At 63.0% G+C, this 56934-nt stretch carries 51 protein-coding genes and 1 tRNA gene (1 of these 52 only partly in view); 34 read left to right on the top strand and 18 right to left on the bottom strand.

Annotated elements, in window-relative coordinates; genetic code table 11:
* The 3 genes in view from NKI37_RS28250 to NKI37_RS28240 are tightly spaced (at most 1 nt apart) and all read left to right on the top strand, a layout consistent with a single transcriptional unit that may run on beyond the window.
* Nucleotides 1-380, top strand: the final stretch of a protein-coding gene (locus NKI37_RS28250) for a glycosyltransferase family protein (RefSeq protein WP_352790605.1). 835 nt of this gene lie to the left of the window's left edge; the window shows 380 of its 1215 coding nt (coding positions 836-1215); its start codon lies off the left edge, out of view; it ends in the stop codon at nt 378-380.
* 1 nt (nt 381) lies between these two features.
* Nucleotides 382-1626, top strand: a complete 1245-nt coding sequence (locus NKI37_RS28245; RefSeq protein ID WP_023805874.1) for a glycosyltransferase — start codon at nt 382-384, stop codon at nt 1624-1626.
* Nucleotides 1623-2771, top strand: a complete 1149-nt coding sequence (locus NKI37_RS28240; RefSeq protein WP_023698115.1) for a glycosyltransferase family protein — start codon at nt 1623-1625, stop codon at nt 2769-2771. Before NKI37_RS28245 ends, NKI37_RS28240 begins: the two co-directional genes overlap by 4 nt.
* On the opposite strand, the gene NKI37_RS28235 is transcribed toward NKI37_RS28240, so the two are convergent.
* Nucleotides 2749-3420: a class I SAM-dependent methyltransferase gene (locus tag NKI37_RS28235; RefSeq protein WP_352790614.1), complete on the bottom strand. Its 672-nt coding sequence runs from the start codon at nt 3418-3420 to the stop codon at nt 2749-2751. The two genes, NKI37_RS28240 and NKI37_RS28235, sit on opposite strands and share 23 nt — an antisense overlap.
* 266 nt (nt 3421-3686) lie before the next feature.
* Between NKI37_RS28235 and NKI37_RS28230 the strand changes: the two genes are divergently transcribed.
* The 3 genes from NKI37_RS28230 to NKI37_RS28220 all read left to right on the top strand — a co-directional run bounded on the left by NKI37_RS28230 (nt 3687) and on the right by NKI37_RS28220 (nt 7869).
* The gene (locus NKI37_RS28230) at nt 3687-6401 is read left to right on the top strand and encodes an ABC transporter transmembrane domain-containing protein (RefSeq protein ID WP_352790603.1); all 2715 of its coding nucleotides are present in this window, start codon (nt 3687-3689) and stop codon (nt 6399-6401) included.
* 34 nt (nt 6402-6435) lie between these two features.
* Nucleotides 6436-6903, top strand: coding sequence for a cyclic nucleotide-binding domain-containing protein (locus tag NKI37_RS28225; protein WP_023672144.1), 468 nt, complete (start codon nt 6436-6438; stop codon nt 6901-6903).
* A gap of 111 nt (nt 6904-7014) precedes the next feature.
* A complete protein-coding gene (locus NKI37_RS28220) occupies nt 7015-7869 on the top strand; it encodes an MBL fold metallo-hydrolase (RefSeq protein WP_023692895.1) in 855 nt (284 codons plus the stop codon).
* Nucleotide 7870: 1 nt separating this feature from the next.
* Here the strand turns inward: NKI37_RS28220 and NKI37_RS28215 are convergent, their stop codons facing one another.
* Nucleotides 7871-8629 carry a polysaccharide deacetylase family protein gene (locus NKI37_RS28215; RefSeq protein ID WP_023685073.1) on the bottom strand — a complete coding sequence of 253 codons (759 nt, stop codon included), beginning with the start codon at nt 8627-8629 and terminating at the stop codon, nt 7871-7873.
* Nucleotides 8626-9714 (bottom strand): glycosyltransferase family 4 protein, encoded by a 1089-nt coding sequence (locus tag NKI37_RS28210; protein WP_352790601.1) that lies wholly within the window; start codon nt 9712-9714, stop codon nt 8626-8628. Before NKI37_RS28210 ends, NKI37_RS28215 begins: the two co-directional genes overlap by 4 nt.
* Nucleotides 9715-9788: 74 nt before the next feature.
* On the opposite strand from NKI37_RS28210, the gene NKI37_RS28205 reads away from it, so the two are divergent.
* The 7 genes from NKI37_RS28205 to NKI37_RS28175 all read left to right on the top strand — a co-directional run bounded on the left by NKI37_RS28205 (nt 9789) and on the right by NKI37_RS28175 (nt 19422).
* The gene (locus NKI37_RS28205) at nt 9789-10967 is read left to right on the top strand and encodes a DUF3095 domain-containing protein (protein WP_352790599.1); all 1179 of its coding nucleotides are present in this window, start codon (nt 9789-9791) and stop codon (nt 10965-10967) included.
* A gap of 303 nt (nt 10968-11270) precedes the next feature.
* Complete coding sequence (locus NKI37_RS28200) at nt 11271-12611, top strand: adenylate/guanylate cyclase domain-containing protein (protein ID WP_023726703.1); 1341 nt, start codon at nt 11271-11273, stop codon at nt 12609-12611.
* Nucleotides 12612-12762: 151 nt separating this feature from the next.
* Entirely contained in the window at nt 12763-14658 is a 1896-nt protein-coding gene (locus tag NKI37_RS28195; RefSeq protein WP_023672138.1) for an ABC transporter ATP-binding protein, read from the top strand.
* Nucleotides 14655-16553, top strand: a complete 1899-nt coding sequence (locus tag NKI37_RS28190) for an ABC transporter substrate-binding protein (RefSeq protein WP_352765790.1) — start codon at nt 14655-14657, stop codon at nt 16551-16553. Before NKI37_RS28195 ends, NKI37_RS28190 begins: the two co-directional genes overlap by 4 nt.
* 2 nt (nt 16554-16555) lie before the next feature.
* Nucleotides 16556-17554, top strand: coding sequence for an ABC transporter permease (locus NKI37_RS28185; protein ID WP_023672136.1), 999 nt, complete (start codon nt 16556-16558; stop codon nt 17552-17554).
* Entirely contained in the window at nt 17551-18732 is a 1182-nt protein-coding gene (locus NKI37_RS28180; RefSeq protein ID WP_023702557.1) for an ABC transporter permease, read from the top strand. Before NKI37_RS28185 ends, NKI37_RS28180 begins: the two co-directional genes overlap by 4 nt.
* Nucleotides 18733-18942: 210 nt before the next feature.
* Entirely contained in the window at nt 18943-19422 is a 480-nt protein-coding gene (locus NKI37_RS28175) for a class I SAM-dependent methyltransferase (RefSeq protein WP_023726700.1), read from the top strand.
* Nucleotides 19423-19437: 15 nt separating this feature from the next.
* Here NKI37_RS28175 and NKI37_RS28170 read toward each other — a convergent pair whose 3' ends face one another.
* A complete protein-coding gene (locus NKI37_RS28170; RefSeq protein ID WP_023685078.1) occupies nt 19438-20853 on the bottom strand; it encodes an adenylate/guanylate cyclase domain-containing protein in 1416 nt (471 codons plus the stop codon).
* Between the two features lie 297 nt (nt 20854-21150).
* Between NKI37_RS28170 and NKI37_RS28165 the strand changes: the two genes are divergently transcribed.
* From NKI37_RS28165 to NKI37_RS28155, 3 genes are all read left to right on the top strand, one after another.
* Entirely contained in the window at nt 21151-21972 is an 822-nt protein-coding gene (locus tag NKI37_RS28165; RefSeq protein WP_352790596.1) for a hypothetical protein, read from the top strand.
* 136 nt (nt 21973-22108) lie between these two features.
* Nucleotides 22109-22630, top strand: coding sequence for a GNAT family N-acetyltransferase (locus tag NKI37_RS28160; protein ID WP_023685080.1), 522 nt, complete (start codon nt 22109-22111; stop codon nt 22628-22630).
* Entirely contained in the window at nt 22630-24003 is a 1374-nt protein-coding gene (locus NKI37_RS28155; RefSeq protein ID WP_352712985.1) for a hypothetical protein, read from the top strand. Before NKI37_RS28160 ends, NKI37_RS28155 begins: the two co-directional genes overlap by 1 nt.
* A gap of 20 nt (nt 24004-24023) precedes the next feature.
* On the opposite strand, the gene NKI37_RS28150 is transcribed toward NKI37_RS28155, so the two are convergent.
* Complete coding sequence (locus NKI37_RS28150; protein WP_023687631.1) at nt 24024-25787, bottom strand: adenylate/guanylate cyclase domain-containing protein; 1764 nt, start codon at nt 25785-25787, stop codon at nt 24024-24026.
* 290 nt (nt 25788-26077) lie between these two features.
* Here NKI37_RS28150 and NKI37_RS28145 point away from each other — a divergent pair, with 290 nt between their 5' ends.
* Together NKI37_RS28145 and NKI37_RS28140 are read left to right on the top strand one after the other, a co-directional pair.
* The gene (locus NKI37_RS28145; protein ID WP_023672128.1) at nt 26078-29362 is read left to right on the top strand and encodes an adenylate/guanylate cyclase domain-containing protein; all 3285 of its coding nucleotides are present in this window, start codon (nt 26078-26080) and stop codon (nt 29360-29362) included.
* Between the two features lie 19 nt (nt 29363-29381).
* Entirely contained in the window at nt 29382-30062 is a 681-nt protein-coding gene (locus NKI37_RS28140; protein ID WP_352790595.1) for a redoxin domain-containing protein, read from the top strand.
* Between the two features lie 20 nt (nt 30063-30082).
* Here NKI37_RS28140 and NKI37_RS28135 read toward each other — a convergent pair whose 3' ends face one another.
* From NKI37_RS28135 to NKI37_RS28125, 3 genes are all read right to left on the bottom strand, one after another.
* Nucleotides 30083-31651, bottom strand: coding sequence for an SAM-dependent methyltransferase (locus NKI37_RS28135; protein ID WP_352790593.1), 1569 nt, complete (start codon nt 31649-31651; stop codon nt 30083-30085).
* A 2-nt stretch (nt 31652-31653) separates the two neighbouring features.
* On the bottom strand, nt 31654-32304 hold the full coding sequence (locus NKI37_RS28130; protein WP_352790591.1) for a hypothetical protein: 651 nt from the start codon (nt 32302-32304) through the stop codon (nt 31654-31656).
* Nucleotides 32305-32432: 128 nt separating this feature from the next.
* A tRNA-Gly gene (locus NKI37_RS28125) sits at nt 32433-32507 on the bottom strand.
* Nucleotides 32508-32723: 216 nt separating this feature from the next.
* On the opposite strand from NKI37_RS28125, the gene NKI37_RS28120 reads away from it, so the two are divergent.
* The 4 genes from NKI37_RS28120 to NKI37_RS28105 all read left to right on the top strand — a co-directional run bounded on the left by NKI37_RS28120 (nt 32724) and on the right by NKI37_RS28105 (nt 35365).
* Nucleotides 32724-33221: a prolyl-tRNA synthetase associated domain-containing protein gene (locus NKI37_RS28120; protein WP_023687634.1), complete on the top strand. Its 498-nt coding sequence runs from the start codon at nt 32724-32726 to the stop codon at nt 33219-33221.
* 80 nt (nt 33222-33301) lie between these two features.
* Nucleotides 33302-34309 (top strand): thioredoxin, encoded by a 1008-nt coding sequence (gene trxA, locus NKI37_RS28115; RefSeq protein ID WP_023685085.1) that lies wholly within the window; start codon nt 33302-33304, stop codon nt 34307-34309.
* A gap of 111 nt (nt 34310-34420) precedes the next feature.
* On the top strand, nt 34421-35092 hold the full coding sequence (locus tag NKI37_RS28110; RefSeq protein WP_023685086.1) for an LON peptidase substrate-binding domain-containing protein: 672 nt from the start codon (nt 34421-34423) through the stop codon (nt 35090-35092).
* A 30-nt stretch (nt 35093-35122) separates the two neighbouring features.
* A complete protein-coding gene (locus NKI37_RS28105; RefSeq protein ID WP_023672122.1) occupies nt 35123-35365 on the top strand; it encodes a Trm112 family protein in 243 nt (80 codons plus the stop codon).
* 120 nt (nt 35366-35485) lie between these two features.
* On the opposite strand, the gene NKI37_RS28100 is transcribed toward NKI37_RS28105, so the two are convergent.
* Genes NKI37_RS28100 through NKI37_RS28090 form a run of 3 tightly spaced genes read right to left on the bottom strand, consistent with a single transcriptional unit; the run spans nt 35486 to nt 41227 of the window.
* Nucleotides 35486-38758, bottom strand: coding sequence for an error-prone DNA polymerase (locus NKI37_RS28100; protein ID WP_023672121.1), 3273 nt, complete (start codon nt 38756-38758; stop codon nt 35486-35488).
* On the bottom strand, nt 38755-40233 hold the full coding sequence (locus tag NKI37_RS28095) for a DUF6504 family protein (protein ID WP_352790588.1): 1479 nt from the start codon (nt 40231-40233) through the stop codon (nt 38755-38757). Before NKI37_RS28095 ends, NKI37_RS28100 begins: the two co-directional genes overlap by 4 nt.
* Entirely contained in the window at nt 40175-41227 is a 1053-nt protein-coding gene (locus tag NKI37_RS28090) for an ImuA family protein (protein ID WP_023747409.1), read from the bottom strand. Before NKI37_RS28090 ends, NKI37_RS28095 begins: the two co-directional genes overlap by 59 nt.
* A gap of 229 nt (nt 41228-41456) precedes the next feature.
* On the opposite strand from NKI37_RS28090, the gene NKI37_RS28085 reads away from it, so the two are divergent.
* From NKI37_RS28085 to NKI37_RS28075, 3 genes are all read left to right on the top strand, one after another.
* Nucleotides 41457-41879 (top strand): metallopeptidase family protein, encoded by a 423-nt coding sequence (locus NKI37_RS28085; protein ID WP_023673918.1) that lies wholly within the window; start codon nt 41457-41459, stop codon nt 41877-41879.
* Nucleotides 41880-41944: 65 nt separating this feature from the next.
* On the top strand, nt 41945-42265 hold the full coding sequence (locus NKI37_RS28080; protein ID WP_023673919.1) for a type II toxin-antitoxin system RelE/ParE family toxin: 321 nt from the start codon (nt 41945-41947) through the stop codon (nt 42263-42265).
* Nucleotides 42266-42274: 9 nt separating this feature from the next.
* Complete coding sequence (locus tag NKI37_RS28075) at nt 42275-42556, top strand: helix-turn-helix domain-containing protein (protein WP_023673920.1); 282 nt, start codon at nt 42275-42277, stop codon at nt 42554-42556.
* A 30-nt stretch (nt 42557-42586) separates the two neighbouring features.
* Here the strand turns inward: NKI37_RS28075 and NKI37_RS28070 are convergent, their stop codons facing one another.
* The gene (locus NKI37_RS28070; protein ID WP_023673921.1) at nt 42587-42793 is read right to left on the bottom strand and encodes a DUF1737 domain-containing protein; all 207 of its coding nucleotides are present in this window, start codon (nt 42791-42793) and stop codon (nt 42587-42589) included.
* Nucleotides 42794-42832: 39 nt separating this feature from the next.
* Entirely contained in the window at nt 42833-43714 is an 882-nt protein-coding gene (locus NKI37_RS28065) for an HpcH/HpaI aldolase/citrate lyase family protein (RefSeq protein ID WP_023673922.1), read from the bottom strand.
* Between the two features lie 614 nt (nt 43715-44328).
* Between NKI37_RS28065 and NKI37_RS28060 the strand changes: the two genes are divergently transcribed.
* From NKI37_RS28060 to NKI37_RS28045, 4 genes are read left to right on the top strand one after another with little or no spacing between them, the layout of a single operon-like run.
* Nucleotides 44329-45855, top strand: coding sequence for a DUF4153 domain-containing protein (locus NKI37_RS28060; RefSeq protein WP_352596789.1), 1527 nt, complete (start codon nt 44329-44331; stop codon nt 45853-45855).
* Nucleotides 45856-45859: 4 nt separating this feature from the next.
* Nucleotides 45860-46555: a response regulator gene (locus NKI37_RS28055; protein WP_352596791.1), complete on the top strand. Its 696-nt coding sequence runs from the start codon at nt 45860-45862 to the stop codon at nt 46553-46555.
* Nucleotides 46543-48138, top strand: a complete 1596-nt coding sequence (locus NKI37_RS28050) for a sensor histidine kinase (RefSeq protein WP_352791732.1) — start codon at nt 46543-46545, stop codon at nt 48136-48138. Before NKI37_RS28055 ends, NKI37_RS28050 begins: the two co-directional genes overlap by 13 nt.
* 29 nt (nt 48139-48167) lie before the next feature.
* A complete protein-coding gene (locus tag NKI37_RS28045) occupies nt 48168-49334 on the top strand; it encodes an NAD(P)/FAD-dependent oxidoreductase (RefSeq protein ID WP_023736743.1) in 1167 nt (388 codons plus the stop codon).
* Nucleotides 49335-49534: 200 nt separating this feature from the next.
* On the opposite strand, the gene NKI37_RS28040 is transcribed toward NKI37_RS28045, so the two are convergent.
* Nucleotides 49535-50266: a DUF72 domain-containing protein gene (locus tag NKI37_RS28040; RefSeq protein WP_352791734.1), complete on the bottom strand. Its 732-nt coding sequence runs from the start codon at nt 50264-50266 to the stop codon at nt 49535-49537.
* A gap of 145 nt (nt 50267-50411) precedes the next feature.
* Nucleotides 50412-50837: a GNAT family N-acetyltransferase gene (locus NKI37_RS28035; RefSeq protein ID WP_023694557.1), complete on the bottom strand. Its 426-nt coding sequence runs from the start codon at nt 50835-50837 to the stop codon at nt 50412-50414.
* Between the two features lie 162 nt (nt 50838-50999).
* Between NKI37_RS28035 and leuD the strand changes: the two genes are divergently transcribed.
* The 5 genes from leuD to leuB all read left to right on the top strand — a co-directional run bounded on the left by leuD (nt 51000) and on the right by leuB (nt 54900).
* Nucleotides 51000-51605, top strand: a complete 606-nt coding sequence (leuD, locus tag NKI37_RS28030) for a 3-isopropylmalate dehydratase small subunit (RefSeq protein WP_023683818.1) — start codon at nt 51000-51002, stop codon at nt 51603-51605.
* Between the two features lie 64 nt (nt 51606-51669).
* Nucleotides 51670-52593, top strand: coding sequence for an Ivy family c-type lysozyme inhibitor (locus NKI37_RS28025; RefSeq protein ID WP_023694555.1), 924 nt, complete (start codon nt 51670-51672; stop codon nt 52591-52593).
* Nucleotides 52594-52899: 306 nt separating this feature from the next.
* On the top strand, nt 52900-53283 hold the full coding sequence (locus NKI37_RS28020) for a RidA family protein (RefSeq protein WP_352791737.1): 384 nt from the start codon (nt 52900-52902) through the stop codon (nt 53281-53283).
* 13 nt (nt 53284-53296) lie between these two features.
* Nucleotides 53297-53647 carry a VOC family protein gene (locus NKI37_RS28015; RefSeq protein WP_023671691.1) on the top strand — a complete coding sequence of 117 codons (351 nt, stop codon included), beginning with the start codon at nt 53297-53299 and terminating at the stop codon, nt 53645-53647.
* A gap of 149 nt (nt 53648-53796) precedes the next feature.
* Nucleotides 53797-54900 (top strand): 3-isopropylmalate dehydrogenase, encoded by a 1104-nt coding sequence (gene leuB / locus NKI37_RS28010; protein WP_352666598.1) that lies wholly within the window; start codon nt 53797-53799, stop codon nt 54898-54900.
* A gap of 10 nt (nt 54901-54910) precedes the next feature.
* On the opposite strand, the gene NKI37_RS28005 is transcribed toward leuB, so the two are convergent.
* The 3 genes from NKI37_RS28005 to NKI37_RS27995 form a co-directional block, all read right to left on the bottom strand.
* Nucleotides 54911-55309 carry a MarR family winged helix-turn-helix transcriptional regulator gene (locus NKI37_RS28005; protein WP_352460988.1) on the bottom strand — a complete coding sequence of 133 codons (399 nt, stop codon included), beginning with the start codon at nt 55307-55309 and terminating at the stop codon, nt 54911-54913.
* Between the two features lie 49 nt (nt 55310-55358).
* Entirely contained in the window at nt 55359-55787 is a 429-nt protein-coding gene (locus tag NKI37_RS28000; protein WP_352596797.1) for an SRPBCC family protein, read from the bottom strand.
* A 193-nt stretch (nt 55788-55980) separates the two neighbouring features.
* A complete protein-coding gene (locus NKI37_RS27995) occupies nt 55981-56703 on the bottom strand; it encodes a DUF805 domain-containing protein (RefSeq protein WP_352791739.1) in 723 nt (240 codons plus the stop codon).
* Nucleotides 56704-56934 lie beyond the last annotated feature (231 nt).

Raw genomic sequence — 56934 nt, 5'->3', positions numbered from 1 at the left:
TCGAATTCGACAACCGGATGGAAGAGCTGATTGCCGGCGCCAAGGCGGTGGTGGCGATGGGCGGTTACAACACCTATTGCGAGATACTGTCTTTCGACAAGCCGGCGCTGATCGTGCCGCGCGTCACGCCGCGCGAGGAACAGCTGATCCGGGCACGGCGCGCAGCCGAACTCGGCCTCATCGAGATGCTTTTGCCCGAGGAGGCCGAGGATGCCCAGCGGTTTGCCGATGTGCTGCAGGTTTTGCCGGGCCGGCCCCGCCCATCGCAGAGCAATGCGCATCTGACTCTGGAAGGGCTGCCTCATATTTCCGAAATCGTCGCGGAACTGCTCGACCGGCGGGCCGGCCATCACCTTTCGGTCATTGAAGGCATGAACTGAGTTGCAACACCGCAAGATCGTCGTGGTTCTGAAGGGCTACCCGCGGCTGTCGGAAACCTTCATCGCGCAGGAGCTGCTCGGTCTGGAGCGTGCGGGGTTCGACCTGATACTTTTCGCGCTCAGGCGGCCGACCGACGCAAAACGTCATCCCGTGCATGACGAGATCAAGGCCCCCGTCCATTATCTGCCGGAATATCTGCACAGAGAGCCGCTGCGCGTGGTTCGATCGCTGTTTGCCTGTCTGCCGCGGCCTGGCTTCTGGCGCGCGCTCAAATCGCTCGCTGCCGATATCCGCCGCGACTTTACGCGCAATCGCGCGCGCCGCTTCGGGCAAGCGCTGGTGCTGGCGGCCGAATGGCCGCAAGATGCCGGATGGCTGCATGCCCATTTCGCGCACACGCCGGCATCGGTGACGCGCTATGCCAGCCAGCTTCGTGGCTTGCCCTGGAGCTGCTCAGCCCATGCCAAGGACATCTGGACGTCGGCGGACTGGGATCTGGCCGGCAAGCTTTCCTCGGCGCGCTGGACGGTCACGTGCACGAAAACCGGCTTCGACCATCTGAAAAAACTCGCCAACGGCAGTTCGTCCGTGCATCTGAGCTATCATGGGCTCGACCTTGACCGCTTCGGCAGTTTCGGCGAGGCGCGAAAACAGCGTGACGGCTCGGCGCCGGCCGAACCAGTCATGATCTTGAGTGTCGGACGCGCCGTTGAAAAGAAAGGCTATGATACGTTGCTGGAGGCTCTTGCCCTCTTGCCTGGCGATCTGGCGTGGTGTTTCGAGCATATCGGTGGCGGCGAGGAACTGAACCGGCTGAAGGCGCTGGCGCAAAGGCTCGGGCTGGAGGGGCGCGTCTCCTGGAAAGGCGCGCTGGCGCAGGAGGAGGTGCTTGAGCACTACCGCAGCGCCGACATCTTCGCTTTGGCCTGCAGGATCACCGCGGACGGCGACCGGGACGGCCTGCCGAATGTTCTGGTGGAGGCGGCCAGCCAGCGGCTTGCCTGCGTGTCGACCGATATTTCCGGCGTGCCGGAGCTTTTATCGTCGGATGAAACCGGGCTGCTGATTCCCTCGGAAAACCCGACTGCCCTGGCACAGGCGCTGGAGCGCCTGATCCGCGATCCCGTCCTGCGCGCCCGCCTCGGCGACGCCGCGGAGCGGCGCGTGCGAAGCAATTTCGACCATGTGGCAGGCATTGGACAGCTCAAGGAACTGTTCGAGCGGGAGTGGCGGGTCGCCGAATGAAGCGGCTGCGCGCTTTCTTCTATGTTCAGCACCTGCTCGGCATCGGCCATCTCGCGCGCGCCAGCCGCATTGCGGCGGCTCTGGTCGATGACGGGTTCGACGTCACCGTCGTGACCGGCGGAGCGCCGATCGCGGGATTTCCGGGATCGGGCGTAAAATCCGTGACCCTGCCGCCTGTCACCTCCGGTGACGAAGGATTTTCCGGACTTGTCGACCTGCAGGGCAAAGCCATCGACGATGATTTCAAGACGCGGCGCTCGGAGATGCTGCTGCAGGCTTTCCGGGATTACAGGCCCGACATCGTCATTATCGAGGCGTTTCCCTTTGGACGCCGGCAGATGCGTTTCGAACTCTTGCCACTGATCGAGGCCATCGAAGCGACATCGCCCAGACCGCTGCTGGCGGCGTCCGTCCGCGACATCCTTCAGGAGCGCGTGAAGCCGAGCCGAAACGAAGAAACGGTCGATATCGTCAACAGGCATTTCGATCTTGTCATGGTCCATGGCGATCCGGCTTTCGCAACCATCGACAAGACATTTCCGCTGGCTGGGGCGATCAGGGCCGAGGTCGCCTATACAGGGCTCGTTGCCGCGCCGCCGGCGCAAGCGGCCTCAGAGCGCTTCGACGTTCTGGTGTCGGTTGGCGGCGGGGCGGCCGGAAAGAGCCTTGTCAGATCCACCGTCGCGGCGGCGCGAAGTGCCGATAACGCCTGGACATGGTGTTTGATCACCGGCCCAAACCTGCCGAAGGACGAGTTCGACGCGATTGCACGCGATGCCTCCCCACGCCTGTCCATCTTCCGGTTCCGCGAGGATTTCGCCAGCCTGCTGACCGGCGCCCGCCTGTCGGTCTCGCAGGCGGGTTACAACACGGTCTGCGATGTCATGCGCGCGGGGTGTCGCTCGCTGCTCGTTCCATTTGCAGCCGGCGGGGAAACCGAGCAGACGCGTCGCGCCCTGATGCTTGAAGAGCTCGGTCTTGCAACGGTGCTGACGGAACAGGACCTGACGCCTGAAGGTCTGGCGCAAGCGATCGAGCAGGCGCTTGCGGGACCGCCGCCAGCCGCGCATCGCCTCGATCTGGAAGGGGCGCGGCGCTCGGCGCAAATCCTGCGCGAGCGCTTCAAACAGTTCCGATCAGCATGAAGCGTGTATAATTTTTTGTCGGCAATTCGCCGGAGAACCTGATCTGCCGCAGCGCCGCCATGGCTTCGAAGGCTGCAAGTGACGCCACGCAGTTGATGTGCGTCGGCTCGCTGAAATAATCGTTCGATTGCAGCAGGACATTCGTGCCCTGCGGAAGCAGGGCAAGCCAGGCGCTTAGGTCGGCTATGTGTTCGCAGCTCGTATTGACGACCAGGTCGGGCCGCGCGGCGGCATAGTCGAGCTTGTACATATCTGCCGTCAGCGCTTGAAACCGGTCGCCGGCTTGCCGGTTGAGTGTCCGGGCGACCGCGCCGACTTCGGGATCGATGTCGATGCTGTCGATCGCCGCGATGTCGAAGCGGGCGTCGTTGAAAAGCATCGCCGGCAATACGCCGTACCATCCACCCAGAACCCATATGCGCTCGAACCGGCCGCCGCAGCTTTCGAACAGCCTGTCGAGCGCCCACATCTTGCAGGCGACCTGCTTGTGGTTGAAGGCGTTCGCGATATTGGCCTGCGGATGCTTGGCGATGACGCGCGCCAGCCCGGCCACGAGAGGGTGGTCGACATAGGCGGCAATTCCCCGCGTGAGGTCCAGGGCTTGCTCATGCCCATCCATGCCGGCATTGCGTGGTTGCGTGACATCCATCATATTCGTCTTCTATGTTGGGATTTCGGGCGACACAACGCAATCTTGCCTCTTGCAAGGCTGTTCGACTTGCGGACGCGACTGTGCCGCAAGCCGTTTCGCCATTGCCCGGAGGAGGCCGATTGAATTTGTCCGGACCATCGGCGCCCATCCGCCTGGCGCGCAGCTGCCGCTTCGAGGTCTTCGGTGGCGGCGAAGACATGGCCGATACACCATTCGCCAGCAGGTGCCTTTACATTCCGCATCCTTCAAACTGACAATCGCATATGGAAACCAGCCTAGCCCGCTATATCTGGACGCACACCAGGAAGCAGCAGCTCTGGATATTGATGATCGTCGTGCTTTCGATGGTCCCGTATTTCATGTCGTTCGACCTGCCGAAGCTGATCGTCAACGGCCCGATCCAGGGCAAGGGGTTCGAGCAACCGGGCGCGACCCTGCCATTCATGAGGTTGCACTATAACCTGCCGTTCATCGGCGAGGTTCAGTTCTTCTCCGGTTTTCAACTGGACCGCACGTCGACGCTGCTTGCGCTCAGCCTTGTTTTCCTCTTGCTGGTCGTCATCAACGGCTTGTTCAAGCTCTACATCAACACTTACAAGGGCCGGCTCGGCGAACGCATGCTGCGGCGTATCCGCTTCGACCTGGTCGATCGTGTGCTGCGGTTTCCGCCGATTTACTTCAAGCGGGTGAAATCCGCCGAAGTGGCGACCATGGTGAAGGACGAGGTGGAGCCGCTGGGCGGCTTCATCGGCGATGCCTTCCTGCAGCCGGTGCTGCTCGGCGGCCAGGCGCTGACGGCCATGCTGTTCATCATGGTCCAGAACGTCTGGCTCGGAATGATAGCGGTCGTGATCGTGGCGATCCAAATCGTGCTTATCCCGCGAATGCGGCGGCGGCTGCTCGTGCTCGGGCGCCAGCGGCAGTTGACGGCGCGCGCGCTTTCAGGCCGGGTTGGCGAAATCGTCGACGGCATCGGCGCGGTTCACGTCCACGATACGTCGAACTACGAGCGCGCCGACATAGCAGCCCGGCTCGGGCTCATCTTCAAAATCCGCTTCGATCTTTACCAATGGAAATTCATGGTAAAGTTCCTCAACAATTTTCTCGCGCAGCTCACGCCCTTTCTGTTTTACATGATCGGTGGCTATCTCGTCATCCAGGGGCGGTTGGATGTCGGCCAGCTCGTGGCCGTGATCGGCGCTTACAAGGACTTGCCCGGACCGATGAAGGAACTGATCGACTGGGATCAGGACCGGCAGGATGTCCAGGTCAAATATCAGCAGGTCGTCGAACAGTTCACCGTCGAGAATATCATCGCGCCGGAAATCGGAGCACTGACGATCGACGATCCCGATCCGATGACCAAGCCGCTGTCGGCGATCAGCCTGTCCATAGCAGACGATGGCGGCGCAATGCTCCTCAATCGCATCTCGCTCGAGGTCAAGCCGGGTGAGACGGTGGCGCTGGTCAGCACCGCAACAGGGGGAGCGGAGGCGCTTGCGGAAGCCTTTGCGCGGCTGACCTGGCCGGATAGCGGAAGGATCGTTTCGGGCTCCGATGACTTGCTTGATCTCCCCGAAGCCGTGACCGGCCGGCGCATGTCCTACGCTTCGTCGGATGTTTTCCTGTTCCAGGCAAGCCTGCGCGACAATTTGCTCTACGGTTTGAAGCATGCGCCGCTGACATCGGTGACATATGACGGCGCAGCGGCGGACCAGCACCGTTGGAATATCGACGAGGCGCGCCGGTCGGGCAATCCGGATCTCGATATCCGCAGCGACTGGATCAACTATGCCTCCGCCGGCGCCACCGGCCCGCACGACCTCTTTGAAGCCGTGCGCCGGGTGCTCGACGCGGTTCTTCTGTCGCGCGACATTCTGGATCTAGGCTTGCGCTCTTCGGCCGACCTCAAGCGCCACACGAAGCTCGCCGGGCGGATCGTCGAACTGCGTGCGGCGCTGCGAACCCGGTTGGAGGAAGAAGGCCTGAGCGCGCTGGTGGTTCCTTTTGAACCGGGCGCCTACAACAAGGAAGCGACGATCGGCCAGAACCTGCTCTTCGGCGCTGCGGCCGGCCCCGAACTGGCTCACAAGGCACTGGCGTCCAATCCCTATTTTGCTTCCGTGCTGAAGCAAGCCGGCCTCGACCGCACGCTCTACGAAATGGGCATGGAGATCGCCGAACAGGCGATCGAGCTGTTTGCCGACCTGCCGCCCGAACACCAGTTCTTCCAGCAGCTCGCCTTCATGAGCGCCGAGGAGATACCCGCCTACGAAACCTTGCTGCAACGGCTCAAGAATCGCCCCTACGATGCGGTTTCGGAGAACGACCGCGCCATGATGGTCACGTTGAGCTTTGCCTATATCGAGCCCCGGCATCGCTTCGGCCTCTTGACCGACGAGCTGATGAGCAAGATCATCGCTGCACGCAACCAGTTCTATGGAAACCTGCCGGCCGAGCTGGAGAAAGCTGTCGAACGGTTTGACCCTGACAAATACATCGCCGCGGCCACCGTCATGGACAACGTCCTGTTCGGGCGTGTCGGCAACAACCATCCCGACGCGCCGGACCGCATTCGCTCCATCGTCTATGATATTCTTGACGAACTGGGGCTTTATGCCGAGCTTCTGGATGTCGGCCTGGACTTCAACGTCGGCGCCGCCGGCAGGCGGCTGACCGGCGGACAGCGACAGAAGCTCGATGTTGCCCGCGCCTTGCTCAAGCGTCCCGATTTCCTCATTCTCAATCGGCCGCTGTCGGCGCTCGACCAGCGCGTGCAGGACAAGGTGTTGCGGAATGTGCTCGACGAAGCCAGACGCGACGGCCATTCGCCGGCAATTGTGTGGGTGGTGACGAATCCGGCAATGGCGGCGATGTTCGATCGGGTTGTGGTCTTTGACTCAGGCCAATTGGTGGAAGACGGAACACACGAGACACTCTTGGCGGGAAACGGTATCTTCAAGGAACTTGTGTCATAGTCTGGCAAACGCGAATTCAGGAAGGTTTGCGACAATGCTGCTCAAGGATGAAGTTGGAATGCTGCAACGCGTTCCCTTGTTCTCTGGCATCGAGCCGACAAAGCTCAAGCTGCTCGCGTTCACGTCCGATCGCGTGAACTACAGTGCCGGCCAGATTCTTTTCCGGCAGGGCGACGAGGCAGACGCCGCCTATGTCATCCTTTCGGGCAGCGCGGATATTCTGGTCGATTCCGACAATGGGCCGATCAAAGTTGCTGAATTGCTGCCAAATTCGATCGTTGGCGAGATTGCCATATTGTGCAACAGCTCCCGTACTGCCACCGTCAAAGCGGCAAGTGAGCTGGAGGCCTTGAGAATCCGCAAGGACCATTTCCTGAGGCTTATGAAGGAGTTTCCCGAAATGACCATCGAGATATTGCGGGTTCTTGCCGATAGGCTAAGCAGTACGACCGCGGACCTGATCGACGCACGAACGGCCGAGAGCGATTCACAGTTGCACTGAAGCGGCGAGCCGCTCTGTTTCTTTGTTTTGATGCAGTTTCCGGAACCGTGTCACACCTTTCCTGGAACGACTCTGGCAGCAGTTGGTTGGCTACGATGGGCGAAAGGGTGCATGGACGACGATTTCTTCCTTGTCAGGTTTTGGGGCGTGCGCGGCAGCATTGCGGTGTCGGGGCCAGAATTTGCTCGCTATGGCGGCAACACGATCTGCATCGAGATGCAATGCGGCAAGCATACGCTTCTGTTCGACGCGGGCTCCGGCTTGCGGCCTGCCGGCAGGACGCTTCGGGCGGCGGGCGTCACCGATTTCGACCTGTTTTTCACCCATTGCCATTACGATCACATCATCGGGCTGCCGGCTTTCAAGCCTATTTATGAACGAGGCATCAAAGTTACGCTTTGGTCCGGGCATCTGGCTGGACGCATGACGACGCGGCAGATGGTCGATGAATTCATTCGGCCGCCATGGTTTCCGGTGACACTCGGTGTCTGCAAGGCGAGCCTCGACTGCCGCGATTTCGCATCCGGAGACCTGCTTCGGCCACGCGAAGGAGTTGTTGTACGAACCGGTAGTCTTACCCATCCGGGCGGCTGCATCGGCTACCGGGTCGAATGGGGGGGCCGCGTCGTGGCGGTCATCACAGACACCGAGCACGAGCCGGGCAAACTCGACCAGGCGGTGCTCGGCCTGATCAGAGATGCCGACCTCGTCATTTACGACTGCACCTACACCGAGGAGGAAATGGAGCGCTACCGCGGCAACGGGCACTCGACATGGCAACAGGGCGTCAAGCTCTGCGAGGCGGCCGGCGCGCGCGGGCTTGCGCTGTTTCACCACGATCCGGCACGCACCGACGATGAGCTGGACGAGATGGAGAAACTGGCCAAGGACAGGTTTGCCGGCGCTTTTGCGGCGCGGGATGGCCAGACGCTCACATTCCCAACTTCAGTGAACAAAAAGCGCTGAGCTATTTTCCGGCGCTGCGTTCGGTCAATGTGCTGATCGGAAGCCATGCGCAGGCTTCGGTCCGCGCGGTGATCGTGAACAGCCGTTCGAGGAAAAGCCATGCCGATTCATCATGGACGAGATGGTGGGTGAGCAGGCCGACCGGTTCGCCGCCGTCGAATGCACGCTGCAATTGCGCGACGATGGCCTGAACCAACAGACCATGATCGCGGCAGCCGCGCGTGCCATGCCAATCCATGATGTCGACATTGCTGTTGATGACCGCCAAGGAAGCCGGCCTTGGCGGCCCGAACACCGACAATGCCGCAAATCCTATCGATCCGAGGTCGGGTACCAGGCCGGCGTCGATCCGGTTCCAGGGCGGCACCAGCATCGGAACCGCACGTGCGCCGTGCAGGCCGGTTACACGCGACAGCCCGCCGGCCAGCTCATCCAGCACCACCTCGCGTGGCCGATGCGCGCCGAGCTCCTGCTTTTTTTGACCCTCGGGCGCATGATTTCGGTGCGCCCAGCCATGAATGGCGACCGTGGCATGCGGCGCGGCGTCAAGCCGGACGACAAGCTTCCCGTCGGTCTGGGCCGGAATGACGGCCAGAGTGACCGGAACCGCGAAGTCACCGGTGAGGTCGAGCAACCGATCGAGCGCCGGCGTCGGATCCACGGCGTCGTCGTCGCGCAGCCAGAACTCTGCCTTGCGGCCCCACCGTTGCCGATGCGCCAGCTCGTCCACCAGAGGCTGCCAAATCGGGTCGGACGTCATGACAACGGGATCATCTTGAGAAGTTCCGCCAGACGGGCCTTTGCAGCACCGAGAGAGCGTTCTTCGAGAACGAAACGTCTGGCCTCTGCAGCCATGATGGTTCTTTCGTCATTATTGGCCAGAAGCCTTGCGATGGCCGAAGCGAACGCCCCCACATCGCCCGGCGGGGTGAGAAACCCGGTCTGGCCATGCCGCACGACCTCCGGCACGCCGGCAATGTCCTGAGCCACCACCGGAAGGCCGGCGGCCTGTGCTTCAAGATAGGCAATGCCATAGGCCTCGCCGTAACCCGGCCAGACGTAGATTCCCCCGCGATAAAGGACATCCGGCACGGCGGCAGGCTCGATGGCGCCAAGCCATTCGATACGGTCGGCGGGCAAGCCGGCGAATTGCGCCTTTACCTCGTCACGGGCAGGTCCGTCCCCGACGACCGATAGCGTCCAGGGGAGATGGCCGATCAACCCGAGCGCCTGCGCCAGCATGCGATAGCTCAAGACCTTGTCGCCCGGGCGCATCATGGCGACGGTCACGAGGCGCGTCGGATAATCCAGTACCGGCATTTCGTGGAATGCCGATGTGTCGATGAAGGGTGAAAGCATACCGAGAGCGGCGTGGGGGACAGCATCCGCCAGCCCCTGGCGATCCCTTTGCGTGAAGCAGATGTTCAGCGCCGCCTGTTCGATGGCTCGCGCGACCAATGCTTGGCTATCGGCCCACGAACCGGCGTTGCGCCGTTCGGAATAGGAGGCTTCGGCCGTCACATAGGGGACGGCAAAGGCCAACGCCAGCTCGGGCCCGATCAGGTCGGGCGCCTTGTAGTAGGGATGATAGGAGAACCAGAGATCGGGCTTGCCGTCACGGTCCCAAAGCCTTGTCAGTCGCGCGGCTTCGTCCCGGGCCTCGATCATGAGCGCATCGAAACTTTTCGGTTCCGGCTGGCGTAGATAGAGGCGCAACTCCGATGCCAGTTCGACGCTATGCCCGCCATGCTGCAGCGCCTGGACCAGCATCCGTGCCATCTGGCGGTCGCCGGAGACAACGGGATGATTGGGCGACTTCAGCGGGGCGTAGAAGGCAATTCGCATCGCGCGATCCTATCATCGCAAAGCCTGCCCAAGTCAATTTCGAGGCATGATCGACTTCACCTTCAAGCGCTGGAATGTGCTATCTGATGCTTATGGAAACAGCTGTCGCGTCCGACCCGTTCGTCGCTTCTTTGCCGGTCTTCGCAAAGTTCGAAAGCGTTGCCGATATCGACAACTATCGGCCTCTCCCCGATGGCTGGGCGCTGGCCACCGCCGACATCGTCGGCTCGACCAAGGCGATCGAAGCCGGGCGCTACAAAACCGTCAATATGGCCGGCGCCAGCGTCATTTCGGCGCTGCTCAATGCACTGGGCCGGCAAGATCTTCCCTTCGTCTTCGGCGGCGACGGCGCGCTCGTGGCGTTTCCCGGCTCGGCGCTGGAGATCGCCCGTAACGCGCTGGCTTCTGTCCAGAGATGGGTGGCGGACGAACTGGACCTGACCTTGCGTGCCGCAATCGTGCCGATAAAGGACATAAGAGCGCAAGGCCTCGACGTTCGCGTGGCGAGGTTCCAGGCCTCCGAAGCAGCCTTCTATGCCATGTTCGCCGGCGGCGGCGGCAGTTGGGCGGAAGCCGAAATGAAAGCCGGGCGCTACCGCGTCGACCCCGCCCCGGCCGGCGCGCGGCCGGATCTGACCGGCCTCTCCTGCCGCTGGAACCCGATCGAAGCCCGGCATGGCGAAATTGTCTCGATCATAGCCGTGCCCGGGGCATCGCGCGACTTGCGTGGTTTCCAGTTTCTGGCTTCCGACATCATCGCCCTTGCCGGCAGGCAGGAGCGCGATGGCCACCCGGTGCCGGTGGACGGTCCGGCCTATAGTCTCTTGCCCGCCGGTCTCGATGTCGAGGCACGGGCCACGGCGCCGCCGGGGCGGCGGTGGCTGGCCAAGCTGTGGGTGATCTTCCTGATGACGCTTACGGCCGTCACCGACAAATTGGGCTGGACGATCGGCGGTTTCGACCCGAAGGTCTACAAGCGCGAGGTGGCCAGCAATTCGGATTTCCGCAAGTTCGACGACGGCTTGAAGATGACCATCGACGTCGACGCGGATGTGTTGCAGCGGATCGAGAACCGGCTGAAACAAGCGGAAGAGGCCGGCATCTGCAACTATGGCCTGCACCGCCAGAAGTCGGCCTTGATGACATGCCTCGTCATCTCGCCGCTGCAGCGCGAGCATGTTCACTTCATCGATGGCGCCGCCGGCGGCTATGCAATGGCTGCCGCAAGCCTGAAGGCGAAGGCGCCGGTCTGATGACGGCTTGGGGAATCGATTTTCCGCAATGCGCCGCGGCCATGGTTCTTGGGACCCGGCGAGCCCGACGGTGCCTGAGCCGACCAATTATTTGCGCGATGTCAGGATCGGGATTGCACTTCGCCGGCAGCCTCGCCACATAGTGTTGCAGGTGATTTGTGCGGTCGACGTCTGCTTGCTTCCTGCAAGGACAGTCATTCGGGATATTCTTCGCCGGCTTCTGCCCCCGAAGCCGGCTTCATTGACTTCGAGAATTTTGCGGATCAAAGGAGATGGCTCGTCTTCGACGGGTTTCGAGATAGCATGAGCACAGCGCAAACAGAAATTTCCAACATTCTCATGGATAAGGTTGCCGATTGGCTGACCCAATCGGCGCTGGCGGGCGACGACCTGGAAACATTGGTCAAGGGTTTTTGTGAACGGCTGGCTGCTGCCGGCCTGCCGCTGAAGCGGGTGCATTTGAGCTTTTCGATGCTGCATCCGCTTTATGACGCGCTCGGTTTCACCTGGATTCGCGGCCAAGGCCTGGAAGTGGAAGGCTTCCGGAGTGAGAACGGCGTCCATTCCGACAGATTCCTGACCAGCCCATACTACCATCTGCTCAGCAACAAGCTCGACCATCTGCGGCGCCGGCTCGACCCGTCGGTGCGGTCGGAGTTTCCTGTTTTCGATGAGCTCAGGCTTATGGGCGTCACCGATTACATGGCTTTCGTCCATCCCTTCAACGGCGATACAAGTCAGGGCATGTTGGGGTCCTGGTCCACCGACAGTGCTTCAGGCTTCAGCGACAGCATGATTTCGGCGCTGCTGCGGATCCAGAACCATCTCGCTATAGCAAGCAAGATGGCGGTGCTCACCAAGCTCGCCGACAACATGATGACCACGTATCTCGGCGGTGACGCCGGCAGGCGCGTGCTGGACGGCCAGATCAAGCGCGGCGAGGGCGACACAATCCGGGCCGCGCTGGTGATGGGCGATATGCGCGGGTCGACAAGGCTCGCCGAAACCTCCGGCCGCGAAGTCTATATCGATACGCTGAACCAGTTTTTCGATGCCATCGCAGCACCTTTCAATCGCAAAGGCGGGCAGATCATGAGTTTCCTGGGGGATGGATTCATTGCCGTCTACCCCTGCGAAAGGCACCGGGCGCAGTCAGAGATCGCCTGCCAGGCTGCTCTTGCGGCTGCGCACAAGGCCAGCATGCGCATGATGGAGCTCAATCTGCGCAGAAAAGAGCAAGGACTGGGCGACATAAAATTTGGTATCGGCCTTCATGTCGGCAATGTGATGTTCGGCAATGTCGGGCTTACCGACCGACTCACATTCTCCGTCTTCGGCTCGGCTGTAAACGAGGTCCAGCGTCTCCAGACCCTGACTAAGAAATATCCGCACAGCGTTCTCGCCAGCAAGGACTTCGCCGGCTATTGCGGGGCCAACAGCTGGCTGACGCTCGGCGAGGAGGAACTGGCGGGCAGCAAGCAGAAGCTGACGGTGCTTTCACCCGATCTGTCGGGTGCTCTCGCACTCGATGAAGACGCTGCGCTGCAGCCGTTTCACGATCGGATATCGGACGCCGAGCAGGTCATGCTGCTTCATCGCGATGCCGCGCGGCTGTCGGCGGGCGACCGGAGGAAGCTCCAGTAGTCACCACCATCCGATCTGGACGCCCTGGTATGCTGTCCGGCCGCCGGTCGCCGGGGAATTCGTTTCGAATCCAAGTTGCTCTGCGCTGACAATGCGCTAGTCTTGCTTTTTGGGGCCGGTCGGGAGGCGCCAGATTGGGGCTGGTGTGGGAATGGATGCAGGCGTTGATCTGCTGCGGATCGAGGATGTTGGCATCTCTTTTGCCATTGTCGGGGGACCGTTGCATGCCGTCAGGCGGGCAAATCTTCGCGTCCTGCCCGGCAAGGTCACCGCGCTTGTCGGTGAGTCCGGTTCCGGAAAATCGGTTCTCAGCCAGGCCGTGATGGGCATCTTGCCGAACACGGCCCATGTTCGCGGCCGTATCCTGTTTTCCGATCCCAAAAAGCCCGGCACGACGCAGGATATCCTGCAGATGCCGCGCGACGGACCCGAAATCCGGGCGTTGAGAGGCAGCCGCATCGGCAAGATCTTTCAGGAGCCGATGACATCGCTGTCGCCGCTGCACACGATCGGCAACCAGGTCAGCGAATCCCTGCAGATTCATACGCACATGGATCGGACGGAGCGCAAGGCACGGACCGAGGAAATGCTCGGCCTCGTCGGGTTTCCCAATCCCAAGCGCGCCTACGACATGTATCCGTTCGAACTTTCGGGAGGATTGCGGCAACGCGCTATGATCGCCATGGCGCTTATCTGCCGGCCCGCTCTGTTGATCGCCGATGAGCCGACGACGGCGTTGGACGTCACCATCCAGGCGCAAATCCTGCAATTGCTGCGTGGGCTCCAGACCAAGCTCAACATGGCAATGCTGCTGATCACGCACGACCTCGGCGTGGTCGCCAATGTCGCCGACGAGGTGGTCGTCATGTACCATGGCGAGATCATGGAAGCAGGCCCTGTGGAGGCAATATTCCGCCGGCCAGGCCACCCTTACCTGAAGGGCCTCATGGCAGCCGTTCCGCATTTCGACCTGAAGCCTGGCGAAAGACTGAAGGCGCTCCGCGAGGTGCCGGTGAATGTCGGGACCCTGCTGGGCAAGCAGACGGCGCCGGAAGCGAAGGGGCCGGACGACATTCTGCTGTCGGTCAGGGATCTGAAAAAGGTCTACACCATCCGCAACTCCGGATGGTTCAGCGGGAGCCATCAGACCTCTGTTCGCGCCGTGGACGGCGTCAGCTTCGACATCAGGCGAGGTGAGTGCCTGGGCCTGGTTGGCGAAAGCGGTTGCGGCAAAACCACCGTCAGCAAGATCCTGATGCGGGCCGTCACCCCTACCGGCGGCTCCGTGATCTTCAACGGCCGCGACGGACCGATCGACGTCCTGGAAGCCGAGGGAGACGCCCTGCGCTTGCTGCGGGCGAAACTCCAGATGGTTTTCCAGGATCCGGTCTCGTCGCTTTCGCCTCGCATGACCGTGGAAAACATCTTGAGCGAGCCGCTGGAAATCCATCAACGTGGCAATGCCGCGTCCCGGCTAGCCACGGTCAAGAGCCTGATGCAGGCAATCGGGCTCGATCCGCGCTTCATCCAGCGTTATCCCCACAGCTTCTCCGGCGGGCAGCGTCAGCGTATCGGCATTGCGCGCGCCTTGGCGCTGGGGCCTGAACTGCTGATCTGCGACGAGCCGGTTTCGGCGCTCGATGTCTCCGTGCAGGCGCAGATCCTGAACCTTCTGAAGGACCTGCAGAAGGAACTGGGCCTGACCTACCTGTTCATATCCCACAATCTGGCGGTGGTGGACTACATGGCGGACCGCATCGCCGTGATGTGCGGCGGGCGTATCGTCGAGCTTGCGCCGCGCGAAATTCTGCTCAGGAAACCGATCCACCCCTACACGCGCTCACTGCTCGCCGCAGTCCCTTTCCCCGATCTCGACCGGCCCATGGATTTCAAGACGCTGAAGCTCGGCGGCGCTTCCGACACCAGCGCATGGGGCCCGCAATTCCGCGACGAGGGCGAAGAGGATATGCTGTCGCCGCTCGATCTTGGCGGCGGCCACCTCGTCCTGGCCCGACGTTCGGCCGATGTCAGCGAGTTACGCCATTGATCAGCCGCCGCACTGTCCTTGGTCTCATGGCTTCGGCATTTCTGCCGGGCACGGCGCGCGCCGGCGATCTGGAGCCGGATTTTCTTCAGCCGCAGCTGAAAGCCAGGGCTCTGCCGCCACTCGCGGAGCGCCTGCCCAAGAGCCCGCGCGCGTTGAACCTCGCCGCGATGGGCCGGCAGCCCGGCCAGTATGGCGGCACGCTGCGTACGATCATCGGCAGCCAGAAAGATATCCGGATGATGACGATCTACGGGTATTCCCGGCTGGTCGGCTATGACGAGAAGCTTAACTTTCAGGCCGACATTCTCGAAAGTTTCGACGTGAAGGACGATCGCGTCTTCACGTTCAAGATTCGGGAAGGCCATAAATGGTCAGACGGCAGCCTGCTGACGCCGGAGGATTTTCGTTATTGCTGGGAAGATGTCTGGCTGAACGATGAGCTTTCGCAAGGGGGGCTCGCCCCTGCCCTGCTGGCGGACGGCAAGCCGCCACGTTTCGAGATCGTCGATCCGTTGACGGTCCGCTACAGTTGGGACGCGCCCAATCCCGACTTCCTGCCCAAACTTGCCGCTGCTTCGCCGACACCGCTTGTTTTGCCAGCCGCCTATCTCAAGCAGTTCCACAAGAAATATCAGGATCCATTCCGGCTCGCCGGCCTGATGAAGGAGAACCGGACCGCAAAATGGACGCTGCTGCACATCCGCATGTCGCGGCAGTATCGCCCGGAGAACCCGGATCTGCCGACACTCGACCCCTGGCAGAACCGGACCAAGCCGCCGGCCGAGCAGTTCATCTTCGAGCGCAACCCGTTCTTTCATCGAACAGACGAGAACGGCCGGCAACTGCCCTATGTCGACCGGATCATCATGAATGTCAGCTCGTCGGCGATCATCTCCGCCAAGACCGGTGCGGGCGAGAGCGACCTGCAATGCATGGGAATCGACTTCAGCGATTACTCCTTCCTGAAGGACGCGGAGAAGCGCTACCCGGTGAAGATGCATCTGTGGAAACGCACACAGGGTTCGCGGCTGGCGCTCATGCCCAATCTGAATTGTGCCGACCCGGTGTGGCGCGGCCTTTTGCGTGACGTGCGCGTGCGACGCGCCCTTTCGCTCGCTGTCGACCGTCGCGAGATCAACATGGCCGTCTTCTACGGATTGGCGCAGGAAAGCGCCGACACGGTCTTGCCGGAGAGCCCGCTCTACCGGCCGGAATTCGCGAAAGCCTGGATCGCCCACGATCCCGACCAGGCCAATGCGCTGCTTGACGAGGTCGGGCTTCAGGCCCGTGACGATGACGGCCTGCGGCTACTTCCCGATGGACGCCCGGCGCAGATCATCGTGGAAACAGCCGGCGAAAGCACGCTGGAAACCGATGCGCTCGAACTCATCACCGATCACTGGCGCAAGATCGGCATCGCTTTGTTCATCCGGACTTCGCAGCGCGACATCTTCCGCAGCCGCGCGCTTGGCGGCCAGATCCTGATGTCGATGTCGTCGGGCATCGACAATGGCGTGCCGACCGCCGACATGAATCCATACCAGCTGGCCCCAACCATCGACGACCAGCTGCAATGGCCGCTCTGGGGCGCTTACTATCTGTCGCATGGCAAGATGGGTGAGGCGCCCGATGTTCCTGAAGTGGTCGAGTTGATGGCTTTGCTCAAGCGCTGGAACGGGTCGACCGAATCCAGCGAGCGCGCCGAAATCTGGAATTCGATGCTGTCGATCTACACCGATCAGGTGTTCTCTATCGGTACGGTGAACGAAACACTTCAGCCGATTCTGGTATCCTCGCGGCTGCGCAACCTGCCTGACAAAGCACTCTACGGCTACGACCCGACCTCCTATTTCGGTGTCTATTTGCTGGACACATTCTGGCTTGGAGGCTCCTGAGCGTGCTTCGATATCTTGTCTGGCGCATCGCCGTGATGGTTCCAACGCTGCTGGTCATATCGGCGCTGGTGTTCACCATCATCGAACTTCCACCGGGCGACTATTTCGACAGCTATGTCGCTGAGCTTCGGGCCCAGGGCGAAGCGGTGGATTCCGACCGCATCCAGATGATGCGCAAGGAATATGGTTTCGACCAGCCGCCGGTCATTCGCTACTTCTACTGGGTGGGCGGGATGCTGCACGGCGATTTCGGCTATTCCTTCGAATATGAGCTGCCGGTTCGCGACGTCGTCGGCGACCGAATGTGGCTGACCGTGCTGGTTTCCTTCGTCACGATCATCTTCACCTGGCTCATCGCCTTTCCGATCGGCATGTACTCCGCCACGCATCAATACAGCTGGGGCGACTACGGCCTGACTTTCTTCGGCCTTCTCGGCCTTGCCATTCCGAATTTCATGCTGGCGCTGATCCTGATGTATTTCGCCAACATCTGGTTCGGCACGTCCATCGGCCACCTCATGGACCAGCAATATCTCGGCGAGCCGATGAGCTGGGCCAAGGCGAAGTCGATCCTCGCCCATCTCTGGATCCCGGTCCTGATCATCGGCACCGGCGGCACGGCGAGCATGATCCGGCGGCTGCGCGCCAATCTGCTCGACGAACTGCACAAGCAATATGTCGTTACGGCGCGCGCCAAGGGCCTGCATCCGTTCAAGGCGCTGGTCAAATATCCGCTGCGCATGGCGCTCAATTTCTTCATTTCCGACATCGGCTCGATCCTGCCTGCCATCATTTCCGGCGCCGAAATCACGGCTATCGTTCTGTCATTGGAAACGACCGGGCCGATGCTGATCAAGGCGCTGCAAAGCCAGGATATGTATCTGGCTGGGTCATTCCTGATGTTCCTCGCCTTCCTTACGGTCATCGGCGTGCTGATTTCCGACCTGGCGCTGGCGCTGCTTGATCCACGAATTCGTTTGCAGGGTGGCAGCACCAAATGAAGCAGGACTCGCCGCTGCCCGCTCCGGGTGCTCCACTGCAACACTACATTTCCGGCGCGCCCTTCGACCTGCAGTCGGTCGAGGCGATGACGCCGGAGCAATCGAAGGTCTTTCAGGCATCGCAGTTGCGGCTGATGTGGTGGAAATTCCGCAAACACCGGCTTGCGCTTATATCCGGCATATTCCTGGCAGTGCTGTATTCCGGGATACTTATCTGCGAGTTCCTGGCGCCCTACAATCTGCACTCGCGCAACATGGACTACATCTATGCGCCGCCGCAGCACGTGCACCTGTTCCACAATGGCGAGTTCGTCGGGCCGTTCGTCTATGGCCGCCAGATGACGCTGGATATGGACACGCTCAAGCGGAACTACATCGAGAACCACGACGACGTTCAGCGGCTCCGTTTCTTCTGCCAGGGCGACACTTATCGGTTCTGGGGCCTGATCGAAGGTGACAGGCATTTTGTCTGTCCTGCCGAAAACGGGCAGCTGTTTCTGGCCGGCACCGACAGGCTGGGGCGCGACGTGCTCTCGCGCATGATCTATGGCGCACGCATTTCACTGACTATCGGCCTCGTCGGCATCAGTTTCAGCTTCCTGCTCGGCATCGTCATCGGCGGACTGGCCGGCTATCACGGCGGTATCTTCGACTTGATCGTCCAACGGATAATCGAAGTCCTGCAATCGATTCCCAGCATTCCGCTATGGCTGGCCCTGGCGGCGATCATGCCGATAACGTGGAGTCCGATCCTGATCTATTTCGGCATCACCGTCATCCTCGGGCTGCTCGACTGGACCGGACTGGCGCGCGCCGTGCGTTCAAAGCTTCTGGCCTTGCGCGAGGAGGATTACGTTCTGGCGGCGCAATTGATGGGCGCCGGAAGCAGCCGCATCATCAGGCGGCATCTCATTCCCGGCTTCATGTCGCATCTGATCGCGACGGCGACGCTCTCCATCCCTGGCATGATCCTGGGCGAAACGGCGCTGAGCTTCCTCGGGCTCGGCCTGAGAGCGCCGATCACCAGCTGGGGCATCCTGCTCACAGAGGCGCGCAGCGTCAGCGTGATCGCGTTCTATCCATGGCTGCTTTTGCCGATGCTGCCGGTCATCCTCGTCATCATGGCGTTCAACTTCCTCGGCGACGGCTTGCGGGACGCCGCGGACCCCTACAAGTGAGATCGCCATTCCGCCACGCATAGTGCCGCCGACGCCACCCGGAATGTCGCTTGCCGGCCTCCTGTACGGTTGTTGCACTGTTTATTGTCCGCCCCTATATGTGCCGACTCGCAATCGAGCTTAGCGCGTCAGCTTCGGGATTCACCCGTGAACAATTCTTGTCGCGGGCGTTACCGATCTCTTGATCTGGTTCAGGACACACAATCGCATATGAGTCGCCTCGATAATTTCATCAGCAGGATGACCGCGCAGCGCGACATTCTCAATCGAATCTGCCCCGAGGTGGCGAAGATGGAGGGGCTTGTGCTTGAGCTCGGCCTCGGCAATGGCCGGACATTCCACCATCTGCGCGAGCTTCTGCCCGGGCGCCGGATCGTGGTGTTCGACCGCGAAGTTGGCGCGCACACTAGCTCAATTCCCGAAGCTGAAAACCTCGTGCTCGGCGAAATACGCGAGACGGGCCGCAAGTTCATTGGCATCGAAGCCGCCCTTGTTCATGCCGACATCGGCACCGGCTATGACGATCGCGATGCAGTGACCGCTACCTGGCTTCCCGATCTGATTGCGAGCCTGCTTCGCGTCGGCGGCTTCGCGGTCAGTGGCACGCCGCTCGATCACCCGCTGCTGCAACAGCTCCCGGCGCCCACTTCGGAGCCCGCCGACCGTTATTTCCTCTGCAAGCGCGTGTGAGCGGTAGAGAACTCTTCAGGGGATCGTATAAACCGCAATCTCCCGCTCGATGCCGCGCAGCGAGACCTCGTGCGGCACGGGCGTCAGCGCGTTCCTGTGCAACAAATCGGCAGTGAGATTGTCGTCGACCACCGCACGCGTGGCGAAGATCGCCTGTGCGTTGGCGAGGTTCTGGACCCGCGAAGCAATGTTGACCGTCTGGCCGAAATAATCCTGCCGCTCGTTCATGGACACGGCTATGCAGGGGCCGGCATGAACACCGATCTTGAGCAGAAGGTCCTCGCGCCCGCTTTTGTCATTGAGCGCCCGCATGGCGTCGCGCATCCGCAGCGCCGCGGCAATCGCACGGTCAGGCGTCGCGAAGGTCGCCATCACCGCATCGCCGATCGTCTTCACAACCGCGCCTGCCTCCGCCGCGACGATCTCGTGCAGAACCTGGAAATGCTCGCGCACGAGATCGAAGGCTGAAAGATCGCCCACCCGCTCGTAAAGCTCGGTCGATCCGCGCAGATCGGTGAACAGGAAGGTCAGGCTGGTGATCTTCAGGCGCTGGTTGATGTCGAGCGTATCCGTGCGATAGAGATCCCGGAACGTCTGGTTGGTGAGCAGGCGCTTGGCGGTCACGAAGGGCCGGCGCTTGCCCAGGAAATCATGCAATACCGGGCAGGCGATGAAGACCGTCGGCAGCACGCGCGTGTCGGTCCTGTTTTCCAGCGAAATGCGCAATGGGCCGGGCTGCATCTCCAGCGTCTGGCTCTGGACATGGTCGCGGTCGAAGGCCAGAGAGAGGTTTCGCCGCTCTTTTGCCGGTTCGCCCTTCGCGTCGATGAACTGGGCCGAATGTGTGACCGGCTCGAAGACGATGATGAATTGGGGCGGAAGCTGGATGTGCAGAACCGCCTTTTCACCGGGCGCAAGCTCGATATCTTCCAGCGAGAACGCTTCCATCTTTTCCGCCAGATCCTCGTCCGGCAGATCGGCCCCGGACGCCCAGTAGATCTGGCGGTAATATTCCACCAACGGCAGTTCGTGTGGATTGTGGGCGGCAATCCTGCGCACACGGGGACTGACGGTGAATGTCACCTCGACCATCTCGTCGAGTGTCGGCGAATAGCCCTGGGAGCACAGCGCGCAGGTGTATTCGTCCTTCTGCATGGTTTTCAGCGTGGCGTTGGTGTCGAGCACGCCGCCACAGCCGGGGCACAGAACATTCCAGGAAATGTCGAAGATGCCCACCCGCGCCGCATGGAGAAAGGCGCTTATGGTGCGTTCCTCGTCGAGGCCATGCTTGCTGGCGAAGGCGAGCGCATTGATGCGGCAAAGTTCGCGGTCCTTGCCCTCGGCGATGGTTTGCCGGATTGCGTCGATTGCCTGCGGATCGACATCGGTCGATTGCCGCAGAAGCGAGAACAGATCCTGAGCTTCGGTCATCGTGCAGGCTCCGGAAATTGCGCCGCTAGAGCATGATGCCGAAAAGTGTGAAGCGGTTTTCGGACGACATCATGCTCTTCCTGATTCAGAGGCGGATTCAGATTTCAGGTCGGACAGACCTGAAATCATCCGGCTCTAGGCGTGTTGGCCGGACCGATCTTCGACCCGAACGCTCCATCATACTGCTAAACGGACCGGACGGCCATTCGAATGGACAAGCCTGGTGACAGGTCAATTTCCATTTGTTGAATTCCAAACTATGATAGCCCATGGGGCGTTCATCTCTGGGGTTTCTCCATGCCGACACGCGACAACCCGCCATTTCCGGCGGCCCTGCGCCTTTTCTCGGCGGGGGTCATCATCGTCCTGATCGTCGGGGCCGGCCTGTTTTTCGCGCCTGCGCTGGTCAAGCCGCGCTGGCCCTGGGCCGTCACGCCGTTCAATGCCCGCTTCCTCGGCGGCTTCTACACCGCCGAAATGGCAGTGATGGCGGCGCTGCTGGTCTGGAATCGCTGGTCGCCCGGCAGGCTCGTGCTGGTCATGGCCTTCATCTTCACCGTCATCGTGTCGGCGGCTTCGTTCATCAATCTCGGTTATTTCAACTTCGAGCGCAAAGCCCCCTGGCTCTGGTTTCTGGTCTATCTTGCGTCAGCCGCGGTATCCGGGCTGTTCCTGTGGCGGGCAAGGGCCCGCCCTTCTGCAAAAGGCGTGATCTTGAACCCCGCATGGCGCGCCTACCTACCGGTGGAAATGACGATCCTCGGGGCCTACGGCGTCGGCCTGTTGCTGTTTCCCCTGACATTCGGTGGCTTCTGGCCATGGCCGATCGATGCCTTCCACGCCCAGGTCTACAGCGCCATCTTCCTCGCGGGTGCAGGCGGCACCTATCTCGTCTGGAGAAGTGCGCCGCGTGAGGAATTGCTGGTGCTCGGCCTGGCGCAGTTTCTGGTTGGCCTGCTTGCCGTCCTTGGCCTCGTCATCACCGACGCCGCCGTGCACCGGATCGACTGGACGGCGGCCGGGACATTGTGCTGGCTCGCCCTTTTCGGCTGGATCGGCGTCAGCGGTATCCTCAAACTCTACGCCGCCTCCCGGCATTTTGCCGCGCAATCGGCATAGGTCGCAGAGACGGCTGGATTTTCAGGTGACGTCCGGTGCATCGTGCCGGGCATATTGCCTCTGTCCTTTGTTCTGACGCAATTCCGGACGGAAAACCGCTCACACTTTTCCTGGAATTGCTGTAGCCGGAAAAGCCATGACCAGCACGACCTCCTTATCCGAGAAAATCCAGCCGCAGCTCCGGGCTGTCCGGCCAAGCGATGCCGAGGCGCTGTGCGCTATCTTCAATATGCCGGGCTTCCGCTGGGGCACGCTCAGGATGCCGTTCGAGATGGTGGAGCAGGTGGAGCGGCGCATCGCCAAGTCCGGCCCGGAAACCACCTGGATCGTTGCCGAGTTGGACGGCAAGGTTGTCGGCCACGGCAGCCTGGTCGCGCAGGGTTCGCCGCGCCGCTCGCATATCGGCGAGATCAATATCGGCCTTGACGATGGTTTTGTCGGCAGAGGCATCGGCTCTGCCATCCTAGGCGCGCTGCTTGACGTGGCCGACAATTGGCGCGCCCTTAAGCGGGTCGAATTGACTGTCTATGCCGACAACGAACCGGCCATCCGTCTCTACACAAGCCATGGCTTCGAGGTCGAAGGCCGGCATGTGAAGGCCGGTTTTACCGACGGGCAGTACCACGACCTCCTGAGCATGGCCCGGCTGCGGTTCTGATGACCGCCGTCCCTGCCCTTGCCCCTCCGGTGGACATTTTGGCCGTGCTGTCGCTGCTCTGCCCGGAGGTCGTGCGTGACATCGAGCAGAACTGGAATGCACCGGTTTCCGATTATGCCCGCCATCTGTGGCGGCCGGTGGCAAGGCCTGGATCGGCCCCGTCGATTGCTGCCCGCTCGATCCTGCGCGACGTCCTGCAGCAGCGCCTCGGTGCGATCGTGCAGCCTGAAGCGATCGGCAAGGCCCTCGACGAATTCGACCACAGACCGGTTATCCAGTCCGGCCTGCACTGCCTGCTTCTGATGGATCGCATCACCTTCGATGCCCTGCTGCTTGCCTGGCTCGGCGCGGTCGAAAACGGGCTGTCGGCTTTTTTCGGCTTCATGGGAACGACCATGACCATGGAGACAACCGGCCGGGAAGGGCCGGGATGGCTCGATGTCGGCGACGACAAGGTCAATTTGTTTGGCATGGGGCGCCACAAACTGTGCCGCAAAAGCGCCTGCGCGGCCGGTCCCGTCGCCCTCAACGGGCGCGCGCTCGAAACGGTGGGCAATGAGACGGATGCCAGAAGCTGGCTGGGCACGCTGCTTGCCAGCCAGGACAAGGTGTTTGCAACCGCCGCCGATGCGCTGACAGAACTCAACGAGGATCTGGTCGCCGATTGGGATCGTTCCGGCATGGCTCGGCCGGTTTTCATCGATGATAGGCTGGCCGCGACTGTCGTGTCGCGGCATCTGGAAGATGAAGGCAGCCTTCTTTCCAGGCTGCTCCTCGAGCCCGCAAGGCGCCGGCGTCTCGACCATGCCTTGCAAGAAGCCGCATCGGGCCCATTTGGCAGGTTCCTGCCCAATGCCACGGACTATTTCTGGGGCATCCGCGAGCAGCGCGTGCGCAAGCTCGTCCTCGAGAACGGGCGGCTGATCGAGCCTGACAGGCCGCATGGTCTTTCCATCCCGTTCGAGCGGCCGCATCTCCAGCAGGCACTGCTGGACGGCCTGCTTTTGCCGGACTTGTTCCTGATGTTCCTTGCCCTTGCCATATTGCCGCGCGTGCGGGTTGTGGGCGGCCTGAGACAGATTGGCTATGTCGCGCTTTTCCACTCGATCCTGCTGGCTGCGCTTGATGAAAACGCGCCAGAAGAGCGCGATCTGGCCGCCGAGCTGCAGGTTCGGGAAAATGCCTGGGGCATGCGGGTCATCGATGAAAAGATCTCGGTCCGCGAGCAGCTTGCCGGACTGCCGGAAGGGGCGCTGTTCCCGGACCTGCTGCGGCAATACCGGTTGCGGACATTTGCCGAGACGACCGATGACCTGAAACCGGTTCGCGAAAACGCCCGATGGCGCAAGATCGGCCGGGCCTCGGGCCTCTGATCCGGCCGGGCTTTAGCCCGTCATTGCACCACGCCGGCCTTGCGGAGCCCCTCTACCATCAGTTCGAAATCGGCAGGGTTCTTGTAAGGCAAGACCTTGCGACGGTGTTCCAGCGAATAGGCGGGATTGACGCGAAGCAGGTCCTGCCATGCCGTATGGGCCTCCTCCAAACGGCCCAGATGGCCGTAGCATGCGGCCAGAAGCGCACGCGAGACGTCGGTGACAGCGTTGCGAGCCAGCCGTTGCAGCAAGAGGTCGACGGCCTCTTCGTACCTTCCCAGTTGAAACGATGTCAAAGCCTGGAAGTGCAGAAGCACATCCGGAAAGTATGGATTCAAGGTCTTTCCCCGGGCGAAACTCTCTAGCGCCTCCGCGGGTCTACCCGAATAATACAGCGCCTCGCCGCGGGCGACGTGCGCTTCGGCGAAGTTCGGATTGAGGGCTATCGCGCGCTCGACCTCGCCGATGGCTTCATCGTGCCGCCGTGTGTAAAGCTTGGCCGATGCCAGCGCCCAGTGCGCCCAGGGATCGCTGTCATCCAGCGTTACCGCTCGCGTTGCTGCCTCTTCCGCTTGCGCCATCGAGTCCGACGCACCCCACCTGTTGAGGTAATCGAGCCCGTACGTGAGGGCTAGGAAAGCGTGGGCAGAGGCAAATTTCGGGTCCAGTTCGATGGCCCGCTGCAAGAGCTCGCGGGCCGCGACGTTCGTGTCCTTCGTCAGCCGGTGCCACAGCTCCCGGCCCCGCAGGAAACAGTCATACGCCTCCGGGTTGCGCTGGTGTTCGGGCGCCAGCCGCAGACGGTCATCCTCGGTCAGATTGAGCGCCAGCGCACCGACGATGTGCTGCGTCACGTCATCCTGCACGGCGAATATGTCAGTCAGATCGCGATCGAACCGCTCCGCCCAAAGATGGCCGCCTGAGATTGCATCGATGAGCTGCGCGGTGATGCGTACCTTGTTCCCCGACTTGCGTACGCTGCCTTCAAGGACATAGCGCACGCCGAGCTTCGTGCCGACATCCTGCACATGGACGTTCTGGCCCTTGAAGATGAACGACGAATTGCGAGCGATGACGAAGAGCTGTGACAGTTTGGACAGCGCCGTGATGATGTCTTCGGAGATGCCGTCGGCGAAGTAGTCCTGTTCGGCATCACCGCTCATATTGGCGAACGGCAGCACGGCGATCGACAGTTTCGGCGGCGCTGCCGCAGCCGGAGGGCTCGTCGGGGTTTGCGAGGTCACGGCCACCTTGGCCCCGGCGCCGACCTGCAGCGAATACACCCGGATCGGCTCGGCGATGTTCTTGAGCTGTGTGCTGCCGAGATCGCTGACCGAGAGGTCAAGCCTGGCCTTGACCTGGCGATAGGCATCCTCGGACAGGCAGATGGCGCCGGGCGCCGCAACGCCCTCCAGACGCGAGGCGATGTTGACGCCGTCACCCATCAGGTCGCCATCGCTCTCTTCGACCACGTCGCCCAGATGGATGCCTATCCTGAACTCGATGCGGCGCTCCTGCGGTACGCCGGCATTGCGCTCAACCATACCGTTTTGAATCTCAACGGCGCAGCGCACGGCATCGACCACACTGCGAAACTCAACCAGTGCCCCATCTCCGGTACGCTTGATAACCCGCCCGTGGTGCACTGCAATGATCGGATCGATCAGGTCGCTGCGCAGTGCCCGCAACCGCGCCAAGGTACGATCTTCGTCCGCGCTCGCGAGCCGGCTGTATCCGACCACATCTGCAGCCAGGATTGCGGCCAGCTTACGGTTCTCGCTCATGGGTCGCCTCCTCATCTCCATCATAGCAGGAAGACGGCGGGACGAGGAAATTTTCGCAAATCACGGCCACGCAGCCGCCCGTATCGGCAGTGCTCCACCGCCGAACCCAGACCGATGCCCATTTGCGCTGCCGCTTGCCGGTTGACGACTATCGGTTCATCCTTGTGAATACCCCGGCCGTGACGAGCGTGGCGAGATCACGCGTCATGGCCCAAGGTCAAAGAGATAGAGCATGATGTCGTCCGAAAACCGCTTCACACTCTTCGGCATCATGCTCTGGTGAGGTGTCCATGAACTGCTCGGGCTGCGGTTTCGAGATCGAGGGCGGTTACGCCTTCTGTCCGAAGTGTGGCCGCCGCCAGCCCGTGCCATGCGCCAGTTGCGGCTACGCCTGCGCACCTGATTTCGAGTTCTGTCCTAAATGTGGGGCAAGCGTCGGTGCGTCCGCAAAAGCTGCCGAACGGCCTGCTCCGACACCAAGCCGCACCATTGCGCAGCCCTCTCGAGCTCCATCGCCGAACATCGAAAGCGAAGAGGGGCCGCATTCCGTCTCCGACGCCGATCGACGAACGGTAACGGTGCTGTTCGCCGATCTCTGCGGCTTCACGACACTCAGCGAGCAGCTCGACCCCGAGGTCATGCAGGCGCTGCAGAACGAACTGTTCAAGGAATTGACGGCGGCCGTGCAAGGCTTTGGTGGTTTCGTCGACAAATTCATCGGCGACGCTCTGCTCGCCTTATTCGGTGCGCCGGTCGCGCATGAGGACGATCCGGAACGTGCGCTTCGAGCCGCTCTCGACATGATCGCCCGGACGGCGCGGCTCGGTGAAAGCACCCGCCACTCCGGCTCGCCGCTGCTGCTCCACATAGGCATAAACACGGGTCCGGTCGTTACTGGCGGATTGGGCATCGGCACCGCCAAATCCTATTCGGTGACCGGCGACACGGTGAATACGGCGCAACGCCTGCAATCGCTGGCTGCACCGGGTGAGGTGCTGGTGGGCGAACTCACGCACAGGCTGACCCGGCATGCCTTCTCGTACGAGTCGCTGGGCGATGTCGTCTTTCGCGGCAAGGCTGGCAGTGTGCTCGTCCACCGACTGGATGCACCGCTTGCGGCGCCGCGTGCAGCGCGCGGGCTCGAGGCGCTCGGCCTCAGTGCGCCCATAATAGGTCGTGATGCGGAGCTCAACAGAATGCTGGCGAGCCTTGACTTGGCGTGCGGCGGCTCGGCCCAGCTTGTCCGCCTCGTCGGCGAAGCCGGTATCGGGAAGTCGCGGTTGGTGAAGGAGTTCGTCGCCCGCGTCGGCGACGAGGATCGTTTTCGCAACGTCGCCGTGCGGCAGGCCACGTGCTCACCGCTGGGTGAACAATCATTTGGCGCCCTGGGTGCAGTGGTGCGCAGCGCTGCCGGGATGATGCAAAACGACAATGGGGACGAAATGCGGGGCAAGCTCGCAGCCTTGCTTGCCGATCTCGGCCTGCAGGGCGAGGAGGCGAAGCGGCTGATGCCTTTGCTCTACCATGTGCTTGGCCTCGGCGACCCCGATGCCACCTTGCAGCATGTCGAGCCCGAGCAGCTGCGGCGGCAAATTCTCTACGCGGTCCGCACAATCATGGAACGGCGGCTTGCGTTGTCGCCGCTGTTGATTGTCGTCGAAGACCTGCACTGGGCCGACTCCGTCTCGCTCGAGGCACTGCGTTTCGTGATGGACAGACTGGAACGCACGCGGCTGATGTTGCTGGTCACGCATCGTCCGGCGTCGGACAACGACCAACTCGACTCAAGTCGGGTCAGCCACACAGCGCTCAGGCTTTCGCCGCTCGACAGCGATGACGGACGCCGCCTGGTGGCGGCGCTTTTCGGCGAGAGCTGGGTAAACGCCGCAGGAGGGCTTCTCGACCAGATCCTCGAGCGCGCGGGCGGCAACCCGCTTTTCTTGGAGGAGATCGTTCGCGGCCTTATCGATCGCGGTGTATTGGTGCGCGAGGGCCAGCAATGGCGGACCGTGGCAGGCGAAGTCGCAACCGGCATCCCCGCCACGATCCAGGCAATGTTGCTTGCTCGCGTCGACCGGCTGCCGCAAGAGGTGCGCCGGTTGGCCCAGGAAGCCGCGGTAATCGGCCCGCGCTTCGATGCCACGCTTCTGAAAGCCGTGGCAGCCGACCCCGGCCGACTGGAAGCGGGCTGCGAACTGCTTTGCGATGCGGAAATCATCGAGGAAGTTGCCGGATCAGGCTCGGTCTCGTCGCAAAGCTACCGCTTTACGCAAACATTGCTGCAGGACGTGATCTACCAGAATCTGCTCCTGCAACGCCGGACCGACATCCACCGCCGGGTAGGTGCCGCCCTGGAGCAACTGTGCGGCGACAAGCCGGAACGGTTCGAGGATCTGGCCGTGCTCGGTCATCATTTCGCTCAGAGCGCCGAGCGGGAGAGGGGCGCGCATTACCTGCAGGCGGCGGGAGATCGCGCTCGCATGATATACGCCAATGACGACGCCCTTCGTTTCTACGAGCGAGCACTGACTGCGTTGGGCGCGATCGGGCAAACACCGCTCAAACTGGCAATTGCAGAGCGCATTGCCGATTTGAGCGGCCCGGCAGGCCGCCGCGAGATTGCACACCGCCACTACGAGGCGGTGCTGCAGGCCTATCGCGAGTCAGCCGATCGTGTCGCGGCGGCGCGCGTTTTGCGCAAGATCGGTCGGCTGTTTTGGGACGTGGGCAAGCGGGACGACGCGGAATCGCGCTACGCTGAAGCGGCAGCGCTCCTCGATGGAGCGGATGCCCCGATCGAGCAGGCGCATCTCTGGCAAGAACGTGGCCGACAGGCGTTCCGCAGCGGAGATCACACTCTCGCGGCAAAATGGGCAGACGCGGCGCTGGATTGCGTACGCTCTCTGACAACGGAACATGTCTCCGATGATGCCACCCTCGTGACCGCCGAGGCACTTAATACCAAGGCTGTTGCGCTGGCTCGCCTTGGGCGAAACCATGAAGCCGTGCGTGAGGTTGAGCGCAGCATTGAATTGGCCGAAGCCGCCGGTCTGCTGGGCGCGGCCTGCCGCGGCTACACCAATCTCGGGGTGCTCTACACGACCATCGATCCGGCGAAGGCGATGGAGGTCTGTCGGCGCGGTCTTGAAGTGGCGCGCCGTATTGGCGATTTGGGTTTCCAGGCGCGCCTCCTCGCCAATCTGGCGGTAGCTTGTTGTACTTTCACGGATCGCTGTCCAACGGAGGGCGTGCCTGCTGCCGAGAAGGCCATCGAGATTGACCGGGCGCTCGACCAGCGCGAGCACCTGCCAGTGCCGTTGATCGTGCTTGGGCAGATCCACCAGTGCAACGGCCATCCGGAACTGGCGATCGGCTTGTTCCACGAAGCACTGGAGGTAGCCCGCGAAACGGGCGAGCCCCAACTGCTGTTTCCGTGCTATGATGGACTCGCAACGCTTAATCTCGACCTCGACAATCTGGCCGAGGCCGAACGCTACTTTTCCCTGGCGCAGGGTATATGCGCCCAGCACGGGCTCGACCCGGAAGCGCTTGTGGTGCTGCCTTTTCTCGACTAGCCGGGATAGGGGGTTGGACATGTCCGCGCCTAGTGGATTGATACCGCTTCAACCGGGCGACCGGGCGCCGAACCTGATACTCGACGCCATTACCCAGGAAGGCAAGATTGCGCTTGACGACTTTCGCGGGCAAAAACCGGTGCTGGTCGGCCTGTTTCGAGGTCTGCATTGTGCGTTTTGCCGGCGCCACATCGCCGCTCAGGCGCGTCTCGATCCGGAGCTGCGCGAAAAGGGCGTGGAGAGCCTGACGGTGGTCAACACGCCGATCGAACGGGCGCGGCTCTATTTCCGCTACCATCCAATGCCGAACCTGCTTGCGGCGTCGGACCCGGAACGCGCTTCACATCGTGCTTTTGGACTGCCCAATCTCGAATTCACCGAGAACGAGACGAACTGGCCGTACAAGGTCGCGATGGCAGCGGCACAGGACATGCGGGTCGACATAGCTGGCGAATTGCCCGGTCCCATGGATCCGATGACAGCCGCCGCAATCCTCGACAAGAAGGACCACTACGAACTGACCGAAGCCGACGAGCAGATGATGGCCACGGGACACGGACAACTGGTTGGTCAGTTCCTGCTGGACCGGCAGGGGATCGTCCGCTGGAGCTTCACGGAGGTCCCGGAGGGTGGGCGATACATGTTTGGCGCCCCAAACCCGAAGGAGCTGATGTCAGCCGTGTCGCAAGTCGCCCAATAATGAACTGACAAGTTCACCGTTTATCCGAGCACGGCCTCGACAGTGGCGACAAAGTCATCGAGCGAGCGGTCGCCGCGAATCTCGATGCGCGGAAGGTCGATGAGATCGCTATGGAGGTCCGCCGGCCCGTGCCTGCGGCCGAAGCCTACTCGATAGCCGCACTCCCTAGCCAGCCGGCCAAGCCGTCGGTCGGTGACGGAGAAGGGGGCCGCGAACGCCCTGGTTGGCCGGCCGGTCCAGCGTTCGATGAACAGACGAGAGCGCAGGAGCTCGGCGGCCAGGTCAGCGCTCGACAGACCATCTATGGCGCGATGCGTCGCCATGTGGCTGCCGAAGAAGGCGCCTTCGGCAGCGAGGCGTCGCACCGTCCCGGCGCCCATAAGCGGCGTCGGCGGACCGATGTCGGTGTCCCACTTTGCACTTTCGCCCACCAGGTCCGTCACCAGGAACACTTCCGCGTTCAGGTCGTTGGCGCGCAAGATCGGCCAGGCATGGTCGGCGAAGTTCTGGAAGCCGTCATCGAAAGTGATGAGCACCGGGCGGCCGACGAAAGGCTGACGGTTGGCGATGGATGCTTCCAGCTGCTCGGAGCCAATGGCGTGAAAGCCATTGGCGCGCAGCCATCCCATCTGGCTGGCGAATGCGGCGGGCGTGAGCCGAAAGCGAGCGAGCGCGGCCGGACCTTCATCGGCAACGCCGTGATACATGAGGACAGGGATATGCTGGCGCTGCTCGTTACGTGCGACGTCGCGGCGCAAGGCTCGCGCCCCACCCCAGACGATATTTCGCGCGACGCCGATTTCGATGGGCGCGCGGATCGGCACATGATCGATCACCGGGTCCGTCGCCACATCGCCCGGCGATAGGCGGCGGAAGCGGTCTATGCGGTAGAGCTCGGTCTGGATCGATTGCTCGAGCACCAGGCCTTCGGTCGCTGCCAGCGTCTCGGAGATCGCCTGGGCACCGAATGTGTTCCAGTCGAAGCCCGTCTTTTCGACATTGTCACGCAGCACGAATGCGTGTGCGCTGATGAAACTACCGCCAGGCGCCAACGCCTCGGCAAATTTCTTGGCGATGCGCCGCAACTCGGCGAGATCGTCCAGATAGTAGAGCACCTCCGAACAGAAGATCAGATCCATCTCACCCGGCAGCGTGTCGGCAGCGAAATCGAGTACGCCGAACTCGACATTCGCCTGATTGTTGCATCGGGCGCGGGCTCGCTCGATGGCTATGGCGGAGATGTCGGTTGCGGTCAGATGGCCCACGCGCGGCGCCAGCTGCCGCGTGAAATGGCCCTCCGCACAGGCCAGCTCAAGCGCCCGGCCGATGGGACCGGCAGGCAGGATCTCGATCTGCCGCTCATATTTTTCCTGCTCATAGAGCGAGCTGTAGTTCCAGGGATCCTCGGTCGCGAAATAGCTGTTCCAGAACGCCGTGCGATCCTTGTCGTGCTTGTCCGCGACCCGTGCGCGGCGCGGCGTAACAGGCTCTGACGGTTCAGCGCTCGACCGAACCAGGTCATGCGCCTGTGCGGCCAATTGCGCGAGTTTGCCGAAGTGGCTGTCCGGATCGGGCTCGCTTCCCGCCATGGTCAACGACGCCTCGGCTGCAGGCGTGTTGACGTGGTCGCGCCGGCGCCCTTTTGCGGTGCAGGCGATCCTCCCGCAAGCCGCTCAGCAGGCACTACATCCAGGATCAATTCAATCCAATGATCGCTCGTCACAGTCCCGAGTGCACCGAACTGCACTACAGCCTCGATCCGGCCATCCAGCATCAGATGGGCATAAATCTGATCGATGCCTTCCGGCAGTTCGGTCGCGGTCGGATTGCGAGCGTCGACGCGAATTCCGAGCGTTCGCGCCAGCCTGCGCGGCGTGGCAAGATCGTCGGGTTCGAGAAGCATTTGCTCAAGCTGGTACTGGACGCGGCGAGCCGCTGCGGGATTGTCCCAGACCTTGCCGAGTTCGATGATCAATGCGGTGGTTGCGCTGCCGAAGCTGTCCCACCGGGCAGCCAGTTGCCCCGGCACCGAAAGGCTTCCTGCCACAAGGCCATCGAAGATCACCTTGGCGATCTCACGCGCCCACTTGCGTCCCGCCGGCAGCGCGCGCAGGGGCTGCGGGTCGATCGAGCGCGAGCCTGAGCCGCATTCGGACGCGGCGTTCCGCAACGCCAGCCAAGCAAGCGCTTCGGATGCGGTGCCGCCTTTCGCCGAAATTGAACCCGAGGGATTGTGCGCCACGCCGTCTTACCTGCGCCTGGTTCTGAGGGAGAACAAGTGTCCCGCAACGCGCTTACATCGCCGGTCTGGAAAAAGCAAAAGGCGCCCCGAAAGGCGCCTCTTCATCGCTTGATTCCCCTAGAGGAAACTGGAGCGGGTGAAGCGATTCGAACGCTCGACCCCAACCTTGGCAAGGTTGTGCTCTACCCCTGAGCTACACCCGCTCACACGGCCCTTTGGCCGCAAGCCGGGCCTATATGGCTGAAGAGCGCGGCGATTGCAACAGGGAAATGACGGGCTTTTTGGTCGCGCCAAATCGCTTGGCGGAACCTTGTCGGCCACGCGGGTGGTTCATCGACTTCCCGCATGACGGTCTTGTCTCGGCGGCATCATTGGCCGTAAACGGCTTTGCCGCGCGCCGATACAGGGGAAGACCACCAATGCCGAAGACCGAAGCCGAGCTTTTCGCCTTTCTTGCCGATCTCGGCATATCAGTGTCGACCGTGCGCCATCCGCCGCTCTATACGGTGGCCGATTCGCAGTCGCTGCGCGGCGAGATACCGGGCGGGCACACGAAAAATCTGTTTCTCAAGGACAAGAAGGACAATTTCTTCCTGGTCAGCGTCGGCGAGGAGGCGGTCGTCGACCTGAAGCAGATCCACACGATCATCGGCGCCGCCGGCCGGGTGTCGTTCGGCAAGCCGGAGATGCTGATGGAGCTGCTCGGTGTCATTCCGGGCGCGGTCACCGTGTTCGGGCTGATCAACGACACCGAAAGACGGGTCAAGGTGGTGCTCGACCAGGATTTGATTGCACATGCGACAGTCAACGCGCATCCGCTGACCAATGAGGCGACGACGTCGATCGCGTCCGCCGACCTCATCAGATTCGTCGAGGCAACCGGACATGATGCTGCTATCTTGAAAGTCTCGGCTTGATCGCCACATGGATGGCGAAAACTGACCTCTAGTTAAGGACGTCGCGCTGCTCCGCTGGGCGCGATCGGAAGGGCGACGACATGAGCGACAACAACAATCCGTTTGGCGGCCAATTCGGCGGCAATTCTGGCCAGTACACCACGTCCGTGCAATATGGCGGCGCCGAGCCGGCCAAGTCGGCACTTGGCCCGACACCCGGCGCAGCACCTGCCGCTGGCGAGCTGATCAAGGACACCACGACCGCCACTTTCACCGCCGACGTCATCCAGGAATCGCGCAAACAGCCGGTACTGGTCGATTTCTGGGCGCCGTGGTGCGGGCCCTGCAAGCAGCTCACGCCGCTTCTGGAAAAGGCGATCAAGGCCGCCGGCGGCAAGGTCAAGCTGGTCAAGATGAACATTGACGATCATCCCTCGATCGCCGGCCAGCTCGGCATCCAATCGATCCCGGCGGTCATCGCCTTCAAGGACGGCCAGCCTGTCGACGGCTTCATGGGCGCCATCCCCGAGAGCCAGATCGCCGAGTTCATCACCAAGGTCGGCGGCAAGGGCAATGGCGCGCCGCCCGTCGCCGAAGCACTGGCCGCGGCGGCGGAAGCGCATGCGGCGGGCGATGCGCAGACCGCAGCCGACATTTACGACGCCATCCTGGCGCAGGCGCCGGAGACGATCGAGGCGATTGCCGGGCTGGGCGAGCTTCTGTTCGAGGCCGGCGACAGCGACGGCGCCGAGGCGCTGCTGGCAACGGCGCCGGAGGCCAAGAAGAATGCGCCGGCACTTGCCGCGCTGCGTGCCAAGATGACGCTGGCTGCGGAAGCGGCAGCACTTGGCAATCCAGCTGAATTCGAGCAGCGACTGGCCGCCAATCCCGGCGACCACCAGGCGCGTTTCGACCTCGCCATGATCCAGAACGCCAAGGGCGAGCGCCATGCGGCGGCCGACAATCTTCTGGCGATTATAAAAGCCGACCGGACGTGGAACGAGGACGGCGCCAGGGCGCAGTTGCTGAAACTGTTCGAGGCCTGGGGCATGACCGACGAGGCGACGCTGGCGGCACGGCGCAAATTGTCGTCGCTGCTGTTTTCCTGAGCCGTTTGCCGGCCAAATTGCCGGGGCGTGGCTGTCGGGCCTTGCGGTCGGCGGCCGCCGCGCCAGATTAGGCCGATAACATCGCGCCCGAAGCGGGTCGGAGGAGTGAAGGTGCAGGTCGGAAACGCATTTTACCGGGTCGGCAAGGATCTGCCGGCAACCATTCCGGTGTTTCCGCTTGCCGGCGCGCTGCTGCTGCCGGGCGGGCGCATGCCGCTCAACATCTTCGAGCCGCGCTATCTGCAGATGGTGGATGAGGCGATCGCCGGCGCGCGGCTGATCGGCATCGTCCAGCCCAGCCTCAATGGCGCGTTGCGCGCCGACGGGGAGCCGGAACTGTGCAATGTCGGCTGCGCCGGGCGCATCATCTCGATGGCCGAGAGCGGCGACGGCCGCTATCTGGTTTCGCTGCAGGGCGTCTGCCGTTTCCGCATCACCAGCGAATTGCCGGTGAAGACGCCTTTCCGGCAATGCAAGCTGGCGCCGTTCCTCACCGATCTTGCCGAAGACCAGGCGGCAAGCGAGGTCGACCGGCCGGCGCTGTTGAAAGCGTTTCGCGCTTATCTGCAGGCCAACGATCTCGAAGCCGATTGGGAAAGCGTCAGCCGCGCCGAGAACACCATGCTGGTCAATGCGCTGTCGATGATGGCGCCCTACGGACCGGCCGAGAAACAGGCGCTGCTGGAGGCGCCCGACCTGAAAGCCCGCGCGGAGACGCTGATCGCGATCACCGAAATGGCGCTGGCGCGCGAGAATGAGGACTTTGGCTCCAGCCTGCAATAAGGGCTGAGCCGATGGCTGAAGGGGGATCCAATGGCTGCGGATGGGCGTGACGGCAAGTCGGTCAATGTCGATCCAAAATTGCTGGAGCTGCTGGCCTGCCCGCTGACCAAGGGGCCGCTGGCCTGGGACCCGGTGCGCGGCGAGTTGATCTCGCGGCTTGCCAAGCTCGCTTATCCCGTGCGCGACGGCATCCCGATCATGCTGCCCTCGGAGGCGCGGACTATTTCGGCGGAAGACGTGCTGTCGCCGCCGCGATTGGGTGGGCCGGGCTGAAGGGCCAGGGGTGGTTCAAACGGACCTCAGCCTAAGAAGCCATTCTGTTGGCGATCCTTCGCGCCCCCCTCTGCCCTTGCCGGCATTAATGTCATGGGCTCCCGACCGCCCTGCACTTGCCTACTGAAAATTCCGCCCCTTGGGCATGACCCTTTCAGCTTTGTCCGAGAGGGTGGCAATGTCGGGCCGGGCAGCCGGCGTCATCTCTTCCAGCAGCACCGTCAGCCACGGCGTCAAATCCTCGATCTTCTCGGCGACGATGTGGATGACGTCGGATTCCGACTGCAGCTTGCCGGTGACCTTGACGAAGCGCGCGCCCATGACGATGGGCCGGAAACGGGTAAAGGTCCGCTCCCAGAAAATGACGTTGGCGACGGCCTTGTCGTCTTCCAGCGTCAGGAAGATCGCATTGCCCTTGCCGGGCCGCTGCCGCACCAGCACCAGGCCGGCGACCGAGACCCGCCTGCCGTCGCGCACCGAGCCGAGATTGGCATTGGGAATGACGCCGGCGCGGTCGAGCCGCTCGCGCAGGAAGGCGACCGGATGCGCCTTCAGCGACAGGCCGAGCGCGCGGTAGTCGTGGATGACGTGCTCGCCGAGCGGCATTGTCGGCAGTTTTGTCTCGGGCTCGAGTTCGCGCAGCCGGATCGCCGGCTGGTCGAACAGCGGCAGCCGTTCGGCGGCGCTCTTGCCATCCAGCGCGCGCACCGCCCACAAGGCTTCACGACGGTCGAGGCCGAGCGAGCGGAAGGCGTCAGCCTGCGCCAGTCTTTCGATTTCGCCGACATCGAGGCCCGAGCGCAGCCACACATCCCTGACGCTTGTATAGCCGGCGCCGCGCCGCGCGGTGAAAGCTTCCATACGCTTCTCGGCCAAGCCCTTGATCTGACGGAAGCCAAGCCGGACGGCGTACCGGGTCTTGATGACACCGCGCATTTCGGCATGGCGCCCCAGGATGCGGCCCGGATCGAATTGGGCTTTCTCCAGGGTGCAGTCCCAGTCGGAAAAATTGACGTCGACGTCGCGGATATCGACGCCATGGTCGCGCGCGTCGCGCACCAGCTGGGCCGGCTGGTAAAACCCCATCGGCTGCGAATTCAGGATCGCGGCGCAGAACACGTCGGGATAAAAGGTCTTGAACCAGCAGGAGGCATAGACGAGCAAAGCGAAGGAGGCGGCGTGGCTTTCGGGAAAGCCGTATTCGCCGAAGCCTTCGATCTGCTTGAAGCAGCGCTCGGCGAAGTCTTTGGTGTATCCCTTGCCGACCATGCCGTCGATCATGCGCTGGCGGTAATTGCCGATGGTGCCGGTGCGCTTGAAGGTGGCCATGGCGCGGCGTAGTTCGTCGGCTTCGCCGGGTTTGAAACCACCGGCGACGATTGCAATATTCATCGCCTGTTCCTGAAACAGCGGCACGCCGAGTGTCTTCTTGAGAATAGCCTCCAGCTCTGGCTTTTGATATTCAGCCGCTTCCTTGCCCTGCCGACGGCGCAGATAGGGGTGCACCATGTCGCCCTGGATCGGGCCGGGCCGCACGATCGCCACCTCGATGACCAGGTCGTAGAATTCGCGCGGGCGTAGACGCGGCAGCATCGACATCTGCGCGCGCGATTCGATCTGGAAGACGCCGAGCGTGTCGGCGCGGCAGATCATGTCGTACACGTCGTTCTCTTCCGGCGGCAGGGTGGCCAGCACATAGGGTCGGCCGTAATCATCCCGGGCCTTCGGATAATGGTCGGTGAGCAAGGTGAAGGCGCGCTTCAGGCAGGTCAGCATGCCAAGCGCCAGAATATCCACCTTCAGGATCTTCACCGCGTCGAGATCGTCCTTATCCCACTCGACCATCTTGCGCGCCTCCATCGCCGTCTTGACGATGGGGACGATCTCGTCGAGCCGGTCGCGGGTAATGACGAAGCCGCCGACATGCTGCGACAGATGCCGGGGAAAGCCCATGATCTCGTTGGCGTGGGCGATCACGTGACGGGTCGAGGTCTCGTTGCGGTCGAGGCCGCCGGCATGCGCCTCCTTCTCGCCGAGCTCCGAGGTCGACCAGCCCCAGATCGAACTGGAGAGCGCAATGCGGACATCGTCCGATAGGCCCATGGCCTTGGCCACCTCGCGCAGCGCCGAGCGGCCGCGATAGCTGATGACGGCGGCAGCCAGCGCGGTGCGCTTGGCGCTGTATTTGGAGTAGATGTACTGGATCACCTCCTCACGCCGCTCATGCTCGAAATCGACGTCGATGTCGGGCGGCTCGTTGCGCTCCTCGGAAATGAAGCGCTCGAACAACGTGTCGATGCGCTCGGGGCCGACCTCGGTGATGCCGATGCAGTAGCAGACGATCGAGTTGGCGGCCGAGCCTCTGCCCTGGCACAGAATGCCCTCATTGCGGGCGAACTGGACGATGTCGTAAACGGTCAGGAAATAGCGCGCATAATTCAGACGCTCGATCAGAGCGAGCTCCTCACTGATGCGCTGCAAGACGGAAGCGGGGACGCCCGCCGGATAGCGCGTGGCGGCCCCCTCCCTGGCCAGACGCTCTAGCTCGGCCTGCGGCCCAAGCCCTGATTGCGTCGGCTCGTCGGGATAATTGTACTGGAGGTCGCTGAGCGAGAAGGTCAGTTCGCCGGCAAAGCGCAGCGTCTCGGCCAGCGCCGGTGGATGGCGGCGGAAGAGACGGGCCATTTCCAGCGGCGGCTTCAGATGGCGCTCGGCGTTGGCCGTCAGCTCCAGCCCGACCTCGGCGACCGGCAAATTGAGGCGGATGGCGGTGAGCACATCTTGCAGCGAGCGGCGCTCGGCGCTGTGATAAAGCACGTCGTTGGTCGCCATCAGCGGCACGCCGGCGATGTCCGCCATGCCCGCCGCCTGCTCGATGCGGAAACGGTCATTGCCGCGATAATCCGGCGCCATGCCTAGCCGCAAATTAGCGCCGAAACGGTCTTTCAGTTGACGGACCAATGCCAGGGGATCGTCGGCATTCGCCGAGAGATCCGGCAGCACCGCCAGCGACAGCAGGTCGCCCCATTCGAGCAGGTCGCTGCGCTGGAGAAGGGTCGCGCCCTTCTCGTTTTCATCGCGCAAATTGGCTTGCGTCAGCATGCGGCAGAGATGGCCCCAGCCCTTGCGGTTCTGCGGATAGGCGAGAATGTCCGGCGTGCCGTCGCCGAACACCAGGCGGCAACCGGGGTGATAGGCGAGCTTCTCGACCTTGGCCTGCTGCCAGGCGCGCACGACGCCGGCCACCGTGTTGCGGTCTGCCAGTCCGATCGAGGAAAAGCCGAGGAATTTGGCCGCCACCACCAGCTCCTCCGGCTTGGAGGCGCCGCGCAGGAAGGAGAAGTTCGACTGGATGCCGAATTCCGCATAGGGGATGACGGTCAGCGCGTTCATGCGAAGACCCCATGCATGAACCAGCGCGGCGGCACCTGCGGGTTGCCATAGAGGCCTTGCCGGTAGAGCCAGTAGCGGCGGCCGTCGGCATCCTCGATCCGGAAATAGTCACGCGTCGATGTGAGCGGATCGCTTGACGTTTCACGCCACCATTCCGGCGCGATGCGTTCCGGCCCCTCGGCGCGCGCGACCCGGTAGAGCGCGCGGCGCCAGCGGAAATTCATCGGCGGACCCTCAGGCATTTCGGTGGCCTGCACCTCGATCGGCTCGGGCGAACGGAACAGCCGGATCGGCCGTTCCGGCGGGAAGATGGTTGCGCGCGGCGCGTCTTTCGAGCCCGGCTTCCTGAGCGGTGTTTTGCGTTGTGGCGCTTCCGAGAACGGGATGGTGGCGATGGCGCGCTCCGGCAGATGGCTCTCGAGGGCGACCGGTTTCAGCACCGCACTGTCGCCGAGCCTGGCGCGGATGCGGTCGGCAAAGAGTGCCATGTCGGCGCCGTCATCCTCGGTCTCGCCGGTCAAATCGGCCTGCTGCATGTCGAAGCCGGCGGCCGCCAGCACCGAAAGCCGCACCAGGTCGAAGCCGTAGCCGGCATCGATGTCCTGTTCGAGCGCGGCCAGCCGCTCATGGAACAGGCGCTGGATAAGCTTGGGTTCGCGCAACGGTCGCGAGGTACCGACAGCGATGCGGCTGACGGCGCCGTCGACGCGAAACAAAAGCAGCGCCAGCATCCTTGCGCCCTCGCCGCGGCGTTCGAGATCGGCCTTCAGCGTCACCGCCAGCAAGAGCACCAGCCGTTCGATCTCGGCGGTCAGCACGACCGGCTCGGCCAGGTGGCGTTCGACCGAAAGCGGGGCCACGGGCAGGCGCGGCGATACCGCCTCGTCGAGACGGCCGAGCGCCTGGTCGAGCCGCAACAGCAAGGTCGCGCCGAAGCGACTGGCGAGCGGCGCGCGCGGCGCTGCCATGATCGCGCCGGCGGTCCGCAGGCCGACGCTTTCCAAGCTGGCGCGGATATCGGCTTCGATGCGCAGTGCCGCCAGCGGCAAGGGGGCGAGCAGCGCTTCCTCCTCGCCGGAGACAACGATGCGGTTGCCGCAGAAGCGCGCCGCCGCCCAGGCTGCACCCGGCGTCGCGGCCAACCCGGCGCGGACATCGAAACCCTGCTGGAAAAACCGCGCAAGGATGTCGTCCAGCATGGCGCGCTCGCCGCCGAACAGATGCGTGCAGCCGGTGACGTCGAGATAAAGGCCATCAGTACCGTCGAGCGCCACCAGCGGCGTATAGCGATCGCACCAGTCGGCGAGGCCTTCGAGCAGCCGGCGATCGGCGTCCGGATCGGCCTCGACGATGTCGATCGAGGGATGCATGGCGCGCGCATCGGCAATGCCCATGCCAGGCTTCAGATGCAGCGCCTCAGCCCGCTCGTCGAGGGCCGATATGCGCTGGGCGTTGCGGTCGCGATGGCTGATCACGAGCGGTGGGTGAGATGGCGGCAGATGATCCGAAGGCCGGGAACGCCACGACCGTCCCAGGCGCTGGCGCAGGATCCGTTCTGCCGCCAGATGCGGGAACCACAGCGACAGAATTCTCTGCCCGTTTTTCGCGGGGCTTTCTTTCTTCGAATGCGTGTTCATCGGGATTCCACTCCAGTGTGAATTGTCCAGGCAGAGCGGTGCGGCTCTTGCCGATGCTGACGGTGAAGGCAGGCCGGCCGATCGAGCCGGCGAGCGACCCGGCGATCGTCCGGCGGCTCGCCGCTGGTGCAGCCGACACGATGAGGCGCACCGGGGCGGCGGTCGGCTCGGCTTCGCCGGCCTGGCGCAGCAGGAACACCGGCCGGCCGGCGTTTTGGGCGCGCGCGTGCAGCCGGCGCGTCGCGGTGAGGTCGAGCCGCTGCGGGCTGCCACGGATTTCGAGGATGATTGCGGCGAGCGCCGTCATCTTCGCGGCCTCCTCGGCTACCCACAGCGCATCGGTGAGTTTCGGCGCCTCGGAAAACAGCAATTGCTCCGGTGCGATACCGAAAATGCCCTGCAATCCCCTGGCATAGGGAAAGCCGGCCTCGCGAAAAATCTCCGATGTGCCGATCCACAGCACGGGCAAGGGCTGGCCCTTGAGGATCAGGCTGACAAGCGACAGCACAAAGCCGGCGACGGCCCCGGCATTGCGGGTCTCAAGGCCATGGATTTCGCTCAAGGCGGCTTTCGGAAGGCCGCCGCTGAGGGCCGCATCGAGGCGCTCGACGCCGGTGGCCAGGAAAGCATCCGGCGAAGCCACGGCAAGCCCGCGCCGGATGATGGTGACATCGGCATCGGGTTCAGGCGCGGCGTCGAGACCGCCGCCAGGACCCGCGCGCAGCCCCTCGCCAGCCGGCGCGGCCAGGCGCTCGGGCAGCGTTCCCTCGATCTTCGCGATCTGGCGGCGCAGGGCAAAAACAGTCTCCCGCGCCACGGCTGATGTCGCCATGACGGTCAATTTCTCTCACAACTGTTCCTGTTATGTTCCTATAGATTCCAGAGGGTGCCGGAAGAGTCAAGCGGAGTCAGAAGGAATTTATTCCTTGATCAAAGGTGACGAGGCCAACCTTGGACTTTGGTCGCAGCCATTCGGCGCAAAGAAACAGTCATTGGCCAGGTACCCGGTCCATTTGCCGAGTCCGGAGGGAAAGCCTATATGCCGGATCAAAGGACAAAGCATGGCCCGCATCTACAAGACCCGCACCTGGCACGATGAACTCTCGCCTTCGATCGAGGAGATCGAGTTTCTGGCGCTGGAGGCGTACGCACATCTGCCCGACGATTTTCGCAAGCTGACCGGCGAGATCGTCATCATGATCGCCGAATTCCCGACCGACGAGATCATGGACGATCTGTCGCTGGAGACACCGTTTGATCTGCTTGGCCTGTTCGAGGGCCGCGGCATCGCCGAGCGCTGGAACCCGCAGACCGGCGAAGGCCCGAACCGCATCACCCTCTACCGCCGCGCCATCCTCGACTATTGGGCCGAAAACGAAGAGACGCTGGGCGACATCGTCACCCACGTGCTGATCCACGAGATCGGCCACCATTTCGGCCTGTCGGACGACGATATGGAAAAGCTTGAAGAGGCGGCGGAGTAAGGCTGTGCGATATTCAGGTGGCGAGCCTGCTTGTGAAATTATACAAGTTTTGATATAAAGTCTGTATGCCGACCAAGCGACTGGAGTTTCTTGGAGATTCTCTTGCCAAGCTCCGGGCTTTTCCAGAGGCGGTGCGCAAGGAAACGGGCGTTCAACTGCACAAGGTTCAACTCGGATTTGAGCCAAGCGATTGGAAGCCGATGACGACGATAGGCCTAGGCGTACGGGAAATCCGTGTCCGAGACGATGCTGGCGCGTTCCGGGTGCTTTACGTCGCCAGCATAGGTGACGCCGTCTTTGTCTTGCACGCCTTCCAGAAGAAGACGCAACAGACGGCGAAACGAGACTTGGCTCTTGCCGCATCGCGGTTCAGGCAAATTCAGTGAGACATGCTCATGGAACGTCAAAGCTTTGAAAATGTCTGGGATGCGCTGGAAGACACCCCGGCTCAGTCCGCCAACATGACTATGCGCTCCAATTTGCTGATCGCGATCGAACAGCGGGTGCGGAGTTGGGACGTTACCCAAGCCGAAGCAGCCAACCGGCTCGGGATTACCCAGCCACGCCTTAGCGATCTTCTGCGGGGCAGGATCGCGAATTTTAGTCTGGACACCTTGATCAATCTGGCCACACAGGCCGGACTTACAGTGCGTCTTGATATTGCCGAGGCAGCCTAGCGCTGTCTTAGACAGGCTGGCAAAGCTCGCCTACCAATCACTCAGCTTCGTATCCGGCCCGTATTCCTGGCCGTCGATATCCTTCACCACCGCCTGGCCGCAGCGCATCGATTTGGTCTTCTTGTCATAGGCGTAGGTCGGTGAGCCGTACAGGTGCCAGCCCTTGTTCAGCGCCGCGGTGACCTTGTGGCAGAAGGTTGAATCGTCGGGGGCGGACAGAAAGCGGTAAAGTCTCATGGGTCAGATCCTGTCGTGAGTTCGTCTTTTCGGGGCGGATCATGCGCCGATGGCGGCGGCCTTCGCCAGCAGTTTTTCGGCTTGCACCAGGTGCAGCCGTTCGACCATCCTGCCATCCAGCGCAATCACGCCCTTGCCGGCATTTTCGGGCAAGGCGAAAGCCTCTTTCACCGCGTGCGCCTCGGCCAAGGCTTCGGGCGCGGGCGCAAAGGCGCGGTTGGCGGTTTCGATCTGGGCGGGGTGGATCAGCGTCTTGCCGTCGAACCCCATGGCGGCGGCTTCCGTGCATTCGCGCGCAAACGCGTCGAGGTCGCGAAAATCGTTGGAGACGCCGTCGAGTATGTCGATGCCGCCGGCCCGCGCCGCCAGCACCATCTGCATCAGCCAAGGCACGAGGTAGCGCCGATCAGGCGTCGCCAGAATGCCGGTTTCCTTGACCAGATCGTTCGTTCCGGCAACGAAACAATTTAGCCGCGAAGCGCGATCGCGGCCGAGTTCGGCAATGGCGCCGATATTGAGCATGGCCTTGGGCGTCTCGATCATCGCCCAGAGCTTGACGCTGTCGGGGGCAAAATTGTCGTCGAGCACGTCGCCGACTTCGAGGATATCGCGCGGCGTGGCGACCTTGGACAACAGGATGCCGTCGGGCTCGAATTTCGCCGCGGTCAGCAGGTCATCGTTGCCCCATTCGCTGGACAGCGCGTTGACGCGCACGATCATCTCGCAGCGGCGTTTCGGTCGGCTGGCGAAAATGCCGGCCAGTTTGTCCCGCGCGGCGATCTTGTCTGAGGGCGCGACGGCGTCTTCGAGGTCGATGATCACGGCATCGCAGGCCAGCGTCGCGATCCTGGCCAGCGCCTTGTCGTTGGAGGCGGGGACGTAAAGCACCGAGCGGCGCGGGCGGTAAGGTTCGCTTGTCATGGCCGATCTATGCCGCGTGGGGGCGGGTGAGGCAAGCGTCCGACCGGTACCTGATGATGAGCCAACTGCGAAAGCTTGCGCTGCCCCGCCCGTCCCGCAGCAGTTGCGGAAGGGGGGCCTTTCCTCTCCCCCGTCGATCGGGGGAGAGGTGTCGAGCGAAGCTCGACGGAGTGGGGGTCGACCCATGCGCTCAGTGCCCTTCCGATGTCCGTTCGCGGCGACTGCCAGGTGGTTCCCCCACTCCGTCTCGGCTTCGCCGAGCCACCTCTCCCCCCTCCGGAGGGAGAGGAAAGGAGCCTGGCTGGGACAGCGCCAACGTCCGGAAAGATGGGGGGGGAGCGCCCCGGCCGTAAGCACAGGTCCTGCACGAAAACTGCACATCCCTGCGGAAAACCTCCTCCGCTCCGCCCCGCCGTTTCCATGCGAGCCCGCGACAACAGCGGCATGCAACAGCGAAACGCTCACCTTTGGTCCTTGCCCTATCGCCTGCGCAGCGAAAGCTGGTGGTTGGTCGATCCGCCCCGGGCGGCGGCCCGCCCTTACCTGGAAGCGAGCCTGCTCCCTTTTATCCGCCCACCGGCCGAGCGGACCCAGCCCATCAGGAAAATCCGCGCATGACATCGTTTGCAAGCTTTTCCAGCCGCTTCGGCATCGCCGTCCTGCTCGTGGCGCTGGCGGATTTTTTCTTTTACGGCCAGCCCGCCGGGATCACGGTGCTGCTGTTTGCCATCCTGATCGCCGGCGCGGTGGTCGCTGTGCATCCTGCCGCGCTGAAATCCACCCGACCCTGGCTCAAGCCGGCCGCTTTGTTCGTCGCGCTGCTGCCGCTGGCCGAGAACGTCAGCCCGCTGTCGGTGGCGATAGCTGTCGTGGCGCTGGTGGTGTTTGCGCTGTCCCTGTCCGGGCGGCTACGGCACGGCATCGCCCGCATTGCCGGCCAGGTGGCGCTGTTCCTGCTGGCGGCGCCGCTGCGCCTTATCCGTGACTTTTTCCAATGGCGCCGCACGGTGCGCCGGCTTGGCGGCCGCCGCATCCGCCTGGCGTCCATCATCGTCTGGGTCATGCCGGTGACGCTGGGCGCGGTGTTCCTGTTCTTGTTCGGCGCCGCCAATCCGGTCATCGAATACTGGCTGTCGCTGATCGACCTGATGAAGCTGCTCGATCTCATCCAACTGGCGCGGATCGTCTTCTGGCTGTTCGTGATCGCCGGCGTCTGGGCTTTCCTGCGGCCTCGCCTGCCGCGTTTCCCGCGCCGCCTTCCACCTTTGACGCCGCCTGCAGCCGTGGCCGCACCGGCCGCGACTAAACCAGCGACAACGATCGAGGCCGTCGTCTTCGGCAAGGCCGCGATCCTGCGCGCGCTGATCGTCTTCAACACCTTGTTTGCGCTGCAGACCGGGCTCGACGCAGCCTATCTCTGGGGTGGGGTCGCCCTGCCGGACGGGTTGAGCTATGCCGCCTATGCGCATCGCGGCGCCTATCCACTGATCGCCACCGCGCTGCTGGCCGCCGGCTTCGTGCTGGCGGCGCTGCGGCCGGGCAGCGAAACCTCAGGCGATCCGCTGATCCGCCGGCTGGTCTATGCCTGGGTGGCGCAGAACATCGTGCTGGTCATCTCGTCGATTCTCAGGCTCGATCTCTATATCGGCGTCTATGCACTGACCTACTGGCGCATCGCCGCCTTCGTCTGGATGGGGTTGGTGGCGTCAGGGCTTGCACTGATCATTGCCCGCATCGCGGTTGGAAAATCCAACGAATGGCTGCTCTCCGCCAATCTTGCGACGCTATCGGCGACGCTTTATGCCTGCTGCTTCATCAACTTCGCCGCAACGATCGCCAATTTCAATGTCGACCATTCCCTTGAAATGACCGGCGACGGCACGCCTATCGATACCGAATATCTGCGCTCGCTCGGCGCTGCCGCCATGCCGGCGCTGGACCGCCTCTACATGCACCAATTCGGAAACCAAACCACCTATCTGGCCGACCAAATGATGATCGACGACACTATCGCCGAGCAGAAGCAGTGGCGCGCCTGGAGCTTTCGCGGCTGGAGGCTCGTGCAGGTTCTCGACAAGAGAGGTCCGCTCGTGCTTCCTCCACCTACCCAGCCCTCGCAACCTTTAGTGCCGGACCGTTAGATCCATGCCGCATCAGATCCTGGTCGCCGACGACGATCCGCACATACGCGAGATCATCTGCTTTGCGCTGGAAAAGGCCGGGATGAAGACGCAGGCCGTGTCCGACGGCGCCGCGGCCCTGCAGGCGATCGAGCGCCGCGTGCCCGATCTCGTCGTGCTCGACATCGGCATGCCGGAGATGGACGGGCTGGAAGTCTGCCGGCGGCTGAGGCAGCGCTCCGACGTGCCGGTTCTGTTCCTGTCCGCGCGAGACGAGGAAATCGACCGCATCCTCGGGCTCGAAATGGGCGGCGACGACTACGTGACGAAACCGTTCAGCCCGCGCGAACTGGTGGCGCGCGTCAACGTCATCCTGCGCCGCGCCCGCCCGGTGGCGCCCGACCCCGCCGACGACAAGAACTTCGCGCATGGCAAGCTCAGCCTGGCGCCGGCCAGCCACGGCGCCAGTTTCGACGGCAAGGCGCTGGCGCTGACGGCGATCGAATTCTCGATCCTGAAAGGATTTCTGGCGCGGCCGGCGCATGTGCTGGGCCGCGACCTGGTGGTCGCCAGCGCCTATGCCGCCAACATCCATGTCGCCGACCGTACCGTCGATAGCCACATCCGCAACATCCGCGCCAAGCTGGCGGCGGCGGGCTGTCTCGACGCCATCGAAACCGTGCATGGCGTTGGTTTCCGGCTCGGCCGATGCGGCGCCTGAGCGACGCCAAATGGATCGGCACCAAATGGCGGCCAAGGCTGGCCACGGTGGTTCTCGCCATCCTCATCATGGTGCTGGCGCTGCCGCTGGTCGGCCTGTTCTTCTTCCGGCTTTATGAAAACCAGCTGATCCGCCAGACCGAGGGCGAGTTGATCGCGCAAGGCGCCGTCATCGCCGCCATCTATGCACAGAATATCAGTGACGCCGCCATTGCCCCGGAGAAGCTAGGGGTGCCGATGCAGGCTGACAGCGGCGATGCCAGCCGCGGCGACGACTCGCCTTACCAGCCGATCGAGCCGAGCCTCGATCTCGCTTCCGACTATCTGCTGCCGACCCGGCCCGCCGGCATTGCCGCCGCCACCGATCCAGCCTTCACGGCCATCGGCGCGCGACTGTCCGGCATTCTCGACACGACGCAAAAAACCACGCTGGCCGGCTTCCGGCTGCTCGATCCCAAGGGCGTCGTCATTGCCGGGCGCGACGAGGTCGGACTATCCCTGGCCAATGTCGAGGAGGTGCGCGAGGCCCTTGCCGGCCGCTATGCCAGCGCATTGAGGCAACGAATCCCCGATCAGCCGCCGCCGCCGCTCTATTCGGTCAGCCGCGGCACGAAAGTTCGTGTCTTCGTCGCCATGCCGATTGCGGTCGCTGGCCACGTCGCCGGCGTGATCTATCTCTCCCGGACGCCGAACAACATCGTCAAACATCTCTATGGCGAACGCGGCAAGGTGACGCTGGCGGCCATTGCCATGCTGTTCGGCACGCTGCTGATCGCGCTGGTCTTCCTGCGCACCGTCAGCCGGCCGATCTACGCGCTGATGGAGCGCACCAGGCGCATCGCCGCCGGCGACCGCGACGCGATCCGGCCGCTCGACCATCACGGCACGCGCGAAATGGCGGAGCTGTCCGCCGCCTTTCTCGACATGGCCGAAAAGCTGCAAGCGCGCTCCGACAGCATCCAGACTTTTGCCACCCATGTCTCGCACGAGCTCAAATCGCCGCTGACGGCGATCCAGGGCGCGGCCGAGCTGCTGCGCGATTCCGGCGAGGCGATGGATGCCGCCGAGCGCAAGCGGTTCTCCGGCAACATCGTCAATGACGCCGGCCTGCTCAATCTGCTGGTGCGTCGCCTGCTCGACCTGGCGCGCGCCGAAAATCTGGCGCCGAGCGGCGAAAGCACATCGCTCGATGCAGCGCTGGCGCTGCTTCCGGTCGATGGCCGGCTGGCGGTCAACATTGAGGCGGGTGGCGAAATCGGCCTGCGGATATCAGCCGAGAATGCGGCGATCGTGCTTGCCAATCTGATCGACAATTCGGCCAGGCACGGAGCCACCCAGGTTCTTCTCTCTGCGGCCACCGCCGACGGCAAGGCGACCGTTGCGGTCAGCGATGACGGCGCCGGTATTTCGCCGAGCAACAGGGCCCGCATTTTCGAGCCGTTCTTCACCACGCGCCGTGAGTCCGGCGGCACCGGCATGGGCCTCGGCATCGTGCTGGCCCTCCTGAAAGCGCATGATGGCACGATCGCGCTGGTTGACTCCGGACGCGGCACGCGCTTCGAGATCATTGTGCCGGCGGCGTGAAGCATACCGGCGGCCGGATCGGAGAAAACGTGCGCTACGACATTGTCATCATCGGCGGGGCCATCGTCGGCTCCTCTGTCGCCTATTATCTGCGCGAGGAAGGCTTTACCGGCTCGATTGCGCTGATCGAACGCGATCCGCAATTCGCCCATGCGGCAACGACGCTGTCCATGGCCTCGATCCGTCAGCAATTCTCGATCCCGGAAAACATCCGGCTGTCGCAGTTCACGCTAAACCTGTTCCGGCGGCTGAAGGAGACCTTCGGCGCCGATGCCGATATCGGCTTTCGCGAGGGCGGCTATCTCATCCTGGCCGGCGAGGCCGGGTTGCCGATCCTGAAAGCCAACCACGAGGCGCAGGTCGCCGAGGGCGCCGACATTCTGCTCGAGGATGCCGACCAGCTGGCAAAGCGCTTTTCGTGGCTGTCGACGGAAGGCATCAGCGCCGGCGCCTTCGGCCGCAGCGGCGAGGGCTGGTTCGACGCTCATGCGATGCTGACGCTGTTCCGCAAGGCGCTGCGCGACAGACAAATCGATTTCATCGCCGCCGACGTCACCGGCATCGAAAGGCAGGGCAACCGCGTCACCGGCATGGACCTCGACAATGGCGAAAGACTGCAAGCCGGCATCGTCGTCAATGCCGCCGGGCCGAATGCCGGCAAGGTGGCCGGCATGGCGGGACTCGTGCTGCCCGTCGAGCCGCGCAAGCGCAACGTTTTCGTCTTCGAGGCGCGGGAAAAATACGCCGACATGCCGCTGCTGGTCGATCCCTCCGGCATCTATGTCAGGCCGGAAGGCTCGGTCTATCTCACCGGCGGCGCCGAGCCGGAAGAGGGCGACGGTCCCGCCGATCCAGCCGATTTCGAGGTCGACTGGCCGCTGTTCGAAGAGGTGATCTGGCCGGTGCTGGCCACCCGCATCCCCGCCTTCGAGGCGATCAAGCCGACACGCGCCTGGGCCGGCCACTACGACTACAACACGCTCGACCAGAACGCGGTGATCGGGCCGCATCCCGAGGTCGGCAATTTCATCTTTGCCAACGGATTTTCCGGCCACGGCCTGCAGCAGGCGCCGGCGGTCGGCAAGGCGCTGGCGGAGTTGTTGGTGCATGGCGGGTATCGGACGGTGGATTGCTCGGCGTTTGGGTACGCCAGAGTGGCCGAAGGAAGGGCGTTCCGGGAATTGAATGTGATTTGAGGCGGCAAAAGCTCACTGTCGAGTTCCCGCCCACCCCTCTGCCCTGCCGGGCATCTCCCCCGCAAGGGGGGAGATTGGCAGCTTCGGCGAAGGCGCCATTCTTGCAACGTCGGCGATTGGCGAAGCGGTCGCGGCATCTGATCTCCCCCCTTGCGGGGGAGATGGCCGGCAGGCCAGAGGGGGTGCTGTCCCGCGAGCGTCTAAGCAACCATCGCACTGACAGCCATCGCGTTCCCCAGTGCATGCCCGGCGGCCGTGTTGTCGAAAATCCCCCAGACCTCGGCACCGGAAGCGGCCGTTGCTTCCACTTGCCGCGCAAACCGGTCGAGCGTTTCGGTATCGTAACCCGAATAGTAGATGCGCGGCGCGCCGTGCCAGCGGAAATAGGCAAGGCCGGGCCAGCCACCCGGCCCTGCTGCCTCCGGAACCGAAGCCGGGTCGGCGGCGACCCGGGCGACCTGGTGACCGGCCAGCAGTGCGTCCGTCTCGGCACCGAACCAGCTGGGATGGCGCGGCTCGCATGCCAGCCTTGCCCGGATACGCTTGCCCAACATGTCGAAGAAACCGCCGGCGACCTCCGGCTCGAAGGGCAAGCTCGGCGGCAGCTGCACCAGAACCACGCTCAGCTTTTCGCCGAGACCTTCGACCTGCCCGAGAAAGTCCTCCGTCAGCCCCTCGCAATCGGCGAGGCGATGCTCATGGGTCATGCTCTTCGGTGCCTTGACCGCGAAGCGGAAGTGCTCCGGCACGGCGTGAGCCCAGCGCTCATAGGTCTCGCGGCGGTGCGGCTTGTAGAACGAGGTGTCGATCTCGACGACCGGAAAGCGTTTTCCGTAACGTTCGAGATGCGAACCGGACTGCGGAAACTCAGCCTTGTATCGAGACGGAATTCCCCAGCCGGCGGTGCCTATGAGAGATCGGCGATTTCCCATGCTGGGGATGTGGACCGGATGAAGCGCGGGTCAAGGGCGGCAAGGAGGCGTTGCTCAGCAGGGTCCTGAACACCGTTCCGCATTGCCCGATAACCTTGCCCGCCTTGACTGCCCAACCCGGTCGGCAATTGCGCCCGATGCGGCGTCAGCCCTCGCGGGAGAACCAGAACGCGTCGGCCATGCGCTTCATGCCGATACGCTCGTAGAAGCCGACGGCGTCGGGCATCGAGATCAGGCTGATGGCGACCGAAGGCCCAAGCTGCCGGCGGGCCTCGTCCATCAGGCCCTTGCCGATGCCGACGCCTTGCGCCGATTGCGACACGGCGAGCTCTGAGACGTAGCACACCCAGGAAAAATCGGTGATGGCCCTGATAACGCCGATCAGCGGCCTGCCTTCGATGTCGAGCCGCGCCGTGAGCACCAGGTTCGCGCCTGAAAGCATCGCTTGCAGCCGGGCGTCGTCATCGACGGGGCGTGTTTCGCCGAGCGTGGATTCGACCAGCACGCGGCGGAATTCAGCGACGTCGAGCTCAGGCTCACTGGCATAGATAATATTCGATTGTGTGGTCATGGGCGCAAGGTGCACCAGCGGCGGCCGGTTTTAAAGACGTTTGCCGCCGATCTTTCGATCGGGCCGCGCACCAACAGTTGCCTTTTATTTGCCGGCGGCTTTGTGTAAACCGGGCGCAGCAAACCCTGACGCAACGAATTCGATCAAGAACGGGCAAAAGCCATGGAAAAATTCACCAAGCTCACCGGCGTCGCCGCACCGATGCCGATCGTCAATGTCGACACCGACATGATCATCCCCAAGGATTATCTCAAGACGATCAAGCGCACCGGGCTCGGCAGCGGCCTGTTCGCCGAAATGCGCTACAAGGACGATGGCTCGGAAAACCCCGACTTCGTGCTTAACAAGCCAGCCTACCGCAAGGCGGAGATCCTGGTCGCCGGCGACAATTTCGGCTGCGGTTCGAGCCGCGAACACGCGCCGTGGGCGCTGCTCGATTTCGGCATTCGCTGCGTCATCTCGACGTCGTTCGCCGACATTTTCTACAACAACTGCTTCAAGAACGGCATCCTGCCGATCACCGTCAGCCCCGAAGACCTGGAGAAGCTGATGGACGACGCCTCGCGCGGCTCCAATGCGACGGTGTCGGTCGACCTCGAGGCCAAGGAAATCCGCGGCCCCGACGGCGGCGTGGTCACCTTCGACCTCGACGACTTCAAGCGCCACTGCCTGCTGAACGGTCTCGACGATATCGGCCTGACCATGGAGAAGGCCGGCGCCATCGCCTCGTTCGAGAAGAAGAACGCTGCCGAGCGTCCTTGGGCCTGAGTGGTACGAGATGGCCCGGCCGCCACAAAGCCGGGTTCGTGGCGGCTGAACGGAGGGGACAGTCATGACACGTTTTCTTCTTGCCGGCGCCTGCGCGCTGGCGTGGATGCTGATGCCGGTGGCCGGCGCGCAAGCACAGACCGACACGGTCCTCGTGCCGGCAGAAGATCCGTCCGCCGCCGATCCGGGCGCGTCGAGCAATGCGGCCCTGGCGGACGATGACAGCCAAGGGCCGGTCCCGTTCGAGGGCGGGCAGCTGACCATCACCCAGCCGGAGCAGGATGGCGAAAAGGTGCTGGCCTATGACGGCAAGCAGCTGGCCAGCAATTACGACGTGTTCTTCGACAGAACAGTCAAGGTCGGCGGCGTCGACGTGGCGCTGGTCGATGTCGGCGACGGCGGCAACCAGTGCGGCCCGGCCAAGGTCATCGTCTGGAAGCCGGAAGGCGGCGAGATACAAAGCCTCAAGGTCGAACAGGACGAATGCGGCGCGCCGCCGGCGGCGGTGGCCGACAACGCCATCTTTTTCGTGCCGTATCTGTTGCCGGGCGATACGAAGCAAGCGCTGCAATGGTCGCCCAGCGACGGGCTGACGATCTCGGGCGACCTGACCTACGCGCCGGAGCCGGGTACGGACTGGAAGGACGTCGATCCGGCCAAATACCAGAACATCATCGACGCCTTCCACAATGAGGCCGTCTACAAGGCGGCGCAGACGCTACTCGGCGACACCATGCCCGACATGGCGACCAGCCTGCTGGTCGGCGGCGGCACCGAAAAGACGGCGTCGGGCGCCTTCTACGCCACCGGCTGCGTGCCGCACGCATGCGGCAGCAATGACGGTTTCATGGCGGTCGACCCGGCCAAGCACACGCTCTACTTCGCCCGGCGCGGCGACAATGGCGAGCCGCAGGCGTGGCCTGACGTGAAGACCTGGCCTGCGGATGTGAAGGAAGCAATGGACAAGGCGCAGGAGTCGGGGAACTAGAGTTCGCGGCAGCGCGGCGAACACTCGGTGTTCATGCTTGTTCCGTCGCGATCCGTCACACCCCCCTCTGCCCTGCCGGGCATCTCCCGCTCAAGGGGGGAGATCAGACGTCACTCTGGCTTTCGCCAATCGCAAATGTGGAAAGCGAGAAAGGCGTCCGAACTGCTAATCTCCCCCCTTGAGCGGGAGATGGCCGGCAGGCCAGAGGGGGGTGCTGTCCCGCCGACGGCCAAGATTTGCACCTGACTTGGCCCATGGCCTGGCCGGCCCTTTCCTGCAAAGCGTCCGAAACCACAGCGAGGCTCCATGCGCACACTCATCTCCACCGGTTCGCCCTTCGAAAAAACCGCCGGCTATTCGCGCGCGGTGGTGCAGGGCGACTGGTGCTTCGTGTCGGGAACGACCGGCTACGACTATGCGACGATGACCATGCCGGAAACGGTGGAGGCGCAGACGCGCAATTGCCTGGCGACCATCGCGGAGGCGCTGAGGGATGGCGGCTTCGACATGGCCGATGTGGTGCGGGCGCATTACTACATCACAGACCGGGCCATCGTGGACGTCGTCTTCCCCATCCTCGGCGAGGCTTTCGGCGAGATCAGGCCGGCGGCGACGATGATCGTGTGCCAGCTCAACAAGCCGGAAATGAAGATCGAGATGGAAGTCACGGCGCTGCGGCGCACGGCTTGAAGAGGCCAAAGCCATGACGGTCCGGCGCATCGTAGCCAATATCGGGACGCAGGACGCGGCGGCGGCGAAACGCTTCTATCAGGACGTGCTTGGCCTCGATGTGCTGATGGATCAGGGCTGGATCGTCACCTACGGGTCCGACGAACGGATGCAGGTGCAGATCAGCTTCATGGCCCAGGGCGGCTCCGGCACGCCGGTGCCGGACCTCTCCATCGAGGTCGACGATGTCGATGCGGCGCTGCAAGGCATGAAGGCCGCCGGCTTTGCCGTCGAATACGGTCCGGCCGACGAGCCGTGGGGCGTACGGCGGTTTTATGTGCGCGATCCGTTCGGCCGGTTGGTGAATATTTTGTCCCATAAGTGATTTGTTCCTCTCCCCCGCCTCTGTCGAGGGCGAGGAACCCAGGTTCTGAGAGGCGGGCGCCGTCGTAGCGTTCTTCATCCCCTTGCGCCGCAAGCTCTTGGCGTTTAGCAAGGCCGCGGTTTCTCCAAACAGTGTTGGGACGGTTCTCCATGGCTTCGAAAAATCTTCTCCTGCTCGCCGGCGATGGCATCGGCCCCGAGGCGATGGCCGAGGTGAAGAAGCTGATCGCGGCCATGAACGTCAAGCTCGGCAGTGATTTCGTCACCGATGAGGGTCTGGTCGGCGGCTGCGCCTACGATGCGCATGGCGCGGCGATTTCGGATGCCGACATGGCAAAGGCGATGGCTGCGGATGCGGTTCTGTTCGGCGCCGTTGGCGGGCCGAAATGGGACAAGGTGCCTTACGAGGTGCGTCCCGAGGCCGGGTTGCTACGGCTGCGCAAGGACATGGAGCTGTTCGCCAATCTGCGCCCCGCCATCTGCTATCCGGCGCTGGCCGCGTCGTCCTCGCTGAAGCAGGAAGTCGTCGAGGGCCTCGACATATTGATCGTGCGCGAGCTTACCGGCGGCGTCTATTTCGGCGAGCCGAAGCAGATCATCGATCTCGGCAACGGCCAGAAGCGCGGCATCGACACGCAGGTCTACGACACGTTCGAGATCGAGCGGATTTCAGGCGTCGCCTTCGAGCTGGCGCGCACGCGCAAGAACCACGTTACATCGATGGAAAAGCGCAACGTCATGAAATCCGGGGTGCTGTGGAACGAGGTCGTCACCCAGACCCACACAGCCAGATATGCCGACGTCAAACTCGACCACATGCTCGCCGATGCCGGCGGCATGCAGCTGGTGCGCTGGCCAAAGCAGTTCGACGTCATCGTCACCGACAATCTGTTCGGCGACATGCTGTCCGACATCGCCGCCATGCTGACCGGATCGATCGGCATGCTGCCGTCGGCCTCGCTCGGCGCGCCCGATGTGAAGACCAAGAAGCGCAAGGCGCTATACGAGCCGGTGCATGGCTCGGCGCCCGACATTGCCGGCCAGGGCATCGCCAACCCGATCGCCATGATCGCGTCGTTTGCCATGTGCCTGCGATATTCCTTCGGCATGGTCGATGAGGCCGACAAGCTCGAAGGCGCAATAGCCGCCGTGCTCGACGACGGGCTGCGGACGAAGGATATTTTGTCCGAGGGCATGACCGAAGTCGGCACTGTCGCAATGGGCGATGCCATCATCGCCAAGTTCCTTGGCTGATCGGCCAAACTCAGCGGATCTCGCCGGCTAGCCGTCTCAGCAGGCCGACGAGTTGCGCCTCGTCCACGGTTGAAAAAAAAGCAGCGTCGGCGGCTTCGACGGCGACGATAGCGCGCTGGACTGCGGCCGTCCCCGTCGTGGAGACGCGGATCACCTTGGCGCGGGAATCCCGCGGGTTGGTGTCCCGCACAATCAGTCCCTTTGCCTCGAGCCGGGCGACGACGTCCGATGTCATCTTCACCTCGGTGCCGGCCTGGGCGGCGAGCTGCACCTGGTTGGGCGGCTCGCCATAGCGGCCGAGCCACATCGCCGAAGCCAGCAGCACGAACTGGACATGGGTAAGGTCAAGCGGGGCCAGCGCCGCCGTCATGACGCGCTGCCAGCGCATGGTGGTTCGCCAGAGCAGCAAGCCGGGGCTCTCGGATGGTCCGCTGAAGCGCGTGTTCAGATCCCCTTGATCAGCCACCGTTCGCCAACACCATTGCCTGCTCGAACAGTTTGGCCATCGAAATGTCGAAATCGCCGCTGATCTGCGGCCCGAGCTCTGGTCCGACCTCGGCGGCCGATGGGCCGGAAATATCGAGGCGATGCGTCACTTGAGTGCCACCCTCGACCGGCGTCAGCGTATGCCTGAACAACAGTTTCGTGTCGCCGAACGAGGTCTCGTCGGCATAGGTTACAGCGTCGACGAGGTCGACGATCGTCGATTCGAAGGTGTCCTGCCCGACGGGCGTTACAGAGACGCGGGTGCCCTTGGCGAACGGGCCGTGCAGTACGAAGGTATCGGACCCTTCGTAGGTGAGGCGGCCTTCGTGCAGCGCCTTGAGCGCGTTCCAGATGGCCTGCGCCGAAAGGGGGGAAATTGCGGTGTACTCGTTGGTCCACATTTGTCTTGGCTCCATCATCCGTTTTCGATTGTCGATTTGATGATTGCACAGATTATCTGTGCACAGACTAAATGGCAAGAGAAATATTTCGTTCGTTCGGTCAAAACAGCAGCTGCCTTCCCGGCTGCGACCTAAGCCATTGTTATAGCACGGCTGTCCGCAAACAACCGGCTGCTCATTTCTTGGTGCGGGTCTAGGCTCCGCCTCCTCCAGGCACCGGCCCCCACTGGTTTTCGTGGCCTTGGGTCGGGATCAATCCGAGGATCAGCGCGAGAATCAGCGTGGCCGGAGCAAACATGAAGGTGATTGCGAAGTAAGGTATTGCCAGCCAGCCGGTCAGGCCGATGTCGTGCAAGCGGCGCACGACGAGCCCGACCCAGGGCAGGAACGTCGCCAGCCAAAACAGCCCCCAGACGCCGATCATCACAATCGGCCAGTTGCCGGCATCGAAATTGCCGACGGCCTGGTCGGCGAGGGCGCCGGCAATTCCGACCAGGATGAAGCTGACGGTCCAGAACAGGCAGTAGCCCCAAAATTCCTTGCGGCGGGCGCGTTCGGCGAAGTTGATGTAGTTGCGCGTCACGCCTCGCCAGAAATAACCCGGCAGTCCGCTATCGCGAACCGCGCCGTCTTCCGCCAGGCGGCCGAAATGCTGTGGCGCGGCTGAAGCGGCAGCCGCCTTGGGCGGCGCGGCGCTTGCCGCTGGCGCAGCGGTGGCGGGACTGGCGGGCTGGGCGCGGATTGAAAAAACGTCGCGCGCCTGACCGCTTGCCGGCAGAAACTCGACCACAGCGCCGTTCGCGATCACGGTATCACGGCGCAGATCCTCGCGCGCGAAGGTGTAGCGGTTGCCGTCCGCCCCGGTGATGAAGCCGAAACCCTGGGCCTCGTCATAGTGAAGAACTTCGCCGCGCATTTAGCCTCGCCCCCGTGCAGGCACAGACTGTTCAAAGTTGCGGCGGACTGCAAGGGGGTGGACGAAATGGAGGGCAAACGGTTCAGGCATGAGTTGCTTTATTTTCCGGTGCGTTGGCGCTGCCCCTCACCTGCCTGCCGGTGTCCAGCCGATAGATGGGTAACACTTTGAACCGGATACATAGGTGACACTTCTCTCCCCCTATGCGTCCGCCGCAGCGCCAAGCGGATT

Origin of the sequence: Mesorhizobium sp. M0626 (genome assembly GCF_040320665.1) — a bacterium.
GTDB lineage: Bacteria > Pseudomonadota > Alphaproteobacteria > Rhizobiales > Rhizobiaceae > Mesorhizobium.
This window is presented reverse-complemented; position numbering and strand designations above follow the sequence as displayed.

What these genes read in the sequence shown, in the direction of transcription:
- NKI37_RS28240 (WP_023698115.1), top strand. Translation starts at nt 1,623, where the DNA reads ATGAAGCGGCTGCGCGCTTTCTTCTATGTTCAGCACCTGCTCGGCATC.
- NKI37_RS28235 (WP_352790614.1), bottom strand. Translation starts at nt 3,420, where the DNA reads ATGGATGTCACGCAACCACGCAATGCCGGCATGGATGGGCATGAGCAA.
- NKI37_RS28230 (WP_352790603.1), top strand. Translation starts at nt 3,687, where the DNA reads ATGGAAACCAGCCTAGCCCGCTATATCTGGACGCACACCAGGAAGCAG.
- NKI37_RS28225 (WP_023672144.1), top strand. Translation starts at nt 6,436, where the DNA reads ATGCTGCTCAAGGATGAAGTTGGAATGCTGCAACGCGTTCCCTTGTTC.
- NKI37_RS28220 (WP_023692895.1), top strand. Translation starts at nt 7,015, where the DNA reads ATGGACGACGATTTCTTCCTTGTCAGGTTTTGGGGCGTGCGCGGCAGC.
- NKI37_RS28215 (WP_023685073.1), bottom strand. Translation starts at nt 8,629, where the DNA reads ATGACGTCCGACCCGATTTGGCAGCCTCTGGTGGACGAGCTGGCGCAT.
- NKI37_RS28210 (WP_352790601.1), bottom strand. Translation starts at nt 9,714, where the DNA reads ATGCGAATTGCCTTCTACGCCCCGCTGAAGTCGCCCAATCATCCCGTT.
- NKI37_RS28205 (WP_352790599.1), top strand. Translation starts at nt 9,789, where the DNA reads ATGTGCTATCTGATGCTTATGGAAACAGCTGTCGCGTCCGACCCGTTC.
- NKI37_RS28200 (WP_023726703.1), top strand. Translation starts at nt 11,271, where the DNA reads ATGAGCACAGCGCAAACAGAAATTTCCAACATTCTCATGGATAAGGTT.
- NKI37_RS28195 (WP_023672138.1), top strand. Translation starts at nt 12,763, where the DNA reads ATGGATGCAGGCGTTGATCTGCTGCGGATCGAGGATGTTGGCATCTCT.
- NKI37_RS28180 (WP_023702557.1), top strand. Translation starts at nt 17,551, where the DNA reads ATGAAGCAGGACTCGCCGCTGCCCGCTCCGGGTGCTCCACTGCAACAC.
- NKI37_RS28175 (WP_023726700.1), top strand. Translation starts at nt 18,943, where the DNA reads ATGAGTCGCCTCGATAATTTCATCAGCAGGATGACCGCGCAGCGCGAC.
- NKI37_RS28170 (WP_023685078.1), bottom strand. Translation starts at nt 20,853, where the DNA reads ATGACCGAAGCTCAGGATCTGTTCTCGCTTCTGCGGCAATCGACCGAT.
- NKI37_RS28165 (WP_352790596.1), top strand. Translation starts at nt 21,151, where the DNA reads ATGCCGACACGCGACAACCCGCCATTTCCGGCGGCCCTGCGCCTTTTC.
- NKI37_RS28160 (WP_023685080.1), top strand. Translation starts at nt 22,109, where the DNA reads ATGACCAGCACGACCTCCTTATCCGAGAAAATCCAGCCGCAGCTCCGG.
- NKI37_RS28155 (WP_352712985.1), top strand. Translation starts at nt 22,630, where the DNA reads ATGACCGCCGTCCCTGCCCTTGCCCCTCCGGTGGACATTTTGGCCGTG.
- NKI37_RS28150 (WP_023687631.1), bottom strand. Translation starts at nt 25,787, where the DNA reads ATGAGCGAGAACCGTAAGCTGGCCGCAATCCTGGCTGCAGATGTGGTC.
- NKI37_RS28145 (WP_023672128.1), top strand. Translation starts at nt 26,078, where the DNA reads ATGAACTGCTCGGGCTGCGGTTTCGAGATCGAGGGCGGTTACGCCTTC.
- NKI37_RS28140 (WP_352790595.1), top strand. Translation starts at nt 29,382, where the DNA reads ATGTCCGCGCCTAGTGGATTGATACCGCTTCAACCGGGCGACCGGGCG.
- NKI37_RS28135 (WP_352790593.1), bottom strand. Translation starts at nt 31,651, where the DNA reads ATGGCGGGAAGCGAGCCCGATCCGGACAGCCACTTCGGCAAACTCGCG.
- NKI37_RS28120 (WP_023687634.1), top strand. Translation starts at nt 32,724, where the DNA reads ATGCCGAAGACCGAAGCCGAGCTTTTCGCCTTTCTTGCCGATCTCGGC.
- trxA (WP_023685085.1), top strand. Translation starts at nt 33,302, where the DNA reads ATGAGCGACAACAACAATCCGTTTGGCGGCCAATTCGGCGGCAATTCT.
- NKI37_RS28105 (WP_023672122.1), top strand. Translation starts at nt 35,123, where the DNA reads ATGGCTGCGGATGGGCGTGACGGCAAGTCGGTCAATGTCGATCCAAAA.
- NKI37_RS28100 (WP_023672121.1), bottom strand. Translation starts at nt 38,758, where the DNA reads ATGAACGCGCTGACCGTCATCCCCTATGCGGAATTCGGCATCCAGTCG.
- NKI37_RS28090 (WP_023747409.1), bottom strand. Translation starts at nt 41,227, where the DNA reads ATGGCGACATCAGCCGTGGCGCGGGAGACTGTTTTTGCCCTGCGCCGC.
- NKI37_RS28085 (WP_023673918.1), top strand. Translation starts at nt 41,457, where the DNA reads ATGGCCCGCATCTACAAGACCCGCACCTGGCACGATGAACTCTCGCCT.
- NKI37_RS28080 (WP_023673919.1), top strand. Translation starts at nt 41,945, where the DNA reads ATGCCGACCAAGCGACTGGAGTTTCTTGGAGATTCTCTTGCCAAGCTC.
- NKI37_RS28075 (WP_023673920.1), top strand. Translation starts at nt 42,275, where the DNA reads ATGGAACGTCAAAGCTTTGAAAATGTCTGGGATGCGCTGGAAGACACC.
- NKI37_RS28070 (WP_023673921.1), bottom strand. Translation starts at nt 42,793, where the DNA reads ATGAGACTTTACCGCTTTCTGTCCGCCCCCGACGATTCAACCTTCTGC.
- NKI37_RS28065 (WP_023673922.1), bottom strand. Translation starts at nt 43,714, where the DNA reads ATGACAAGCGAACCTTACCGCCCGCGCCGCTCGGTGCTTTACGTCCCC.
- NKI37_RS28060 (WP_352596789.1), top strand. Translation starts at nt 44,329, where the DNA reads ATGACATCGTTTGCAAGCTTTTCCAGCCGCTTCGGCATCGCCGTCCTG.
- NKI37_RS28055 (WP_352596791.1), top strand. Translation starts at nt 45,860, where the DNA reads ATGCCGCATCAGATCCTGGTCGCCGACGACGATCCGCACATACGCGAG.
- NKI37_RS28050 (WP_352791732.1), top strand. Translation starts at nt 46,543, where the DNA reads ATGCGGCGCCTGAGCGACGCCAAATGGATCGGCACCAAATGGCGGCCA.
- NKI37_RS28040 (WP_352791734.1), bottom strand. Translation starts at nt 50,266, where the DNA reads ATGGGAAATCGCCGATCTCTCATAGGCACCGCCGGCTGGGGAATTCCG.
- NKI37_RS28035 (WP_023694557.1), bottom strand. Translation starts at nt 50,837, where the DNA reads ATGACCACACAATCGAATATTATCTATGCCAGTGAGCCTGAGCTCGAC.
- leuD (WP_023683818.1), top strand. Translation starts at nt 51,000, where the DNA reads ATGGAAAAATTCACCAAGCTCACCGGCGTCGCCGCACCGATGCCGATC.
- NKI37_RS28025 (WP_023694555.1), top strand. Translation starts at nt 51,670, where the DNA reads ATGACACGTTTTCTTCTTGCCGGCGCCTGCGCGCTGGCGTGGATGCTG.
- NKI37_RS28020 (WP_352791737.1), top strand. Translation starts at nt 52,900, where the DNA reads ATGCGCACACTCATCTCCACCGGTTCGCCCTTCGAAAAAACCGCCGGC.
- NKI37_RS28015 (WP_023671691.1), top strand. Translation starts at nt 53,297, where the DNA reads ATGACGGTCCGGCGCATCGTAGCCAATATCGGGACGCAGGACGCGGCG.
- leuB (WP_352666598.1), top strand. Translation starts at nt 53,797, where the DNA reads ATGGCTTCGAAAAATCTTCTCCTGCTCGCCGGCGATGGCATCGGCCCC.
- NKI37_RS28000 (WP_352596797.1), bottom strand. Translation starts at nt 55,787, where the DNA reads ATGTGGACCAACGAGTACACCGCAATTTCCCCCCTTTCGGCGCAGGCC.
- NKI37_RS27995 (WP_352791739.1), bottom strand. Translation starts at nt 56,703, where the DNA reads ATGCGCGGCGAAGTTCTTCACTATGACGAGGCCCAGGGTTTCGGCTTC.